Raw genomic sequence first — 57,671 nt, forward strand, 5'->3', positions numbered from 1 at the left:
GGCGCGGCATTTTGAGTGTTTGGCGTCGACCTTTGAAGATTTAGAAGGCGCATTCGACATCATCATCAATGGCACATCGGCGAGTTTGTCTGGCCGTTTACCGCCGTTAAAAGACGAATTAGTCGGCGAGCAAACTTGGTGTTACGACATGATGTACGGCGCGGACCGCACGGTGTTTCTCGCGTGGGCGCATCAGCGTGGCGCCAACGGTGCTGACGGTCTGGGTATGTTGGTTGGGCAAGCCGCCGAAGCCTTTTATTTGTGGCGTAACGTTCGCCCAGAGACCGCCAGCTTGGTTGCGCTGATGCGCAAACAAATGGAAGACTGTTGATCCGCGAACGAAAGGGCACTGTATGAAAGCGCAATGGTTTAATTCAGTTGACCAAATCGGCGAAGCCAAGTGGCAAGCGGCCATTGGAGAAACGCATTACCCTTTTGCGCAATTTGCCTTTCATAACGCCTTAGAACAAAGCAAAAGCATTGGCGACGGAACGGGTTGGTATCCTGAATATCTGCTCGTGATCGATGATGACGACAGCCCGCTGGCGATTGCCCCAACCTATTTGAAAACACATTCTCAGGGCGAATTTGTTTTTGATTGGTCGTGGGCGGATGCGTATCAGCGCCACGGCATGCGGTATTACCCGAAACGCATTTGGGCGATACCTTTTTCTCCGGTGACGGGGTTGCGGATATTTTCTCACCTTGACCCAAAAGGCGACGATGTTCCGTTTTCGCATCTTTATCCCGCGCTTGCGGAATTGATGACACAAGCGAATCAAGAACGACAATTTTCGAGCTGGCATTTGCTGTTTACCAAGCCAGAACACGCGGCTTTATTCGCACCAAACAAAGACCTACTGCATCGTATATCTTGTCAATTTCATTGGTTTAATCGTGACTATCACGACATGGAACACTACTTTTCTCATTTCTCCAGCCGCAAACGCAAAGCCGCACGCAAAGAGCGAGACAAAGTCACTAAGCAAGGTATTCATCTCACTCGAACAGTTGGTAATGAGCTGACGGCAGCTGAGATTGATTTCTTTTATTTATGTTACCAATCCACGTACGCCAAACGCGGACAGCAAGGGTATTTAACGCGTGAATTCTTTGGGCAACTGGCCGAGACCATGGGTGAGCAAATCCTCTTAGTACAAGCGTACCGAGGCGAGGAAACGATCGCGGCGTCGTGGTGTTTCTTCGACGATCACTCTTTATATGGTCGTTATTGGGGCTGTATGGAAGAAGTTGATTGCCTGCATTTTGAAGCGTGTTATTACCAAGGCATCGAATTCTGTCTTGAAAAAGGGTTACAGCACTTTGATCCTGGTACGCAAGGGGAACACAAAATCGCCCGAGGTTTTGAGCCCGTTTTTAGCCATAGCATTCATTACATTGCCCACGAAGGCTTCCGTGATGCGATTGGGAATTTCTGTGAAGAAGAAGCGGAATCTGTGCGCGAGTATCATCAAGATACCCACGCGTTGTTGCCGTTTAAAGAGAGGTAACCCCCCCTCCCTACCTCTCCCTTAGCAGAGAGAGGAGTGTAGAGATTTTGTACCCTCCCCTTATCTTCAAGGGGAGGGTTAGGGAGGGGTTAAACATCACACGTCTTTATGCGGACCGAATAATTCGTAATGAATACGGTCTGCTCCCACGCCAAGCGTTAACAGCTGCTGCTTAACAAACATCATGAAGCCGACTGGGCCGCATAAGTAAAACTCGCCATTGGTGAGCGGTAAGCTGTCTTTGATCGGATCCAATGCCATATTGCCTTCAATCACGCCGTCTTCTGCGTTGTCCGCTTGCTCGTACCAAGTATGAACAGACAGGTTCAAGGTGCCTTTAAGGCCGTTTACGTGCTCTTTGAAAGAATGCTGACCTTGATTCGCACAAGCGTGTAAGTAATGTACTGGCTGCGTGTAGCCTTGTTTAGCAAGTGTATTCAGCATGGCTTGCATGGGCGTTAAGCCAACGCCACCAGAAATCAACACCACCTGTGTTTGTTTGTCCTTGAAGAAGAAGTCGCCAGCCGGTGGCATGGCTTCAATCTCGTCTCCAACGTTTAGATGATCATGCAGGTAATTGGACATAACGCCTGCCATGTCATCGCTGCCTTCACGTTTTACGCTGATTCGATAAGTCTGATTATTTGGTGCTGTTGATAGAGAGTATTGACGTATCTCATCGTATTCATTGCCTTTTGGATGTAATTTAACGCCCAAGTATTGGCCTGGAAGATAGTCGATCACCGCGCCGCCGTCGGTTGGTTCAAAAACGAAACTGGTCACAAGATCGGACTCCGGTGTTTTGGACGCCACGCGGAAACGACGGAAATCTTCCCAGCCGCCGGCTTGCGCCGCGCGCTCTTTGTAAAGGTCGCTTTCTATTTTGATAAAAATGTCAGCCAGTTGCCCGTAAGCCGCTACCCACGCTTCTTCAACGTCTTTAGTGAAAGCGTCTGGTGCCAGCTCGCGCAAGGTTTCGATCAAGTGATGACCAACGATATCGTATTGATCTGGCTGAATATTAAAGCTGGTGTGTTTATGAGCAATGCGCATTACGGCACCGGTGAGGACGTCTAAATTGTCGATGTGCGTCGCGTAAGCCGCAATGGCATTGAACAACGCGGCTGGCTGACCACCTGTTTTTTGGTGCGTCATGTTGAACACGTTTTTCAGCTCAGGATTGTGCGAAAACATACGTTGGTAGAAATGCTCGGTAATGGCGGTTCCGGCTGAAGCAAGCAGCGGAATAGTGGCTTTCACTGTGTCTATATGTTGTTGCGATAACATGATTGTTTCCTTTTAAATCAATGAAGAAAGGTGTGTTATCTGTACTATTGCGAAGGTCGTGCCAAAAAATAAATATCAATAAAATCATAATGTTATGGTTTTAATCTTCTAATAAGAGTCAATAAGACTCATAAATATAAAAGTCTATATGATATATTCGAGTCAAAGTGACACAGTTCGAAATGCATCCTACGAGTCGATGACTATGAATCAGGTTTCCAACAACGCCCTACTCAGCTTTGCCTTAGACCTTGCCAGCGCGGTGACGCAGCCGAATCGCTTTGAGCAATTGGTCTTCGCCGTGCGGGCCACCATTAATTGTGATGCGGTTGTTCTACTGGTGCATAACCACGGCGTGTTAACGCCTATTGCCCAGCGGGGGTTGTCTGAAGACCTGATGGGAAGACGCTTTACCATTGCAGAACACCCAAGGCTAAACGCCATTTGTGGCGGTCATTATCCGGTTCGCTTTGCCGCCGATTCCCCACTCCCTGATCCTTATGACGGCATGGTGTTGGGACACGATGAACATTTGACGGTGCATTCCTGCATGGGTGTGCCGTTTTATTTGGAAGGAAAACTGATAGGCGCGGTCACGTTGGACAGTATTTCCCCCGGCGTGTTTGATGACATTGATGCACGCGCCTTAGAAATCATTGGCACCATGGCCGCGATGACGCTAAACACCGCCATGTTGATGGAACAATTGGAAAACAAGTCGCAACATGCCCAACATGTTTTGAAAGTCATGAGCGAGAAAAGTGCTGAAATGATTGGTCAAAGCAAGGCGATTCAAGACCTAAAACAGTCGATTCAGCTTGTCGCACCGTCGGATTTTGCGATATTGATTGAAGGCGAAACCGGCGTTGGAAAAGAGCTGGTTGCGCGCGCCTTGCACGAACATTCGTCTCGTTCTGACGCACCAATGGTTTACGTCAATTGCGCCGCGATTCCGCTTCATCTCATTGAAAGCGAGTTGTTTGGTCATGTGAAAGGCGCGTTTACTGGCGCAGATCGAGACCGAGATGGCAAGTTTCTGTTGGCCGATGGCGGCACATTATTATTGGATGAAATTGGGGAATTGCCCTTAGAAGTACAAGGCACTTTGCTTCGCGCTATTCAAAACCAAGAAATTCAAGCGGTTGGCAAAGACCAAGTCCGCAAAGTCGACGTGCGAATCATCGCCGCGACCAATCGCCACTTGGCGACCGAAGTCGCGGAGAATCGATTCCGTGCCGATTTATTTCACCGACTCAGCGTCTTCCCAATCCAAGTGCCGGCATTGCGTGATCGACAAGGTGATATTCCATTATTGGCAGGGTTTTTCGCCGAACGATTTCGTCGAAAACTGGGCTTGCAGCAGCTTACCTTGTCGCCATCGGCCATTCAGATGCTAGAAGCCTATCGTTGGCCTGGGAATGTCCGAGAACTTGAACACGTTATTTCTCGCGCTGCCCTTTTCTCAAAAGCGGACCACCCAACGGGCATCACGGTGATTTCACCAACGCACTTAACAGGGTTACAAATTGACAATGAGATTAAAGAAAAGATACAGAATGCAGACGTATTGCAACCCCGCTTAGACAAACAAGAAACAATCGATTTGCGTTTAGAAACAGAAGCTTACCAACGTGACATTATCCGTAAAGCGCTAGAAACCAATGAAGGAAATTGGACGAAAGCCGCTCAGCAGCTGTCTATGGATCGTGCTAACTTAGCGCGTTTGGCAAAACGTTTAGGGATTGTCGTCGCTAAAGAAATTCGCGCTTAGAACCCCCTCCCAGCCTCCCTCTTAGCAGGGCGAGAAGCTAAGATTTTTAGTTCCTTCCCCTTATCTTCAAGGGGAGATACAAGGGTTAGGGGGGCAAGGCTTAATTATGCCTCGCTGCACTTACCTGACGAATGCGTTCCGCGGGGAACTCAAGTTGAGGCAACAAATAGGCTTTCAATTCTTCTGGGTAGTTCAATTCGTCCAGCGCGGCCGCCATGCAGTTTAGCCACATGGCTTTCTCTTTTTCGGTCACAACTAAATGCGCGTGCGCTTGAGGTAAACTGATGGGGCCATATTTTTTGGAAAACAGCTTTTCACCGCCCATCCAGCCCGATAAAAAAGACACCAGCTTGTCGATGGTTAACTCGATATTGTTTGGGTGCATGTCGAATAATGGTCGAAATTCTGGCGTGCTTTCCATGATTCGGTAGAATGTTTCGACCAGTGTTTGCAAGCCGGAAAGACCACCAACCGCTTGCAAGGTTCCATCGCTTTCGCCATACACTGGCAGATTAGAATTTGTCATCTTATTCGATGTCTTTTTTGGTGCTTTGCGGTTGATTCTGTTCTTTTTTAGCGACTTTTTCTTTGTCCATTTTGATGGAGTTACGGTAACCGCCAATCGCGGCCAAAGCGCCAATAATGAAACTCATGTAAAGCGGAATTTCAAATAACATCGTAATACTGATGAAAACACAGCCGACGGCTAAACCTTCAATAAAAGGTCTGAGTTGCTTGGGCATAAGATTTCTCCGAAAGATAAAAAATAAACGCGAGTTTAGCAAAATTATACGACGATGCGAGCCAGATTGTGGAAAAAAGCACTACTTATCCAATATTAGGAAGCCTTTATGTTTTAAAATTTATCGTTTTTCAATATGTGGACAACCCTTGTAAATGTGTAAACAAACGTCACCCTCGGTCTCCTTGTGGCTAATAAATGCACAGTTAGCTGAAGAAATGCCCTCAGATGTGAATAACTGCTATTATTTTCCACAGATCAAGGTGAGACATGCCGCTTGTTTTGGTTGATTTTTATCCACAGAATACGACATACCCACAAGTGAGACCCGAGTGTCAAAGTTATCCCAGAATTCCATTGTTTGCTCGTTTCGTGCAAACGCTTTATTGAATCGTAAAATTTGGCGCATGGCGTGGCCGCCGATGGTTTCAAACATCACAACACCTCTTTTGGGATTGGTCGACACGGCCGTGGTTGGCCACTTAGGAACGGCGACGCATCTTGGTGCTGTGGCGATTGGCGCGAGTGTTTTTAGCTTCCTATTCTGGGCGTTTGGTTTTTTGCGCATGGGATCGACTGGATTGACCGCTCAAGCGCTTGGTCAAGGCGATGAGCGGCGCGTGCGAGAGCTCTTATTACAGTCGATTTTAATGGGCGTTTTTATCGGTTTGATGTTGATTCTATTTCGAGCGCCCCTGATTGATCTGGCGATCCATTTGATGTCGCCCAGTGCCGATGTAGAACCTTGGGCTCGAATCTATTGCGAAGCTCGAATTTTCAGTGCGCCAGCGGTGTTGGCTGGTTACGCTTTAATGGGTTGGTTTTTTGGCGTGCAATATTCCAAAGGCCCATTATGGATGTTGCTGGTGATCAATATCGCCAATATGGCGTTGGATTATTTTGCCGTGTACGGTTTGGGCATGGCCAGTGACGGCGTGGCGTGGGCGACGGTGGTTGCGCATTACATTGGCGTGACGGTGGCGGGTATTTTGGCGTGGCATAAACTGAAAGGTTTTTCTGGCCATGTGCCAATGCGAGCATTGGCACAATGGCGGGAATATGTGGCCTTGGTGCGAGTGAATCGTTATTTGTTTGTGCGCACGATCCTCTTGCTTTTGGTTATGTTGTTTTTTACCGCTCAGGGCGCGCGCCAAGGCGATTCTATTCTTGCCGCCAACGCGGTGTTACTGACGTTCTTGATGATTATTTCTAACGCTTTGGATGGCTTTGCTTTTTCAGTCGAAGCCTTGTGTGGCGAATATTATGGTCGTAAAGACAAAGCCAATTTTAAAAAGGTGATTCAGCTTTCAACCTATTGGGCCTTGGTAGCGGCCGTTATTTTGATGCTGATATTTTGGCTTTTTGGCAATCAAATCATTGGTTTACTCACAAACGTTCAAAGCGTTCGAGACGATGCGGCACTGTACCTACCTTGGCTCATTTTCTTCCCACTGTTGGGTATTTGGTCGTTTATGTTGGACGGCGTGTTTATTGGCACCACCAGTGTAAAGCAGATGCAAAACACCATGATTCTCTGTGTGATCGGCGTTTTCTTTCCTGTTTGGTTCATTACCCAAGATTTAGGCAATCATGGTTTGTGGCTTAGCCAAGCGACGCTGTTTCTTGCCAGAGGCGCGACGCTTTACTGGTGTTATCTGCAAAATATGAAAAAAGGCGTGTGGTTTAAAAATCAGTCATTTTAACCATGCGGATTTTGGTGCTCGTTTCTGCGCAACGAGCGTTGAATCCGTGTTTCCTCTTGGCGCATTTTTAGCAAATTATCTTCTACGAAAACCAAATGTGTATGCGCCGCTGTGCGAGCGGCCTCGGCATTGCCTTCCATAATGGCTTGGTAAAGGTTTGCGTGTTGTTCCATGACACGTTGACGCGCGGCTTTTTTCTCAAATAAATTCTTCAAATTACTCGAAATGCTTTTTGCCAGCATGGCGTGTAGGCTGCGTAATGTATGCAACAACACCACGTTATGCGCCGCTTCCGCGATGATCATATGGAATTCCACGTCGAGCTTAGCTTCCAGCGCGAAGGCGTGATTTTGATTGGCTTCCACGAGTTGGTTAAAACATTGAGTCAGTTTGGTTTTATCGGCGTCGGTGCTGCGCAAGGCGGCGTAATACGCGGCGAGGCTTTCTAACGCATCGCGAAACTCCAATTGATCGTATAAAAATTCGTCATGGGAACTGAGCAAATCCTGCAGCGGATCGGCAAACGAGCTGCCAAGTTGTTCCGACACATACGTGCCGCCGCCATGACGACTGAATAACACGCCACGCGCGATCAGCTTTTGAATGGCTTCTCTTAATGACGGGCGAGAAACATCAAACCGTACGGCAAGCTCCCGTTCTGGCGGGAGTTTTTGCCCTGCTGTAAAACTGCCTTCCAATATCAGGCTTTCCAGTTCTCGCATGATAATATCGGAAATTTTGGGTTGTTTTACGGGGCTTAATCGATTGGTTTTCATTAAGAATTTCCTAAAAACGGTTTTTGTGTATAACTCTAAAATTGGTAAAACCAATTGATATTGTCGATAAAATTCACGAAATGTCGGCAAAACTACCAGTTGACAAAGTATGGTTAGCTTCTTACTGTGCTCGTATATTCAAAGGTAAATTGGTCTTACCAATTTGTCTAGTATGAAGACAAAAAGACGATAAAAATAAACCGATACACGACTTGTCTACTGTGGAATTTTCTATGAACACTTCTCGTACCGCTGATCACGCACTTACTCATCAATATCGAGATTTATACCGTGCGTTAAAGGAAAAAATAGACACGGCGCGATTGATTCAGGATCCGCTTCGAACCTTAGCGTATGGCACCGACGCGAGTTTTTATCGGTTGGTTCCGCAATTGGTGGTGCGTGTCGATAATGAAAACGAAGTGCGATTGGTGCTGCAAGAAGCCAGAAAACGTAATTTGCCAGTGACCTTTCGTGCGGCGGGCACGAGTTTGTCTGGGCAAGCGGTGACGGATTCGATTTTGCTGCAACTGTCCGATAACTGGAAAGGACATCGGATTCACAATCATGGCCACAGTATTTCACTTCAACCCGGTATTATCGGTGCGCGAGCGAATCAACTGCTGACGCCCTTTCAACGTAAAATCGGGCCAGACCCCGCGTCGATCAACGCTTGTATGATCGGCGGCATTGCTGCGAACAACGCCAGCGGTATGTGCTGTGGCACGGCGCAAAACAGCTATCACACGATTCAAAGTGCTCGACTTATTTTTGCCGACGGCAGTGTATTGGATACCGCTGACCAAGCCAGCTGTTTGGCGTTTGGCAATCATCATGCGGACTTATTGGACACGCTCAGTCGGTTGTCTCAAAGCGTGAAAGCCAATACCGAGCTGGCCAATAAAATAAGACACAAATACCGTTTAAAAAACACCACAGGATACAGTTTAAATAGCCTCGTCGACTTTCAAGATCCATTCGATATCTTGCTGCATTTGATGATCGGCTCTGAAGGCACCTTGGGTTTTATCAGCGAAGTAACCTACGAAACCGTGGTGGATCACCCGATTAAAGCCGCGGCGATGATCTTTTTTGACGATATGGAATTGGCGTGCCGAGCGGTAACCTCGCTGAAAAGCGCGCCCGTGTCAGCGGTGGAGTTGATTGACCGAGCAGGCCTAAAAGCGGTGGAAGGCAAGCCGGGCATGCCAGCGCTGTTGTCTTCTTTAGGCTCACAAGCGGCGGGCTTATTGGTGGATGTTCGGGCCGCCAGCGCGGAAGCATTATCCGCCAATCTAATGGCGGTAACGCAGGCGTTAGACGGTTTAAAAACCATCAACGACATTGATTTCACTCAAGACAAAGCAATTTACGATTCGTATTGGAAAATCCGCAAAGGCTTGTTTCCTGCCGTTGGTGCGGTTCGCCCTGTTGGTACCACGGTGATCATTGAAGACGTGGCGTTTCCGGTTGAACAATTGGCGGAAGGCGTACTGGAGCTTCAAGGCGTGTTTCAAAAACACGGATACAGCGAAGCAATTTTGTTCGGTCACGCGTTAGAAGGCAATTTACACTTCGTCTTTACGCAAGGTTTTGATGACCCGAATGAAGTGACGCGTTACGCGGCCTTGATGGACGAAGTCGCGCAATTGGTTGCGGTGAAGTATCAAGGTTCTCTTAAAGCGGAACATGGCACAGGCCGAAACATGGCGCCGTATGTCGAATTGGAATGGGGCAAAGAAGCCTACGACATTATGTGGGAAATAAAACGCGCGTTTGACCCGCAAGGCTTACTCAACCCCGATGTGATTTTATCGCACAATGCGAACTTGCATGTACAAAACCTCAAACCTTTACCCAAAGCCAATGAAAAGGTAGATACCTGCATTGAATGCGGTTTTTGTGAATCCTCATGTCCTTCAAAATCACTGACTTTAACGCCGCGTCAGCGCATTGTGATTTGGCGTGAAATACAACGATTGATCGCCTCAGGAGAAGAGCCAGAACGCCTCACAGAATTGAAAAAAGACTACGATTATCAAGGCATCGATACCTGCGCTGCCTGCGGCTTGTGCTCCACTCAATGTCCGGTTGGTATTAATACCGGCAATTTAACGCGCGAACTACGCCATGATCGTCATCCAGACAGCAAGGTCGGTTACTGGATCGCGGATCATTTTGAAGGTGTCACCAAAACGGCGAAAGTCGGGCTTGCTGTGGCGAACGGCACGCGTCGCATTATTGGCGACTCAGGCATGATGGCCATCACCTCGGTAATGAACAAAGTGTCCCATGGCGCCGTGCCGAAATGGCACAAGCAAATGCCAAAGCCAGCGGGGGCTTTGGCACGGATTCCTGTCTTGCAGTGCGCGGATATGGCGGCCGACCAAGACGATCAAAAAGAAGTGATTTATTTCCCCAGCTGCGCGACTCGCGTTATGGGCGCAGGGCCAAATGCGGAAGACAAACGCTCTGTTATGGAGGTGATGTTTTCTGTATTGAATAAAGCAGGATACAAAGTAACTATACCCAATGACGTCGAAAGCCAATGTTGCGGCATGGCTTTTGAATCGAAAGGCCAATTTGATGTGGCGCACCAGAAAGCCATTAATCTAAATGGTATTTTGTTGGCCGCGAGCGACAATGGTCGAATCCCTATCGTCTGTGATGTGAGCCCTTGTTTGCTACGAATGAAGGAAAGTCTGGATCCTCGTTTAGCACTGCACGAACAAGTTGGCTTTGTATCGACTCATGTGATGCCAAACCTAACGGTGAAAAAGAAACTGGGAAAAATGGCGCTGCATGTGACTTGCAGCACCACGCGAATGGGACTGGCCGACAGCTTCGTGCAGCTGGCACATCAATTGGCTGATGATGTGGTGATTCCGCCAGACATTACCTGCTGTGGCTTCGCTGGCGACAAAGGTTTCTCAACTCCAGAACTTAACGCCAGCGCCTTAAAAACCTTAGCTAAAGCCGTAGAAGGCTGCGAAGCGGGTTACTCCAACAGCCGCACCTGCGAGATTGGCTTATCGGAACACAGCGGCATCGAGTATCAATCCATCGTCTATCTGGTGGATCAATTGTCTGAAGCTTCACCCGCCTAGTTAGCCGCTCAGCCGTGCTTATCAAAAGGACGTTCATCGGTGAACCCGCAACAAAGACCAACGCCTCGTTACGGCGCTAAAGCGAGAACATCCACTCGGCGTTGGTCTTTGTTGCTACTAGCTATTTTTCGATTACACCGACTTGTATGTCTAAATTTTCAATGATTTGTAGAAGCTCTTGCTCGTCAGCAATGATCTTGTTATTAAATTCACGAGATATATCACCGCATCTAACAAATAGACTGGTTGGCTTGATATATAAAATGCTTAATTGTTTATTTATAAATTCACAGCTATTGTTCCTATCCCCAAACTGAGAGTTCTTAAGTGTTTGTTCCTTTTGTTGTAAGACTAGAGCTCCTAAACAATTACTAATTAAATTTTCAGCAGATATAGTGCTTTGTATTGAATCGTTTTGCCGTGAATATATGTTAAGAACATTAAATGGGTTAAAAATAACAGATGGCTGGCTCGTATTTACAGAACGCTTTAACGCAAGCCGTGCTTTGTCTATGGGAAGTTCAGGCATTTGCCTTCCACCATATAATGCATTTCCGAAAACAAGCCCAATTAAGGTAAGGATTGGGTAGGCATTTTCTCGTAATTCTTTTGAATCAATTATGACTTCTAGTTGCACGCAGATTTGCTTCACTCTTCGTAGTGATAGGTGGTGCTTGTTCTGTTCACAGATCAGAGCCACAGCGGCTCTTAACTCTTCTGCTGAACTAATCGCAGGTAATGTTGGAAGTGCCTTAAAATCTTCTATTTCAAATATTTTTTCAGCGGTTAGAAATTCAAAATAATCCAATTCTGGAAGCGTAAAGCGTTGCTCAAAGAAGCGGCTTAGGTATTCATGAGAATCAAAACTATGGCCGTAAACGGCTTTGATGGAATGCTGCAATTGGTTGGTGTCGGTGGATAAGACAAAGATGAAGTTTGGTATGTCGAATAGGTGTTTTACTGTTTCTAGCATTTCGATGGCGTAGGTTGGGCGGCATCGATCCAGTTCATCAATGAAGATGAATACTTGTTTGTTAGGATTGTTCTCAAGGGCGAAGTCGACAAGTTCGCGTGCTTGCTTTCTGAAGTCTTGGGTGAATTGCTTATGTCGTTTGTGTTGATTGGCAACTTCCAACCCTAAATCGCCCATATTCAAGTCGTCTTTTAAGGCTTTATGATTGGTCACGGAACCTGTAGCGGCTGCAATTAGGTCGAGTATTTCGTTTGTTGCTGCTTCTCCGAGAAGGTGTTTGCCTACAACCTTTGACCCAATTGGAAGAATGCTTTTGCCCATATTAAATATGGCGCTGGCGACGTTTCTTTCTGCATTTCGAAATTTAGGGTTATGGTCTTTGATGTTTAACTTTATCTGCTCAAGCAGTTCAGCGATGATGATGGCGAGTGGATCATTTAAATAATCCGATTCCCAAGCATCTATCTTGATGGCTATGTGGCCTTTGTCTTCGACCAGTTTTTTCCATTCGGTAACAAAGTAAGTTTTCCCTGTTCCCCATGCCCCGTTTAGGTTTACGACGTATGCATTGTCGTTTGTGTCGCGGCTTTTTAGGTATTGAGTAAAACGCTCCGCGAGCTCTTTTCGTTTATTCCCTGTCGCGCATTTGGCAAAGGCTTCTGTATCTGTATCGCTCATAGGGCATTCCTTTGTTTAATAAATCTAATAATAGTCTATATCACAAAATAAACGCCTAGCTGTCACCAGATCAACATCTCGCGGATGTTTGCGCTTTAGCGCCGGAGCGAGAGTTGATCTTGTGGCTGAGTTAACTGTGAGAGACTGAGCACACTGCGAGTGGCTGTATTAAAGGCGAGTGAAAAACCTCAAAGCATAAACGTTGAATACATACCAAAGCCGCAGACGATGAGTAACGCCCAGCCGATGAATTGGAAGAAGACGGGTGTTTCGGCTTTTTGGATGCGGTTGTGGAGCTTTTGCCCAAAGACGTGACCTAGTAAAGCGCAAGGCAGTAACCAAAGTTGGTGGATAAGTTGTAGGTCGATGCCGGCGATGAGGAAGGAGATCATTTTGATCATCACTAGGATAAACCAGAGTACAAATAAGGTATCGCGCAGTTGATGGCGTGGCACTTTGGTGGCGAAGACGGAGACGATAAGCGGTGCGCCGATTAATGAGGTGCCGCTGACGTAGCCGCCGAGCATGAGGAAAATTGTGTCGAGGAATTTGTTGTTGGTGTAAAACGGTTTGTTAAGAATGTAAGACACGGCAAAGATCGCGACGATGACAAAAATCACTCCAGTGACGATGTTGCCGGGTAAGGTTAATAAGCCAAATACGCCGATCAATTTCGGCACTATCATGATGCCGAGGGCTTTTTTCAAGTAACCCCATGCAATGTTGCCCTGCTCTTCTTTCGGTGCTTCGCCTCGTTCTGCGGCGAGAATGGCTTGCTGTTTGGTCTTTTTCGCACCTTGCCATGCAATCCAGCTCGAAAACACGAGTAAATGCACGGAAATGATTGGCAGGAATAATAATGGGTCGTTTTTCACTAATAACAGGAACGGTAAGGCGAGCACGGCGCCGCCAAATCCTAGACCACTGCGGACAAAACCGCTCCAAATAAAAATGGCGCCGATGAGGGCGTATTGCCACCAGAGTAAGTGTTCCATGATCGTCCTTTGAAAGTCTTAATGTACGTCTATTGATGTTTTGGTTAGTGTAACCAAAACATCGATTTTAAGCTGAGCTGTCACTAAATTCGATTTTTTTAATACTAATGGATGGCGATGAAAAATACCGCTGTATTTTCGCAGAGAATGTTTGCTAATCTCATATTAAAGAAAACTGATATATAGGAGGGTTACGTGAAACACAGATTCATTTTTGCTCTGCTCATGTCGTTTACGTTAACGCTTATTATGTCGGCGTGGATTACGTATTTGAACATTGGCTTGGCGCCAGATTTTGTGTCCTTTTGGATGCATGCGTGGTTTCTTGCTTGGCCTGTGGCGGGTCTTGTTGCGTTTATTGCTGGGCCGTTTTTGCATAAGCTAGCGCAAAAAATTGTTGATCGAATGTAAGTTCGCTAGACAATGTTGAAATGAAAAAAAACCGCTCATCGTGTGAGCGGTTTTTTATTGGGTTTAATTCGAGTGAGAGCTAAAAACGCTTATTTGTTAGGTTTTTCGTCCCACACGGTTAGGTCGATGTCATCTCGCACTTCTGGGTAGTCGTCTGAGTTGAACACTGGTGTATGTGTCTTAAGCTGAGCAAAGTAATCTTTGGTTAACTTCACTACGGTACCCGACAGCATCATGATCGCAATCAGGTTAATGGTTGCCATTAAGCCCATCGCGGCGTCTGCTGCATTGAACACCATGGCGACACTTTCGTACGCGCCCCACGGGATCATCGCCAACGCCAAGATACGAAGAATGAAAATCCCCGGTTTGTTCGCCCATTTTAGGTAGGTTAGCGCGTTTTCTGCGTAGCTGTAGTTACCAATAATGGAGGTGAATGCGAAGAAGAAGATCGCGATCGCAACGAAGTATTGTCCTGCGCTGCCGATGTGAGTCGTTAACGCGGTTTGTGTTAAGGCAATGCCGGTTTGGCCGTTTCCTAATGCACCAGAAAGCAGAATCATCAAGGCGGTTGCGGTACAAATTAGGATGGTGTCAATAAACACGCCCAATGATTGAACCATGCCCTGTGACGCTGGGTGATGAGGGTTCGGGGTCGCAACCGCGGCGATGTTTGGCGCCGATCCCATGCCCGCTTCGTTCGAGAACAAACCACGTTTAATACCGTTTAGCATCGCGCCTAATACACCGCCAGCGGCTTGTTCGATACCAAATGCGCTTTTAAAGATTAACGCGAACGCCGCAGGCACTTCGTCGATATTCATGAAAATCACGTATAACGCGACCACAAGATACAATACCGCCATAAATGGCACGACGATTTCGGCAAAGCGTGCAATTTTCTTGATGCCGCCGAAAATAACAATCGCCGCTAATACCATGATGACCAAGCCTGTTACGTTGGTATCCACACCAAACGCGCCTTCCATTGCGCCGGCAATCGAATTGGCTTGTACCGCATTGAACACCAAGCCAAACGCTAAAATAAGCGCCAGCGAGAAGACCGCGCCAGCCCAAGGGGCTTTTAGACCTTTGCTGATGTAAAACGCTGGACCACCACGCAACTGACCGTTTTGGTCACGTACTTTATAAAGCTGTGCCAGTGTGCTTTCTGCGTAAGCCGTCGCCATGCCAATGACGGCCACCACCCACATCCAAAAAATGGCACCAGGACCACCCAAAAACAACGCGACGGCAACACCGGTCATGTTGCCGGTGCCGACGCGAGAAGCAAGGCTAGTACAAAGCGCTTGGAAAGGAGAGATACCACCACGGTCGGATTGTGGTGCTTTTAGAACCGTACGGATGAATTCTGGGAAGCGACGGATTTGTATAAAACCCAGACGCAGTGTGAAATATACCCCAACCGCCAATAGGCCGTAGATGAGGATATAACCCCAGAAAATCGTATTCAAAAAATCAATGATGGCTGCCATTTAGGGCACTCCCGTTATGCGATAAAGTTATCGTTTTATGGTGCGAGGGGTAAATGCAAGCGCTGCATTTTGTATGAAAAAGTCGTCTCAAGAATGCGCTGGTGCGCAAAAAAGGTGCAAGAGTAGCGATTTCAATAAAAAGCGCAAGAAGAAATGCACGCAAAAGGTGCATAAATTATGCAATTTAGATGCATGAAAAGTGGGTTTGTTGGCTTTTTCGGTGGATTTTCTTCATTTTGCTAGAAATGAGTGCGATAAGCGCCGAGTTCGATGGAGGCAACAGAAGAATCGAACTCGGCGTTAACAGATTAGTCTTTTATTAAGAAATACAATGGCTTGATGATAGGTCAAGACGCATTTGGGTTAATGGGCAACGCATACGCTTCGGTTTGAATCGGATCTTGCTCTGCGTCGGCCCATTTTTTTTCTAACGGTATAACACCGGCCCACACTGGCCAATCGATGTCTTCTGGGTCATCTATTGGCGGCTCGGCTCGCATCTTTATCGACGCTTCTTCAATTTTGATCCGCACCAAACCTGTGGCTTTTATCTCGATATCACTGACAGGACGTAAGGTTTCCCAGCGACCAGGGCTGACCTTGTCTAAGAAAACTTTAAATTGACGCACTTTCTCTTCTTTCTCGTCGATCAATTCAGGAACGCCAAATAACGTTACTGAGCGATAATTGACTGAGTGATGCATTGCAGAACGCGCCATGACCAACCCATCGAGCTGTGAAATATTAATGCAAACCTTCTCTGGTTCGTCGATTGGCCCTTTGACGTTCCGCGCTTTGGAATGCGCATGCCAGTAGAAATAATCCCCTTCACGCCAATGACAGGTTGGCGTAACGAACACTTGGCCGTTTTTGGTTTGACCAACATGACACATCAAGGCGGAATCTATGATATTGAACGCGGTTTCTTTGTCGTATTGGGCGCGATTGGGCCCACGCTTTACTTTGCTTAACGGTGTTTCGAGGGAATCGCTCATGCTCTAAATCCTTGTCATTGTTGGTTGGGGTCTATATAACGAAAGATTAGAGAAATCTGGCTTCTTTAAAAATAGCCAGAATCAAGATTAAAAAGCAGGCCAGTTATGAAGTATGCCATCGGCAGTGTGCGTTTTTCGTTAGATGAAAGTGGTGCGCCCTATTACCAACAGCTTATGGCGCAAATTCAGCAAGGTATTGTGTCCGGTGAATTATCGGTTGGCGATAAACTGCCCTCTTCTCGTTTATTGGCCGAGTCGCTGGGTGTGTCTCGGAGCACGACGTCGCGAGCGTATGAACAGCTGATTGCGGAAGGTATTTTGACAAGCGAGGAAAAACGCGGCGTGTTTGTTGCGGCCTTGCCTATGCTTAGCCGCCGTTCTACCCGTTTTGTATCTTCTTCATCGGCTTCGCCCATTTCATCGAAAAATAAAACACCCGCGTTTTTGAAGTTCGACTCTGGTGTGGATGTGAGTGCGTTTCCCACTAAAGAATGGGCGACGAGCATGCGCCGAAGTTGGCTGAAGCCAGATTTAACCGTTTTGCAAGGTGGTTATGTCACTGGCTATCCGGCGTTAAAAGAAGCCATTGTGGATTATTTGTATCGTGTGCGAGGGCTGGAATGTACGACAGAGCAAATTATTGTGACGGCAGGCAGTCGAGATTCATTGCTCTTGTTGCAGCATGCGTTGGCGTCAATGCATCACGCGGATCCACATTCGATAAAATGGTGGTTAGAAGAGCCAACGTATCCCCCTATCCGTGAGGCAATTCGTTCTCATGAACAAACCGGTACGCTGCAGATTGACGATGAAGGCGCGTGTTTGCCCGACAGTGATCATGTTGCAAATGTGGCGGTAATGACACCAAATCGACAATACCCACTTGGTGTGAGTATCAGTGCGGCTCGACGTCATCAATGGCTGCAAGCGATGCAGAAGAAAAATGCTCGCTGGTGGCTGGTTGAAGACGATTACGATAACGAGTTTGTGTATCAAGGCCGGAGCAATGTGCCGTTTATGCAAACCGCCAGTGTGCATGATCATGCCAAAGACCGTGTGTTTTTTATCGGCAGTTTTTCTAAGGTGCTGTTTCGTGGTTTAAGGTTGGGGTTCATTGTCGCGCCCATCGCGCATGTGACGATCTTGCAGCAAAGCCAACGTACGTTAGGGTCTTCGGCGTCTTTACCAATACAGCCAGCGGTGGCGGATTTTATGCTGCAAGGGCATTTTGATCGTCATATGAATCGCATGCGTCGGCATTATCGGCTCAAGCGTGATGCGCTGTTGATTCTGTTGGAAATGCATTTATCCGATTGGTTCGATTGGAAAAAACCGCGAGGCGGCATGCATGTATTGATTGAGATAAAGCCAGAATTTATAGTTAAGATTCACGCTGAAAATGGTTTGGATCAGAAGATGGCGCAAGAGGTTTTACAGGACGGTATTTTACTGTCTCCTCTGTCTGTACATTATGCGTATGAACAACGGAAATCGGGGCGTTTTGGCTTCTTACTGGGCTTCAGTGGACCGAATGAAAAGCAGATGAAAGAGATCATTCTAGCGTTAAAAAATTGGTTCATAACGACTTTTGAACCTTTATAAGACTTACAAATTGTAAGGAATTTGTCTTGAAAGAGTGCTAATCTCACTCATTACGTTGAAATGGTCGGAATTTTTCGTACTTAGATTGTAATTTTTTATGAAAAGACCGTGTAGCAATCAAGAACAAAGACTAAACTAGACTTTGTGCGATTGTCTAAATTTTGATATATTCCGCACACTTAAATTCGTGTGAAGCGAGTAAAAACGGCATTTTCCTTTTAGTTTTTATGGATCGGATGAATAAATTGAACAGATTTCAAGACATTCTGCATTTATACATGCATTCGTTATCCAGCGTTTTGGCGGCCTTTTTGCGCTCCGCTCTTGCCGTGTCTTGCTTGGTTTTTAGCTTCTTTGTGTTTATGTTCTTACTCTCTTCCTCTGTTGATAATCACTCTGTTATCAAGATCGACCCTATTCTTAATTCGGGGCTTCTTTTAAGTCTCGTTTTTATCTCCCTATTGTTGGTTAGTTATTTGTCCGTTATGACAAATAACAACCCTGCTCGCCAGAAATTGGCCGTCTTTTTATTTCGTGCTGATGCTCCTAATGAGCATTCCCGTTGTGCTGAGGCACAAAGCGCGAACAGATGTAGAGCTCCCTTTTTCAGATTTAGGTGATCCAAATAAGTCATTGCTGCGTTAATACTCTTAACTAGGTAATGGTCTTTGTACTGTTTTCAGTGTGGTGATCTTTACTGAAATACCCGGCATGTGCCGGATTTTCGTTCTGTTGCTTGATGTTCAAGTGGCAGTTTTGTGAACCTCGGGGTTAGAGGATGATTCTCTTGTTAACTCGTATCCTTAGTAAAGTCGCTTTGGCGCTAATGGTGGGCTTGCTCGCCGGTTGTCAGGGTGGTGTGCTCGATCCTAAAGGGCAAGTTGGTATTGAAGAGAAGCAACTAATTATTGTTGCTACTTTGTTGATGCTTCTTGTCGTGATTCCTGTGATTTTCATGACACTTTATTTCGCTTGGAAATATCGTGAAGGTCGTGATGAGATCTACGAACCAAAATGGTCGCACTCCACTAAAATTGAAACTATCGTCTGGGCTATTCCAGTCATCATCGTCATCATTCTTGGCGTGATTACTTGGAAATCAACACACGCTCTAGATCCTTACAAGCCTTTGAAGTCTGAGAAAGACCACATCAATGTTCAGGTCGTTTCTATGAACTGGAAGTGGTTGTTTATCTATCCAGATCTAGGTATTGCTTCTGTGAACGAGCTGAGATTTCCAGCAAACGTTCCTGTTGCTTTCAAGATTTCTTCAGAAGGCACGATGAACTCGTTCTTCATTCCTCAATTGGGTAGCCAAATTTACTCAATGGCTGGCATGGTGACGAAGCTTCACTTGATTGCAAACGAACCTGGTACGTTCAAAGGTATCTCTGCAAACTACAGTGGTGCTGGTTTCACTGGTATGAAGTTCAATGCTATTGCTACACCAACTGAAGCGGATTTTGACGCTTGGGTTGAAGGTGTAAAAGCTGGGTCAATTCCTGGTGCAATTAATAATGGCATATTGAACCAGACTTCCTATGAATCGCTAGCTGAATATGATCCAGATCCTCATCATACTCATGAGCCGACGCCAGTTCAGTACTACAACTCAATTGAGTCAGGCGTTTTCATGGACAATGTAATGAAGTTCATGAAAGATCACGGCAAAGTTGAGCTTTTAAAAGGCACGACGTTCGATTCTCAAATGATTCACGACAATATGAGTCATGGTGATATGGAACATGGCGAAGAAATGAATCATGACGAAATGAATCATGAGTCGTCTGAACACTCATCGGATGATATGCATACGGAGGCTGAAAAATAATGTCTGCACTCTTAGGCAAACTATCGTGGGACGCTCTTCCGTACGACCCGATTGTTATCGGCACATTGTGTGTCGTTGCGATCGCTGGTTGTGTACTTGCTTTCCTACTTATTAAGCACAAATTGCTTGGTGTACTCTGGAATGACTGGTTAACGTCTGTTGACCATAAAAAACTGGGTATCATGTATATCGTTCTAGCATTGGTAATGCTTATTCGTGGTTTCGCGGATGCCATTATGATGCGTTTGCAGCTCGCGCTTGCAACGAGCGGTGACCCTGGCTATTTACCTCCAAGCCACTATGACCAAATTTTTACGGCTCACGGTGTCATTATGATCATCTTTATGGCAATGCCATTTATGATAGGTCTGATGAACATTGTTGTGCCGCTACAGATTGGTGCTCGTGACGTGGCTTTTCCGTTCCTAAACAACTTAAGTTTTTGGCTAGCTGTTTCTGGTGCGGTATTGGTGAATATTTCCTTAGGCCTTGGCGAATTTGCTAAAACTGGTTGGGTGGCTTATCCACCTTTATCAGGGTTGGAATACAGTCCAGGTGTAGGGGTCGACTATTATATTTGGGCATTGCAGATATCAGGTATTGGTACGACATTAACCGCAGTTAACTTCTTGGCGACTGTGTTTAAAATGCGTACACCTGGTATGAAATTGATGGATATGCCGATCTTTACTTGGACCTGTACTTGGGCCAATATTTTGATCGCTGCATCCTTCCCAATTTTGACTGCTGTACTGGCAATGTTGACGCTTGACCGTTACCTAGATTTCCACTTCTTTACGAATGATGGCGGCGGTAACTCAATGATGTATATCAACTTGTTCTGGGCATGGGGTCACCCTGAGGTGTACATCCTTGTTCTTCCAGCATTTGGTATATTCTCTGAAATTGTGTCTACCTTTACTGGTAAGCGTTTGTTCGGCTACAAATCTATGGTTTGGGCGACAGCTTCGATTTCCATTCTTGGTTTCATCGTATGGCTTCACCATTTCTTTACCATGGGTTCAAGTGCGAACGTAAATGCCTTCTTTGGTGTGATGACAATGATCATCGCTGTACCGACTGGTGTGAAACTATTTAACTGGTTGTTCACTATGTACCGTGGTCGCCTTCGTGTGACTGTTCCGGTTCTTTGGACACTTGGTTTCATGGTGACTTTCACCGTAGGTGGTATGACAGGTGTACTTCTTGCTGTACCTGGTGCTAACTATGTATTGCATAACAGCTTGTTCTTGATTGCCCATTTCCATAACACCATCATTGGTGGTGCGGTATTTGGTTATCTAGCTGGTTTTGCTTTCTGGTTCCCTAAAGCGATGGGCTTCCATCTTAACGTTAAGCTTGGTAAAGCGGCTTTCTGGTGTTGGTTAGTTGGTTTCTTCCTAGCCTTCATGCCTCTTTATGTATTGGGCTTCTTGGGTATGACTCGCCGTCTAAACCATACAGATAATCCTGATTGGAACATCTGGTTGTACATCGCTCTTGTTGGTGCACTGGTTATCTTGGCGGGGATTATCTGTCAGTTCCTACAGCTATACGTAAGCTTCCGTGACCGTGCACAAAACTTGGACACTACTGGTGATCCATGGAATGGTCATACGCTTGAGTGGTCTACGGCTTCTCCGCCGCAGTACTACAACTTTGCAGAGCTACCAGTTGTATCTGATATCGATGCTTTCACGGATATGAAAGAAAAAGGTACGGCTTACGTTCGTAAAGAAAGCTATGCGCCTATCCATATGCCTAAGAATACTAAGGCGGGTATCATCATTGGTGCACTTATTACGGCATTCGGTTTTGCAATGATCTGGCATATTTGGTGGCTGGCAATCGTTGGTCTAGTAGGCTCTATCGTGACATTTATTGCCCGTGCCTACACCTCTGATGTTGATTACTATGTACAGCCTGATGAAATCGCTCAGATCGAAAATGAGCATCTAGATAACGTGGCTAAGGGGTAATCATGAGCACTACACATATGAATACGCACGACGCTCACGAAGCTGGTGCACATCACGACGAACACCATGATACAGGTGGAAACACTGTATTTGGGTTCTGGCTGTACCTAATGACAGACTGCTTGTTGTTTGCATCTGTCTTCGCTACCTACGCTGTGCTCTTTATGAACACAGCAGGTGGTGTCTCCGGTAAAGATATTTTTGATCTTGAGTTAATCCTTGCGGGCACGGCTGCGCTACTTGTTTCAAGTATCACATTCGGTTTTGCAATGATTTGTGCTCATAACAAAAACCGTTCTGGTACGTTAATGTGGTTGCTGGCGACCTTTATTTTTGGTGGCGTGTTTATAGCCCTAGAAATATATGAGTTTCAGCATCTGATCCATAACGGCAATGGCCCTCAAGCTAGCGCTTTCTTGTCAGCGTTTTTTAGTCTTGTTGGCTTGCATGGATTGCACGTTACAGCAGGTTTGATTTGGATGGTTATTTTAGCTGTTGAAATCATGATGACAGGGTTGACTGGTCGATCATTGACTCGTCTGGCTTGTCTAAGCTTGTTCTGGCACTTTTTGGATATAATCTGGATCTGTGTTTTCACCGTTGTTTATCTGATGGGGGCGATCTAATGAGCGATCATTCTTCTGAAGCGCATTCACACGGTAGCGTGAAGTCTTACTTGGTTGGTTTTATCTGGTCTGTTATTTTGACTGGTATTCCATTCTGGATGGTAATGACGGAAGCGTTCGATAAGGGTCCAACTTACATAACAATCGTATTGTTAGCCATTGTTCAGATTTTTGTTCATTTGAAGTATTTCCTTCATTTGGACTTCTCTGAACAAGGTAAGTTGGATACTTATTCATTCATATTCTCTGCCGTAATTATTGTGATGGTTGTCGCGTTATCCGTTTGGATTATCTACGCTTCCAACGCAATGATGATGTAAGCAGAGTTATTTGATGATTATGCGGACTTCTTTCATTACAAGTAATGTGTGTCCGACGGGAGCCTGTAAAGATGTTTAAGCGTTATCTTCAGGTGACAAAGCCTGGCATCATTATGGGTAACCTCATCTCTGTTGCGGGGGGCTTCTTTTTAGCCTCCCGTGGCGAGATTGACTGGATCCTTATGCTAGCGACAGTGATCGGCTTGTCGTTGGTGGTTGCTTCTGGCTGTGCCATTAATAACTATATTGATAGAGATATTGATGCGAAAATGCAGCGTACACGTAACCGTGTGACGGTAAATGGTGAAATGTCAGGTAAAGCGGCATTCTTCCATGGCGTTGTATTAGGTGTAATTGGTTTGGCTTTACTGTCGTACTTTACAAACTGGGTCGCGGTTGCTTTCGCGGTGTTTGGTTATGTAGTGTACGTCGGCTTGTATACATTGCACTTCAAGCGTAAGTCCGTTTACGGCACGTTTGTCGGTAGTTTATCAGGTGCTGTTCCTCCTGTTGTGGGGTATTGTGCGGCGGCGGGCCAGTTTGATGCTGGTGCTGCTATTTTGTTAACTATGTTTTGTATTTGGCAAATGCCACATTCGTACGCGATTGCCATCTTTCGCTACAAAGATTACGAAGCGGCAGGGATTCCTGTTTTGCCAGTGTCACAAGGTATCGCAAAAGCAAAACGCCATATTATTCTTCACATCGCCGCTTTTGCAGTGGTGGCAGCGCTTTTACCGCTGACCGGATATGTGGGAATTGGTTTTATGGTGGTTGCATTAGCTACCAGCCTTTGGTGGTTAGCAATGGCATTGCGCGGTTACCGTCCGGGTATTGATCTGAATGGATGGGCACGACAAGTGTTCTTCTTTTCTATTATCACTGTTACGGCATTAAGTGTGACCATGGCATTGGATTTTAATGATGTCTCACCCAATTTAGTGGTGTTTAGCGCTCATTAATTCATGCTTTACAAAACGGGCTTTTAGCCCGTTTTTTATTTCCTTCCTCTGTAACTTTCTATTTTCCTCATTATTGGTTATTTTGAAGCCTACTCAATGAGACTGATATTTAAAAATATTTCCTGCATTGTGAGGAATACGTTTTGGGTCTGCTTCTACAATCAAAAAGGACGATGTGAATGAAAGCGCTTTTCACCTACATAGCACCCACGTTGGCACTGTTATTATTAGGCAGCAACTCGGTTTATGCTGTTAATTGCCAAACGTTAGTCACAAAAGCGCCTCAGAACGTAGAAATTAAAACCACCATGATGGGCAGAGACAAGGATGTAAGAAGTCCATATTGTTTGGTGTCGGGCGTTATGTCACAGCGAATGGGGGTGGGGAGCAAGTTCTATTCGATCCAGTTTGAACTGCGTCTGCCCAACTTTTGGCAAGGCCGTTTTGCTTATCAGTTTAATGGCGGCAACGATGGCGAAGTCAAGCCGGCATTGGGCGCGGTAACTGGGTTAACGAGCTCTCAATATGCCATTAACCAAGGTTTTGCCGTGGTGTCTAGCAATGGCGGCCATGATGCGTTAGCCAATCCAGAAGCAGGGCTTGCGAGTCCTGTAATGTTTGGCCATGATCCAGAAGCTCGCCGCGATTATGGCTACAGTGCTGTGGAGAAGTTAAACCCGGTCGCTCGTACTTTGGTTGAAAGCTACTACGAATCCCCAATCAAATATTCCTACGGTCTTGGTCAGTCGAATGGTGGCCGCATGGCCATGGTTGCCGCGACTCGTTTCCCTACCATGTTTGACGGTTTGCTGGTTGGTTACCCAGGCTTCAATTTACCGAAAGCCGCGTTGCAACATGCGTGGGACGCTCAAGCCTTGCATCGTGTCAGTGACAATATCAGTCAATCATTAACTCAGCGTGATTTGGATGTTTTTGCAAAAAACATATTGGATCAGTGTGACGCCTTAGACGGCATTAATGACGACATGATCTTTGCGACAGAGGCGTGTCAGCGTGTCTTCAAGCCGAAAGCCTTGGTTTGCAGAAGCAATTTTGATCGCGATTGTTTGCCACTTAACAAGGTGGCCGCTTTGATTCGAATGCACAAAGGCCCGCATAACTCTAAAAATCAATCGCTCTACACCAGCTGGGAATACGACGCTGGCATTCGTTCCAATAATTGGCGCATGTGGAAAATAGAAAGCCCAATTTCTGCTTGGAACAATAAGCCTATTAGCATGGTCATGGGCGCCGCGTCACTCGCACACATTTTCACCACGCCTTATACCAACGTTGCCGGTGACACCTATTCGCTTGAGAAGTACTTATTGGCGTTTGATTTCGATAAAGACGCGCCTAAAATCTATGCGACGAACAAGCAATTTAAAGAGTCCGCCATGTCGATCATGACACCACCAGATGCGGCAAAGCCAATGCTGACAGAATTCAAACAGCAGGGTGGGAAAATGATGATTTTCCACGGCAACAGCGACCCGGCTTTTTCTGTTAAAGACACCATGCGTTGGTACGACTTCTTAGACTTTATGTTGGAAGGAAAAGCATCGGAGTTTGTTCGCTTCTATCGAGTGCCAGGCATGCCGCATGGTCAGGGCGGTCCATCAGCGGATGAGTTTGATATGCTCCAGCCTTTGATTACTTGGGTAGAAAAAGACAAAGCACCGCATGCGGTGATTGCGAAAACACGCAAAGATAACCCAGAGATTACGGCGAGAATGGCGGGATTGGCTCGTCCATTGTGCCCTTATCCCGCTTTCGCTAAATACCATACTGGCGATCTTCTGAAAGCGACGTCGTTCCGTTGTGTGATCATTAAGTAACGGCGTGCCAGCGTTGGCTCAGGGTGAATGGCTAGCGGCCACCACCCACGTCAATAAAACCACCCGTGCTATAACTGGATTTGTCGCTGAGTAGCCACAGGATGGCTTCAGCGACTTCTTCTGGTTTGCCGCCACGTTGTAATGGCAGCGTTGGTCCGATGCGGTCTACGCGTTCTGCTTCGCCGCCATCAGCGTGCATATCGGTATAAATCAATCCTGGTCGAACCACATTCACGCGAATGCCATCCCCCGCCACTTCTAGCGCAAACCCTTTCGAAAAAGAATCGACCGCGCCTTTGCTCGCCGCGTAATCCACATACTCATTCGGAGAACCATAAACAGAGGCAAGCGACGACACGTTGACGATTGCACCTCCTTGACCGCCTCGGCTGATGGCCATGTCTTGAAAGGCTTCTTGGCAACATTGCATGGTGCCAAAAACATTGGTTTGAAAAATGCGTTGCCAGCGCGCTGGCGTGGTGTCGGTAAAGCGCATTTGATGCTCTAGCACGCCTGCATTATTGACCAATGCCTGAATTTTCCCCCATTTCTTTCGAATAAAAGAAAACATCTGGGCGACTTGCTCGACATCGCTTATGTCAGCTTGTACGCAATCGGCCAAGTCACCAGACGCCACAATGTCTGCAACGACTTTATTTGCTGACGTGGCGTCAGTTTTGTAATTAATCACCACGTGATAGCCCTGTTCTGCGGCCCGTTTTGCAGTGGCGGCACCAATGCCGCGTCCGCCACCCGTGATTAATAAAATAGGTTTGCTCATTCTGTCTTCCCTTAATGTACAAATACACAGTGTTACAGAATACGGTGCATAAGATTCGAAAACCAGATGAGAAGAATAGGGCGCTCAATTAAGGAAAACTCAGTGCGCATTATAGGTCGAATAAGGAAGCATCTGACACATTGGAGTCAGTGCATTGTATATAGTAAGTAAGGTATATAATAATCATACGGTATTAATTTTGGTGATTGGAATGCAAATAAATAATCTAGGTTTTCTACTAACGGACATTAAGCGGCTAATGCGTCGGGAATATTTAAAAAGCCATTTGACGATGACACCGATGCAAGCAAGAGCGCTGGTTTTTGTCTCTCGCTGTGAAGGTATTCGTCAGGTGGACTTGGCAGAAATGCTCGAAATTCAGCCCATCACGCTAGCCCGTCTTATCGATCAACTCGCGTCGGATAATTTAGTTGAACGTCGACCTGACCCAAAGGATCGTCGAGCTTATGGTTTGTTTTTAACGCCAGAAGCGGCCCCTAGCTTGAAAGAAATCGACACAGAGATAGAGCGCGTTCGCAAGAAGGCGCTGCACGGCTTAACGGATGAGCAAATTAAGGCGGCTATGGAAGCGTTAACCGCCATGCATACCAACTTATCAAATGATTCGACACTGTAGAATTTATCTGGAGAAACACCTGTTATGAGTGAGCAAGACACTAATCCAACATTGCCAAAGCATGTTGAAAAGCGCAAAACGCGCCGTGTTTTATTGGTGGCATTACCCGTTGTGGTGGTCTTGGCTTCTGTCTTTATTTATATGAAAGGCGGCCGTTATGTGGAAACCGACAACGCGTATGTTCAGTCAGATATTACGTCGATTAACGCGGAAGTATCTGGTGCGATCAAATCTATTTCAGTCAAAGAGAATGAAAAAGTAAACGAAGGCCAGTTGCTGTTTAGCATAGACGCCGCATCGTTCAAAATTGCAGAGGCCAAAGCCAAAGCGCAATTGCAACAAGTTCGCTTGGACATATTGGAGCAGAAAGCGGCTTACGAAGAGAAAAAAGCCGAAATCAAGCAAGCCGAAAACGAGTACGCGTTTAATCAACGAGAAGAGAAACGCCAAGCCAACTTATTGAAGCAAAAATTCATTTCGGACACGCAGTTCGACCAAGCACGACAAGCTGCACAAGTCAGTGAGCTGAGCGTTGCGACATTGAAGAAAGACTTGTTTCGTTTAAAAGAAGCGCTTGGTGGTGATCCGAGCTCACCGCTTGAAGATCATCCAAGTTACCAATCGGCTCAAACAGCATTAGATCAAGCACGTATTAATCTTGGTCATGTGGACGTCAGAGCACCGGCTTCTGGTGTGGTAGCGAAAGTGCCAAATAATGGCGAATATGTTACCGCAGGAACGACGACGATGGTGTTGGTGTCGGATGATCAGCCTTGGATTGAAGCGAATTTTACCGAAAAAGATTTGGCGAATGTGAAACCTGGGCAAGCGGTAGAGATTGAAGTGGACGCGTATCCTGACGTGACGTTAATCGGCAAGGTCGAAAGTATTAGCCCTGCGACAGGCTCTAAATTTTCGGTCATTCCAGCTGAAAACGCGACGGGGAACTGGGTCAAAATCGCCCAGCGTTTGTCTGTCAAAATTCTCGTTGATCGTGATCAAAGCTCACCGATATTACGTGCAGGCTTTAGTTCCAATGTCACCATAGACACAGAGCATCATCGCCGTTTGTTCGGTTTAGCATTCTGAGGCGATAGGTATGGCTCTTACGCAAGGCGTACAAGAAAAGGACGCTAGCACCAATCGCATCATGATCACTGTGTCGGTGATGTTGGCGACCATCATGCAAGCACTGGACACCACGATTGCCAACGTAGCACTGCCTCATATGAAGGGGGCGATGGGCACGACTCAAGATCAAATCTCTTGGGTGTTGACGTCGTACATTGTGGCGGCGGCAATTTGTATGCCGCTGACCGGCATCATCGCCGCGAAAGTGGGTCGCAAGCGTTTATTCATGTGGTCAATTGTCGGCTTTACGGTGTCGTCTATTTTGTGTGGTGCGGCGCAGTCATTGGATCAAATTGTGTTTTTCCGTTTGCTGCAAGGGGTGTTCGGTGCGAGTTTAGTGCCCTTGTCGCAATCCGTATTGTTGGACACTTATCCAAAAGAAAAGCATGGGTCGGCCATGGCCATGTGGGGTGTTGGTGTCATGGTTGGGCCGATTCTTGGGCCTTATCTTGGCGGTTTGCTCACGGAATATTACAGCTGGCGTTGGGTGTTTTATATCAACGTGCCATTTGGCATTATCGCGTGGCTTGGTCTGGCTGGATTCTTAGAAGAAAGTAAGCTCGATAAAAAACGCAGTTTCGACCTGTATGGTTTTGTCTTACTGGGCGTCGCCATTGGCAGTTTGCAGATGATGCTGGATCGTGGCGAATCGCAAAACTGGTTCGACAGCTTAGAAGTCACCATCGAATGCTTGCTGGCGGTGGTCGGCGGCTATATGTTCTTGGTGCATATTTTTACGCACGAACACCCGTTTATTGACCCCAAAATGTTCCGAGATCGAAATTTCAGTGTCGGTATGGTGTTTATCTTCATTGTGGGCGTTATTTTATTATCCTCTATGGCGTTGTTGCCACCTTTTATGAGTTCACTGATGGGGTATCCTGTCGTGGACATCGGTGCCATCCTTGCTCCAAGGGGCTTTGGAACCATGGGCGCGATGATCATCGTAGGGCGTTTGGCCAACCGGATTGATGCGCGTTATTTCATCACATTTGGGTTGGTGCTGATTACCTATTCAATGTGGGAAATGACCTTGTTTACCACGGAAGTGACGTCGTGGGACATCATTAGCAGCGGCATGGTGCAAGGGTGTGGATTGGGCTTTATTTTTGTGCCTTTGTCGACAATCAGCTTTGCGACGTTAGACCCAAAATACCGTAACGAAGGCACGGCGATGTTTAGCTTATTGCGAAACATCGGCAGCAGTATCGGGATTTCAGTGGTCACAACGTACTTGGCGCAACGGACGCAAATTAATCACGCGGCTTTTGCGGATTATATTACCCCGTTCAATTTGAGCTTACAGATTGCCCAAGAGCAGGGAACTTATAATACGACGACCACCGCGGGGTTATCGGCGCTTAATCAAGTGGTGAACGGGCAAGCGGCGACATTGGCGTACTTACAAGATTTCCGTTTGATGATGTGGGTCACCGTGGCCGCGCTTCCGTTGGTTTTCTTGCTTAAAGGACCACAGAAAAAACCATCCTAACTTTGCTGACGTTTCTCACCGTCAACTGCACAAAAATGCCCTGCGAAATCAGGGCATTTTTTCTGTCTTTTTCACGTCATTGTCGAACAATGCAGACATAAGCTAGTACTGTCTAAAGCCACACGTTATCATGCGTGTCATTCTGATTATTTGGTTACTTGGTTTTGTCTGGAGGCGGACATGAGCTCATTAGGACGACATTTTATTCTGGGCTATGGAAGCTTAATCAACGGCGAAAGCCGATCGAAAACAGGCGAAACAGGGCAAGTATGGCCTGTTAAACTGCACGGATTTGAACGTCATTGGTCCGTCATGTCGGTTGAATATGGCATGAGTTCGGTAGCGGTCATTGCGGCACCAGAAAAAGCCTGTAATGGCGTGTTGGTGGAAGTCCCATACGATCAATTCCCTTTGTTTGATGAACGTGAACAAGGCTACCAACGCGTCATGATTACCGCGGAACAGCTAATCGCGTATCAAGATGATCCGTTGCCAGAAGGCACGTATTGGGTGTATCACACCGACGGAGTGGTTGAACCGCATCATCATTGTCCTATCGCGTTGAGCTATCTTGATGTGATCTTGTCTGGTTGCTTAGAGTATGGCGACGTATTCACACAAGACTTTCTGACGCTAACGCAAGGCTGGACATCGCCGCTACTGAATGACCGAAAAGCCCCTCGATACCCGAGGGTGCAACCTGAACTTGAGACAGAGCGCTTGAACAGACTTCTTGCACCTGTAACCACCCTTACTATAAAAGAGCTATCTGTAACTTATGAACCTTAACTCGACGAGCCAATTGCTGGCACGCAACGAAGACGAACTGACGGGCAAAATCTTATTCGCCAACCCAGAAGACACGTACCCTCTGGATTTGAGCAAACAAGCCGATGTGTATGCTTGGAGCCAATCCAAAACCATTCATGATGCGTTGTCACGTGTTGGCTTTACGGATGAAAAACTGTTCTTGTCTGCACAATGGACACTTGAAAATGGCAGCGACTTTGATCACATCGTGATTTATCAACCCAAAGCCAAAGAACTACTCGATTACTTACTGGCTGCGGTTTTGCCTCTTCTAAAAGAAGGTGGCCAAGTCTGGCTGGTGGGCGACAATAAAAGCGGCGTCAAATCGGCTATGAAGCGCCTAGAAGGCGGGTTAGATGAAGTCGGTAAACGTGACGGCGCCAAGCACTGTTTGCTTTATACGGGCTACAAGCGTCGTCCTGCGAAACCGTTTGTGTTTGAAGATTGGATTGTGACGTGGAAACAAGACGTGGCAGGACAAAGCTTTACCTTATGCAGCTTGCCTGGTGTCTTTGGTCATGGAAAATTAGACAAAGGCACAGAACTGTTCTTAGACCAACTGAATCAACATCGCTTCATGAGTGACGTGGCCAGTGCGCGTTTACTCGACTTTGGTTGTGGTGACGGCATTATCTCTCTTTGGCTGCACAACAAAACCGGTGCGAAAATTACCGCGTTGGACGACAGTGTCTTGGCACTAAAAGCCACAGAAATGACGTTTGCCGCCAACCAACTAAGCGATGCAGTTACCTTGATCGCATCGAATGGTTTAGCGGAAGTGAAAGGGCGCTTTAACTACGTTGTCACCAACCCGCCATTTCACACTGGCATGAACACCAACTACAGCATTGCAGAAAGCTTCTTCATGACGGTGAAACAACACCTCACCTTGAATGGAGAACTGTTTGTGGTCGCCAACGATTTCTTACGATACCCGCCGATGCTAGACGCCGCGCTGGGTTCTCATACTCGTTTAAATCGAGACAAAGGCTTCTCCATCTACCACGGACGCCAGCCGAAAAAGCGCTAAGATCAGGTTTAAAGTCGATATAGAAACGCGCGTTCTTAGATGGAATGCGCGTTTTTCTTTCTTGAAGAATATCGGCAATACATGAATGACTCTGTTAAAATGAGTCTTATGAATCTCACAGCCCATTATGTTGATGGCGCTGGCACCCTAACACTAGGAATTTACTGTGAACAATAACGATATCTTGCGCCGCCTTCGCTACACTTTTGATCTGAAAGAATTATCCATCGTAGACATTTTTGCTTCTGCTGACGGTGTTGCGACGCAAGAGCAAGTGGTTAGCTGGCTTAAGAAAGAAGACGATGTTGGCTATGTTGAAATGATCGACGTAGAAATGGCCACGTTTCTAAATGGCTTTATCAACAGTAAGCGTGGTAAGCGTGAAGGCCCACAACCTGTGCCAGAAAAACGCCTCACTAACAACGCCGTATTCATGAAGTTGCGCATTGCGTTGAACCTGCAAGCCGAAGAAATTCTAGACATCATGTCATTGGCGGAATTTAACCTAAGCAAGCATGAGCTAAGCTCCTTCTTCCGCAAACCAGACAACCGTCATTATTGCGAATGCAAAGACCAAATCTTGCGTAACTTCTTGATGGGATTGCAAAAGCAATTTAGAGCATAATTTTTAAGTTATTACGAACCACAATGCTTCCATAAAAAGCCGCTGCCGACTAGGTAGCGGCTTTTTTTTATGACTTTCCACCCAGTGTACAAAGATTGCACTATGTGGCTATTTCATTGAATGGCACTTTGCGATATTGGCTGCCCATAATAAATATAAATGATAAAAACAGGGTGGTATCAATATGCTAATGAAAAATAAAGTCGCGCAAGCCGTTATCGTTGCAAGCCTTTCCTCTCAAGGGTTTGCTCTGGAATTAGGTGATTTTAATGGCACTCAATTTAGCGTAGGAGGCTATCTTAAGTCCGAAGGTGTTTTTAATAACCCGGATGAAGGAAGCAGCACTTTTGAAGGAAGTGCCAGTCAGTCTCGTTTGAACTTCACAACCAGCCGCAAGGAAGGCGACCACAGTCTAAAAGGGTTTATTGAAGGTGACTTTAGAGGTTCTTCTTCCGTGTTTCGTTTGCGTCACGCCACAATCACGGTCGATAACTTAACCATCGGTCAAACTTGGACGGGGCAGTTTTTTGCCAATGCACCCTTTGATACAGAAATGATTAATTTCTACGGAACAGGGATTGGTACTGTCTCAGGAAACGGTGCGGTAGTAAGACCAGATCTTGTTGTGCATTATGCAAAAGACGGCATGCGCTTAACGATGCAAGATCCAGTTTATAGCAATGCAAGCACCCCTGATCTAGTCGCGGGTTATACACATCGAACGGCAGAAGGTCATGCGTTTAACGTCACTGTCACTGGTCGTGATGTCGACACAACGCCTTCCGTGACGACAGACAGTGAGTCTAAATTTGGGATGACATTGTCTTTAGCGACTAAGCTGAAGTTTGGTGATACAAGCGTATCGTTAAGCGGATTTTCCGGTAAAGGTGCAGCAATATACGCAGGCTGGGGCTACAACGGCGCAGCTGGAACCGCTGGATCTTCGGAATTAGACGGTAATGGCGATCTATTAACGGTGAGTGGATTTTCTGCGGGCATTGGTCATAAGGTAAGCGACAAGCTGCGAGTGAACCTGCGTTATGGTCAAGTCACGACTGATGCTTCTAGCCTTGCGGATGACACGCTTAAAATCACAACCGCAAACATGATTTACGCCTATGTTCCTGGGCTTGAGTTTGGTCTAGAGCTGCGAGATCAAAGTGCAGCCAGTAATGGTGCACCGAGCGGCAATATAGCAACGCGTCCTGCTGGGCAGCAAGTTGAAGTCATGGCGATGTACAAGTTTTAATAAAGAGCACTGACAAGAACACACTGGGCTTTACCCTTTTGCCCAGTGTGTTCTTTTTAGAACCGAATTAAGGTGCAAAATCCCGCAGCGTCTGCGAAGGCAGCTCCCCAATTTGTTCACGGTATTGAGCCGAGAATCTTCCCAAGTTAGTAAAGCCATATTTTAATGCCACTTGCGTCACGTTTCTAATGTGTTCGTTGTGCTTTAATTCGGAATAGGCGCTTTCCAATTTGAGGCGGCGCACATAAGCAGAAGGTGTTAGGCCTGCTTCTTTTTCAAATAGGTTATACAGAGACTTGCGGCTTATTTGGCAAACATTGGCTAATTCATCGATCGTGATGTCAGCGGTAATATTATCCAGTACGTAATTCCGAACGCGCTCAATATGGCGATGCACCGACAAAGTCGCAAGAGGAGACTGGTTAAAATTGCTGTTGAACATAGTCAAAATGGCACTATTGAACAGCCTGCAGTAATAGACCAAGGCTCGATCATACAGTGTGCTTTTATCCTGCTGTAACATGTCATTGAGCAAATTAAACAACGGCCCCGTCATTGGGAACACGTTTGCTTTATGCTCGAATTGAATGGGTTTTTTGGATGAAATATAGCCAAATTTTCGTGCGGTTTGATGCAAAAAATCGGTTGGTATTTTGACGATGAGTTTCCGACAGTCTTTGGTGTTATGTGATTCAAATCGAGTGCCGGGCATCACTAAAATGGAGTCGCCTGTTTTTAATGTGCGTTCTTCGTTATTGGATTTACCGATACTCTGACCTGCAAGAATGATGTGCAGGTAGTAGGCATTCGTGCCTTTAGACGCGCGAATCGTGGTGACGGCGCCTGCTTCGTATTCCAAAATAGAAAGCGGTCCGAATTCTTTAAATCTTAGCTTTGCAAGCTGCTTCAGAGGCGTACTCTGAATGAAACGATACTCTCCAAATCCCTTGTCCAGTAACACTTTCGTGAGCGTTTGCGAAGAAGCTTCTGCGACCTGAAGGTCGTAGATAGAAAAATCAAACTTCATACTGACACCAATGCATTCATTATTTTTATAAGTTAGCAATCTGAGCAAAGCATTAAATGGCTTTCCTCAGTGTATAAAGTGTAATGCTTGGGGTGGGGACTTAGTCATCCAATTTAGTGCTGTAGATATCAATTATTGGTATAGTAAACAATATAAATTTATGACGTCTTTGGATTGGCAATAAGGCATACATATAATTTAGCCATAAAAAAACGCCCTTTCGGGCGTTAAAAATTCACTGGGAGTGAATGTCCTTTTCGTGCCGCTGTTGGTTAAGCGGCGCCTTCCACTAAGCTTTCTATGCGATTTTCTTCAACCGCATGGCAGGCAATCAAGTGGCCTTGTTCTTGGTTTTCTTCGCTGTCCAATCGCAACATCGGCGTTTCGCTACTGCAACGGTCGTTGGCGTAGCTGCAACGTCCGTGGAAAGCACAGCCTGATGGCGGATTCAGCGGCGAAGGCAATTCGCCTTCCAGCTTGATACGCGTACGGCGTTTTTCTGGTGAAAGCTGCGGCGTGCTAGACAACAATGCCAAGGTATAAGGGTGTTTCGGATTTTCGAACAATTGTTCGCGAGTCCCTTGTTCTACCACTTTGCCCAAGTACATCACCATCACGTCGTCGGCGATGTGTTCCACGACAGACAAATCGTGCGAGATGAACACGTAGCTCAAACCGAACTCTTCCTGCAGATCCATCATCAAGTTCAAGACTTGCGCCTGAACAGACACGTCAAGCGCCGACACAGGCTCGTCAGCAACGATAACGTTCGGATCGAGCATCAAGCCACGAGCGATGGCGATACGCTGACGTTGGCCACCAGAAAACATGTGCGGATAACGATCGTAATGTTCGGTCTTCAAACCGACTTTTGCCATGATAGAGAGCGCTTTTTCTTTGCGTTCGGCTTTAGAAAGCTTGGTGTTGATTACCAAAGGCTCTTCCAAGATGGCGCCGATCTTCTTACGCGGATTCAAGGAACCATACGGGTTCTGAAAGATGATCTGGATCTTCTGGCGCAGCTTTGCTTGAGCGTCGGCGCTTAAGGCCAACAAGTCTTCACCAAGGTGCGCTAGCTTGCCTTCTGTTGGGGTTTCAATCATGGTCAACATGCGGCCAAGGGTCGATTTACCACAACCCGATTCGCCCACGACAGCAAGGGTTTTGCCTTTTTCAAGATTGAAGCTGATGCCATCGACGGCTTTAACAACGGCTTCCGGTTTGAAGAAACCTTGTTTCACGCGATAATGCTGTTTTAGATCTTCGGCTTTTAAAATTAAGCGGCTATCGGATTGGTTCATGCGGCTGGTCTCCCTTCGCGGTCCAATGGCGTGTGGCACTTCACTTGGCGATCAAGGTCGCCTTGGTTCGCGGGTTCCACTTTACGACAATAATCGGTCGCATAAGGGCAACGCGGGCTTAACAAACAACCCAAAGGACGATCGTATTGACCCGGAACCACGCCTGGTAGTGCTTCAAGTCGTGCTTTACCCGCTGCCGATTCTGGCAAGGAAGCCAGCAAGGCTTGTGTGTAGGGGTGCTTCGGCGTACTGAACACTTCCGATGCTGGGCCAGATTCAACAATTTGACCGGCGTACATGACGATCACGCGATGAGCGACTTCAGCCACTAACGCTAAATCGTGCGTGATCAACACCAAACCCATTTGCTTTTCGCGTTGTAAATCAATCAACAAGTCGATGATCTGCGCTTGTATTGTCACATCTAAGGCCGTTGTCGGCTCATCCGCGATCAATAGACGTGGATTACACGCAATCGACATGGCAATCATCACACGCTGGCTCATGCCGCCAGAAAGCTGGTGAGGATAGTTATCCAAACGAGACTCTGGCGCAGGAATACCCACTTGCGTGAGTAATTCAATGGCGCGTATTTTGAGTTCTTTTTTGCTGCCGCCTTGGTGTGTTTTCAAGGCTTCGATGATCTGATAACCGACCGTAAAACAAGGGTTTAAGCTTGTCATTGGGTCTTGAAAGATCATCGCGATTTCGGAACCAGTAAGCTTACGGCGTTGTTTTTCTGGCATCGCGAGCAGATCTTGACCGTCGAAGGACAATTGATCGGCGCTGACTTTTCCTGGGAAATCGATCAAGCCCATGATGGACAATGAACTCACACTCTTACCTGAGCCAGACTCCCCAACGATGCCGAGAACTTCCCCTTCTTCGACCTTGTAACTAATATTATCTACGGCGCGAAAATTGCCGAAGGTAACGCTTAAATTTTCCAACTGTAACAGTGACATAACAACCTCTCTTACTGTTTCAACTTGGGATCAAGGGCATCACGCAAGCCATCACCCATGAGGTTAAACGCCAGTACTGTGATCAAAATCATCAAACCGGGGAAAGTAACCACCCACCAAGCACGCTGAACGAATTGCAGTGCGTCGGCCAACATAGAACCCCATTCTGGAGTTGGTGGTTGTGCGCCAAGACCAAGAAAGCCCAGCGCCGCCATATCTAAAATTGCGCTCGAAAAGCCCAACGTGGCTTGTACGATCAAAGGTGCTAAACAGTTTGGCAAAATGCAAACGAACATCAGACGTAATGGGCTGGCGCCGATCACGCGGGAAGACGTCACGTAATCACGAGACATTTCCGCCATGGTCGCTGCACGGGTCAAACGCACATAATGTGGCAGCGAGACGATGGAAATCGCCAATGCAGCATTGACGATGCTTGGCCCTAAAATCGCCACAATCGCAATGGCCAACAACAAGCTTGGCATGGCCAACATGATGTCGACGATGCGCATGATGGCGGTGTCGATCATGCCTTTGAAATACCCAGCCACAAGGCCCAGCAAAATCCCGATGACCAAAGATGCGGTCACGGCGACAATACCCACGGCAATCGAAAGGCGAGAGCCGTAGATCAAGCGAGATAAAATATCGCGACCCACATCATCTGTACCCAATACAAACGACCAGTTTCCGCCTTGTAACCAAGCTGGTGGCAGCAACAATGCATCACGGTATTGATCAGAAGGGGAATGTGGGGCAACAAAGTTGGCGAATACCGCCATGAAGCAAATCAGCACAATAAATGCCAAACCTGCTACCGCGCCTTTGTTGCTGCGAAAGTAGTGCCAAAATTCTTGTAACGGCGTCATGGGCACGGGTGCGGTGACGGCGCCGTTGTTTGTCGACGTTTCTGTAGAAGTTGTCATAACGTCTCCTTATCGGCTGTGTCGAATACGTGGGTTAACAATGCCGTAAGTGATATCTACCAATAGGTTCACGACAATGATGATACAAGCGACAATCAAAATTCCGCCTTGTACAACGGGGTAATCACGGCGTCCGATGGACTCGATCAACCATTTACCAATGCCCGGCCAAGCAAACACGGTTTCGGTCAGAATCGCACCAGACAGCAAGATACCGACTTGCAAACCAATCACGGTAATGACTGGAATCAGGGCGTTACGTAACGCATGAATAACGATGACTCGCCAAGGCGCAATGCCTTTTGCACGAGCGGTGCGGATGTAATCTTCGCTCAATACTTCCAACATAGAAGAGCGTGTCATACGGGCAATCACCGCCATCGGAATCGTGCCGAGTACGATACTTGGCAGAATGAGATGCGACACGGCGGACTGAAAGGCGCCGGCTTCGTCAGACAACAAGGAATCGATCAGCATAAAACCGGTCACGTCATCAATCCAATACACCACGTCGATCCGCCCTGAAACCGGTGTCCAGCCAAGGTTCACGGAGAACACCAGCATCAATAACAGCGCCCACCAGAATATGGGCATCGAATAGCCGGTGAGAGAAAAGGTCATCACCGAGTGGTCAATAATGGTTCCCCGTTTTACGGCCGCAAAAATACCCGCGGGCAAACCAATAAAAATGGCAAAAATAGCGGCACAGGTTGCCAGTTCTATCGTGGCTGGAAATAGGGTTAGAAATTCTTTCATTACCGGTTCTCGGGTAATGAGGGAGTTGCCCAAGTCACCCTGTAAAACACCGGTGACATAGCGGAAATACTGAATGTACATAGGTTGGTCAAAGCCCAACTGAGCACTCAGTTCGGCGTGGCGTTCTTCGCTCACACCGCGTTCTCCGGCCATCACTTCGATGGGATCGCCGGGGATTAAGCGAATAAGGGTAAAAGTCAGCAAGGTGATCCCGAGAAAGGTCGGAATGACGAGGCTTAAGCGACGGAAAATAAACTGGAACATAAAGGACTGGCTCTCTTGCGATGTTGTGTGATCGAGCAGTGTGCTCGGTCAGCAAAATACCTACTCACGTCCCGGCGAGTAGGTATTTTGTTTAGTCCGAAGGACGTTTCTAGTCCAAAGGGCTTATTCCTAAACGTCGATTATTTGCTGACGTTGTAGAAGTAGTGACCACCGAGTGGATCAATTTTGTAACCTTTTACTTCTTTACGAATTGGTTCGTACACAACAGAGTGCGCAATCGTTACCCAAGGCGCTTCGCGCTTGAATACTTCTTGAGCTTTCTCATAGTCTTTTGTACGTTCCGCTTTGTTCGGAGTTTGTTTTGCTGCAAGCAACAAGTTGTTGAACTCTTCGTTACACCACTGTGCACGGTTAGATCCGCCAACGCCGTCACAACCTAGTAATACGTAAAGGAAGTTATCTGGGTCACCATTATCACCGGTCCAACCTAGCAATACGGTATCGTGCTCACCTTTCTTAGAACGGTTTAGGTACTCACCCCATTCGTAAGAAACGATTTCCGCTTTAACACCCACTTTAGACCAGTCTTCTTGCATGATTTCAGCCATACGACGGGCATTTGGGTTGTACGGACGTTGAACAGGCATTGCCCAGATGTTGGTAGAGAAACCATTCGGGTAACCCGCTTCAGCAAGCAATTTTTTCGCTTTTACTGGATCGTATGGGTAATCAACCACTTTTTTGTTGTAAGACCACATTGTTGGTGGAATCGGGTTCTTCGCGACTTTACCAGCGCCTTGGAAAACCGCATCAATGATCGCGCTCTTATCCGTAGCGTAGTTTAGTGCTTGGCGAACACGAGCATCCGTGAAAGGTTTTTTCTGAGTGTTAAACGCAAGATAACCGACGTTCAAACCTTCTTGGCTCATTAGGTTGATGCTTGGATCCGATTCCATTTGCTTAAGATCAGCAGGGTTCGGGTACGGCATCACATCACATTCACCCGCTTTCAATTTCGCGTAGCGAACAGAAGCGTCTGGTGTGATAGAGAAAACAAGACGATCAATTTTTGCTTTGCCTTTCCAGTAGTCTTTAAACGCGGTGTAGCGGATCAAAGAATCTTTTTGGTACTGAACTTTTTGGAAAGGACCTGTGCCGACAGGGTTGATGTCCAACTGTTCTGGCTTGCCCGCTTTCATGTAAGCATCGGCTTGTTCTTTCGAAAAGATCGATGCGAAGTCCATTGCCAAGTTGGCTACGAATGGCGCTTCTTGTTGATTCAAAACAAACTTGACGGTGTAGTCGTCGATTTTCACCATCTCTTTGATCAACGAATCCATACCCATGCCGGTGAAGTACTCGTAAGAGCCGCCAGACACGGTGTGGTAAGGGTTGTTTTTGTTGCCCTGACGGTCAAATGTAAAAATCACATCGTCAGCGTTAAAATCACGTGTTGGCTTGAAGTCTTTTGAAGAATGGAACTTCACGCCTTTACGCAAATGGAAAGTGTATTCAAGGCCATCACTAGAAACGTCATAGCTTGTTGCCAAGCCAGGCTCAGTTTCTGTTGTGCCCAGTTTAAACTCAACCAAACGGTTGAACATGTTTTTCGATGTCGCATCGAACGTCGTACCAGAAGTATAAAAGGCAGGGTTAAAGCCTTCAGGACTCCCTTCTGAACAATAAACCAGTGTGGATGCAGCGTGAGCAGATGTGCCGATTGCTCCAGCAGCCATGAGTGCAAGCGTTAGTTTTGCTAGCCCTTTTTTCATTGTAACTCTCCATTAACGTAATTATATTTCGTGTTAAACACGTGGGAAGTCGAATCAAGGTGTTCGTTACTTTTGTGATTTTTTCTTAGGTAGGTAAAGAGCCTTCTTTATCAGTGCAGAGAAACAAACCCCATCCAAACTCCTAGTTCGAATGGGGCTGTTCTGCCTCATCCCTGAGCCCCCTTTAGCTATTTATGGCGGAAGAACCACCAAAAACAGCGTCTTTGAAGAGTACTTAAGCCTTTCTAAATGACCAATCGAAATAACGATATGCCCTATGCATGGAATGAATATCAAATACGCATAAAGGTGTAGAAGCCTTGATAACAAAGGCGTTAAGCACAACGCGTTAGTAAACAATGAGGAAGAAAAGAGAGCGATTTTTTTTAATGGGTTAAAAATAACACGCTATTTTGGCAAAAAAATTGCCGATATAGCCCTTCAAAAGGGAGTGATAACGAGAAGAAAGAAGCGATAAAACAAGGACGTAATATAAAGAACGCGCTTTGGATGCGAACCGATACCAAAGCACGTTATGTTGAGGGGCGTTAGGATTTTTTATCGAAGGCTTTCACTAACACCGATGTGTCTTGGCGGCCTCGACCTTCGGCCATCAGATCTTGATAATCTTGATCCACGGCCTGAGTCAGCGGTAAATTGAGCCCCATTTTTTCGGCTTGAGCCAAACACAGCCCCAAATCTTTATGCATCCATTCGATCGCGAAGCCAAAATCAAACTCATTCTTCGCCATGGTTTCACCGCGATTCTCTAACTGCCAAGAACCCGCCGCGCCATGTTTTAATGTATCGACTAGCGTTGCGATGTCCAAACCGGCTTTTTGAGCAAAACGCATGCCTTCCGACAGACCAGACAACACGCCGCCAATAAGGATTTGATTGACCATTTTCGCGATCTGACCGTTGCCGACCGGCCCCATTAATGTACTGGCTTTGGCATAACAATCGAGCACCGACTGCGCTTTTTCTACATCGCTCTTTTCGCCACCAATCATTACCGTCAGTACACCGTTTACCGCGCCAGCTTGGCCACCCGAAACCGGTGCATCCATAAAGGCAAAACCACGCTCTTGGGCCGCATGATGCAGCTCTTTAGCGACTTCTGCAGACGCCGTTGTATGGTCGATAAATAAGGTGCCTGCTTTGGCGTTTTGAAAGGCCCCGTCAGCGCCTAAATACACAGCGCGTAAATCGTCGTCATTGCCCACGCAGGTTAACACTATGTCGCTGTTTTGAGCCGCCAATGCTGGCGTCTTGGCGAACGTGCCTACGTGCTCTTCGCACCACTTTTGGGCTTTTTCCGTAGAACGGTTATAGACCACAACCGTGTGTCCTGCTTTGCTAACATGACCTGCCATTGGGTAACCCATAGTGCCGAGTCCGATGAAGCTGACTTTCATAGCTATTTTCCTTCTGCTTTGATTCGTTATCGCTAAATCATACGGATTTGCGTGCCAATTACGAGGTACAAAAAAGCCGAAAACGAAGCATACAGAGCGGCTATTTTGCGTTTTTTTGCACGGTTTAGAGGCATTTTAAAAGGAATTCGAAAATGGGGATTCGCCCAAATTTCCTGTGGATAACTTTGTGTAAGAAAATTTGGACGAGAGATTATTTCGTAAAAAAGCGGTTGATTGTAAATAATCGTGCATATTTTGTACAAATTTTAACCTTTCCTTCGCGGCTGCAAGTTATTGACTATTTTGTCAAGAGTCTAAAGCAAGATTATTTTCAAAAAGTACATCATAAAAATCTAATATTTGCTGATAATACTATTTTGCGCTTTTGACGTCATTTTGCGAAATTTACAAAAAAATCATTATAAAACAATAGTTTAATTTTTAATCACATCTTTGATGAGTGAATAAACAGCGTGAGCCAGTTGTTCGTTTGCTTTGGTGTCTAAATGCACGCCATCGGCCTCACTGGGCTGTAAAATCCCCGCCGCATTGAGGAAAAGGCACTGGTTATGAACGGCGATATCTTGATAGTGCTGATGAAAATGTTGTGATTTTTCAACGGCTCCGTCAAAGCTTTCCGCCATAGCACCCGTTGGGGATAAAATATTTGGTGGCGCGATCACCACCAGCGTTGGGCTCGGAAAATCATGATAATCTGCTATTCTTGACTTCTCGATCAGCTTCTCGACGCCTTTTGCGGCTTCAAAGGCACCAACGTGGAAGTAACGCTTCAGGTCATTGGTGCCCAACATTAAGACTAAAACATCGACAGGGCCGAAGGTTTCTAAGCTCGCCTGAAGATACGCCAAGCCATTTCTGCCTTCTAAAAAAGGGTCATTCCAGAGAGTGGTTCGGCCCGGTAACCCGAAATTTATTACTTGATGCTGATTGCCCAATAAACCATTTAGAATCGTTGGCCAGCGAAGATGCTTAGGGTAGCGTCCACCATTTGGAATTCTGCCCCAAGTAAGGGAATCGCCATAACATAGAATCGTTGCCATGATGTACTCCTTGCATTCTTGATGAGTCACTTAGATAGTGTAGTTAATGACGCGCAGATATGATCGACAATTGTCGCCATAAAAAAGGAATGTCATAACCTGAATCAAGGTTTGAGCAAACAATAATAACGAGAGTCGACGAGGCCACAATGACAGCAACATCTCCTACGTTTTCTTCAAAAGATGAGATCCACATGGCGCACGCTCGCTTGAAGGATTTGACACAAAAGCAGCCCTTTCCAACCGTCGAAGAACGCCAACAGGCGTTGCAGCGTTTACATGATTCGTTACTGAAGAATGAAATCGCCTTATTAGACGCTTTGCAGGCAGACTTTGGACACCGCGCGCCAGAAGAATCCAGATTGCTCGAGCTGATACCTCTTTTGGGTGAAATCAAACACGCCAAACGACATGTTTCGAAATGGATGCGCGCTTCTCGTCGTCGTGTACACATTAGTACCTTGCCAGCGAGTGCGAAGGTCATGTATCAACCCAAAGGCGTCGTCGGTGTTATTTCTCCGTGGAACTATCCTGTCTTGCTTTGCTTAGGACCTTTGGTTGGCGCGTTGGCGGCGGGAAATCGCGTGATGCTGAAAGTGTCGGAATTTTGCCCAGAGACGAATAGCGTCTTGCGTACCATCGTCGATCAAGCGCTCGGTGAGGATTGGATCGAATTCGTCGAAGGCGAAGCCGAAATTGCCAATGCATTCAGCCAATTGCCGTTTGATCATTTGCTGTTTACTGGTTCAACGTCCGTTGGCCACATTATTATGCGGAATGCGGCCACGAATTTAACCCCTGTCACGTTAGAACTGGGCGGCAAATCACCCTTGCTCGTGGCGCCGTCGGCGGATCTAAACGACACGGCGAAAAAACTGGTGTTTGGCAAAACCTTAAATGCGGGACAAACCTGTGTCGCGCCGGATTATGTCTTGTGTCATCACGATCAAAAACAGGCGTTGATTGATCATATGAAGCAAGAACTTGCCGCGTATTACCCAGACGGTATCCAGAGCCCTGATTACACCAGCATGATTAACGATCGTCAGTTAGACCGCCTGAAGCGTTATTTAGACGAAGCACGCACCGCCGGCGTCGAATGTGACAATCTCATGCCGCAAGGGCCAATAGAAAACGACGGAAAACTGGCTTTTCATGTCCTTCATCAGCCAAACGACGAATTGGGGGTGATGCAGGACGAGATCTTCGGGCCTTTGTTGCCCATTCTGACGTATTCCGAATTGGATGACGCCTTGTCCTATATTCAGCAACGACCACGTCCCTTGGCGATGTACTTATTTACGCAACAAAACGAAGACCAAGCACGCTGTGAACAACAAATTACCAGTGGCAGCTTGGTCATCAACCACACGCTCATTCAAGTCGCGCAAGCAGATTTGCCTTTCGGTGGCATTGGCACATCGGGAATGGGCGCGTATCACGCTGAAGAAGGCTTCCGAACCTTTTCCCATAGTAAGTCCGTCTTGCGTAAACGAGGGCCAAATATCCTGTCACTGTTTCGGCCACCGTATCGAAGAGGCATACACAAACTCATTGCCAAATATTGGCCATTTTTATGAAGTAAATAACATGGTCAATACAATACCTCGACGCCTTGGTAGGTAAGCGTGCTTAATAGCGCGGGAGCGGGTTGTTGGTCTGTAATGACGCAATCATAGTCGCTCATTTTTCCCCATAAACAACGAGACTCAGTGTCGAATTTTGTGCTGTCGATCACCAAAATACGATAATGACAATGTTCTACCAAGGCTTCTCTAGCCATGACTTCTTCGTCGGTGAAATCAAATAAATGCCCTTGTTTATTGGTCGCCGCGACGGAAAAAATACCAATGTCGGCGCGATAACGTTGGAAAAAACGCATGGCATCACCGCCAATCACATCTTGATCGCGCATTCGCACTCGACCGCCCGAAATTGTCAGTTCGCAATCTGGGTGTTCACATAAGTTGCGCGCGGCATGCAAGTTGGTCGTCATTACTTGTAGACCTTGAAACGACGTAAGCCGACTCGCCACTTCCGCGACACTTGAACCACTGCCGAGAAAGATCGATTGATAATCCGCAATCTTACTCACACACAGGTCGGCAATGTGCTTTTTGCCTGCAGCATGACGAATCCGACGTTGGTCAAAGCTGATATTTTCACGATGAGGAAACGGAATCACTTCGCCGTGGCTGCGCAGTATGAGTCCTTTTTCGGCCAACAATCGAATGTCCGAGCGAATGGTTTGCACGGAAACCGAAAACTGGTCTGCGACGGCTTGTAATGTCTGTCTTCCTTGTAAATTCACCCATTGGACAATGTCATGATGTCGCTTGTTCATAGGATTTAGTCCTTTTTAGTGTGCTTTTTCACGCGGCTTTTCGAAACGAAAGAAGGTCGCTATTAAACGAAAACTTTTTGTCACTATAGTGTCAAATTGTGTCGGTATTGTTGCAGCTCACTTATCAAAAAGAGAGTTTCCCAATGACCGTTAAGAAGACTTTATTGATATGCGCAGCGGCACTTGCTTTTCCTCTTTCTGCGCAAGCTCAAGAGACGTTGACCCTGTATACCAGTCAGCCAAACAAAGACGCGCAAATGACAGTGGACGCTTTTGAAGCGGAAAATCCAGACATCAAAGTAGAATGGGTTCGTGACGGCACCACGAAGTTGATGACCAAATTACGCGCTGAATTGTCTTCCGGCGTGGTGAAACCTGATGTGCTGTTAATCGCCGACAGCGTGACTATGGAATCCATGGTGTCGGACGGTTATTTAGAATCCTACCTAAGCCCTAACCGCACACAATACGAAGACAGCTTGTACAGCGAAAAGGGTTATTACTACGGCACGAAATTGATCACGACGGGCATTGTTCGTCATCAAAAAGCACCACAACATCCAACTGATTGGTCGGATCTGGCGAAGCCTGAATATAAAAACCAAGTGGCAATGCCAAGCCCTTTGTATTCTGGTGCTGCATTGATTCACCTTGCGACGTTAACGGATGATAAAACGCTAGGCTGGAATTACTACGAGCAATTGCACGCGAACCAAGTGAAAGCCCAAGGCGGCAACGGTGGTGTATTGAAAGCCGTTGCGTCAGGCACAAAACCGTATGGCGTGATTGTGGATTTCTTAGCCATTCGTGAAGCCGCGAAAGGCTCGCCGATCGAGTTTATTTTCCCTAAAACGGGCGTAAGCATGGTGACGGAACCGGTTGCCATTATGAAAGGCGCTAAAAACAAAGCGGCCGCGAAACGTTTTGTGGATTTTCTGTTGTCCAAAGACGGTCAGCAGATGGTATTAGAGCAAGGGTATTTACCTGCTCGTGGTGATATCGGCGTCCCAGCGGGTTTTCCTAAGCGTGACGCGATTCGTTTGATGCCATTTGATGCGGCGAAGACGCTAGAAAACAATGAAGTGAATAAAGCTCGCTTTAGCAAGATCTTTGAAGGTTAAGCAAGATGACGCCTTCTTTGTTAAAAGCACGTGTTATGGATGGATTGAGGATGGACAGCCAGCTTCGCTGGTTGTCCATTGGGCTCTTCATTTTGATTGCGACCTTGAGCCTTGTGCCGAGTTTGCGGTTGCTGGTGGAAGCGCTAAGTCATGTTACCTTTTCGGCGTCATCGCCTTTGGCGGAAGTATTACGCAGTGAGCGTACTTGGATTGCCTTAAAAAACAGCTTTTATACGTCTGGTTTAGGCACCTTGATTGCCGTGATTCTAGGCTGCGGATTTGGCTTTATTGTTACTTTGACGAACATTCGTGGTCGTGCCATTTGGGTGTTCTGCTTTATGTTGCCGATGATGATTCCACCTCAAGTCACAGCATTGAGCTGGCTACAATTGTTTGGTCCGGCGAGTCCTATTTTAAACACCTTGGGCATGGCGCCTGCGTTGGGTAGCCCACAGCCGATGTATTCTGCAGAAGGCATTGCCTTGTTGTTGGGTATCCAAAGTGCGCCCTTGGTGTATCTCGCGCTTCGAACGCAATTGATTGCATTACCACAAGATTTATTGGAAGCCGCACAGCTGTCGAAAGCATCTCAGTGTCGAGTTTGGTTCGACATCATTGTGCCGTTATGTCGCAGTGCGATTATCGCGGGGGCGGCATTGGCGTTTGTGTCGTCGCTGGGTAATTTCGGTATTCCTGCGATGCTGGGTATCCCCGCCGGTTACATTGTTTTGCCTACCTTGATTTATCAGCAAATGGCGGGATTCGGTAACGATATGCTGAGCCAAGTGGCTGGGCTGTCGATGATCATCGCTTTGTTGGTGTTGGCGGGTATGTTGTTACAGCAATGGCTGCAGCAGCGTAGTCGTTATGCCTTATTGGGGCACACGGCGCAGTCGATTTCATTTCGATTACAGCACTGGCGTTTGCCATTAGAAGTGCTGTTGGCCTTAGTGCTTTGCTTTATTTTGGTGGCGCCTTTATTTGCGTTGGTGGTGAGTTCGCTCGTGCCGGCTTTGGGGATGTCGCTGACGTCCGACACCATTACCTTGTCTGCGTTTTACGAGATGATCAGTCGCCAAGGCGTGACGTCACGAGCGTTTGAGAACAGTGTTTTTTTGGCCTTTTCCTGTGCTTTGGTTCTCATGTTGGTGTCCTTGCCTTTGGGCTATTTGTTGATGCGTTTGCCAATGCGCACCAGAGCCGTGATTGCCAGCTTGATCGAAGTGCCTTACGCCATCCCAGGGATTGTGTTGGCGATTGCCTTTATTCTGCTGTTTGCCAAACCCTTGCCCTTTATCCAAGTGAGCCTGTACGGCACCTTGGGCATTATCTTTTTGGCGTACCTTTCGTGTTTTTTGAGCGTGTGCTTGAAGCCAGTATTAAGCGCCATGTCCCAGTTAGATCCTGCGTTAGAAGAAGCCGCGCAACTGGCGGGGGCAAGGCCGCTGAAACGCTTAGTCGATATTATTCTGCCGCTCACCGCTCCCGCTTTTTTTGCGGGTGGGTTATTGGTGTTTCTCATCTCGATTAATGAGCTGACGGTGTCGGCTTTGTTGTGGAGTGCAGGCAATGAAACCCTCGGCGTATTGATTTTTAACCTCGATGAAAGTGGCGATAGTGTACTGGCTTCTGCCATTGCCGTGCTGGTGGTGTTGCTGGTTGCAGGGTTGATGAGCCTATTGAGCTTGTTTGCTTCCCGTCTGCCGAAAGGAGTGATTCCATGGCACGATTAATATTAGACAATCTACATAAATCTTTTCATGGCGATCCCGTTGTTAAAGGCTTGAGTTTGACCATTGAGCCGGGCGAATTTGTCGCATTGCTTGGCCCGAGTGGCTGTGGTAAATCGACTATTTTAAGAATGTTAGCGGGATTTGAAGCGGTTTCTGACGGACAAATCCTTCACGGAAGCGAGTGTCTTTCTAGTTCGAGACAGCATGTTCCGACGGAAGACAGAAACTTCGGCATGGTTTTTCAATCTTACGCGCTATGGCCGCACATGAGCGTCAAAGACAATGTCGGTTATCCGCTTAAGGTGCAGAAGATCCCTGCCGGCGAGCGCAATCGACGCATCCAAGAAGCGTTAGAGATCGTGCAGCTTGAAGACTATGCCGATCGATTACCAGCACAGCTCAGCGGTGGACAACGTCAGCGCGTGGCATTGGCGCGAAGTTTGGTGACCGAACCGGACGTGGTGTTGTTTGACGAGCCGTTGGCGAACTTAGATCGTCATTTACGTGCCACTATGGAAGAAACCTTCCGCGCGTTTCATAAACGTACGGGAGCTACCATCGTTTATGTGACTCATGATCAATCCGAAGCCATGTCGCTGGCGGATCACATCGCGGTATTAAACAAAGGCCAGCTTGTGCAATGGGGAACGCCACAGGAATTGTACGCCACGCCGAAGAACACTTGGCTGGCGAACTTTATTGGTCGAGGTTCCGTATTGAACGTGGAAGCGATTGCGCCACAGCAATACATTAATAGCGCCGATTTACATCGTTTGATTGATGGCTATTTGCCACAAACAGTCTCCAGCAATGTGTTGGTTCGACCACAAGATATTGCGTTTGTCGATGTGAGTGCCGATGTTGCGAGTTCAAAACCGCTTGCGGTGACCGTGCGCCACTGTATTTTCCGTGGAGAGCGTTACGACATCGAGTTAATACTCAACAATGGCCAGACGTTATTGGCTTACAGCGATGTGCCGATGACACTCGATAGCGTGCATCATGTGCGTCTTGGGCAAGCTTGGTCGCTTGAGAGTGAATCATGAAGGTTTGCGTAGATATTCTCAGTGGTGCTGGTCGAAAAACCGCTGCGGCGGTTTTGGTCACTTATCAAGCATCGCCTCATGCTCGAACACTGCGATTTTTACTTGATGCTGGAGGCGCGTTAGAAGCAGACGAAGCCAAAGGTTGGACGCAACCCGATGACTTAGATGCCATATTTATTTCCCACGATCATCAAGATCACATGGGCGGATTAGATGATGTAGACAGCAAGGTGCCAGTGTATGCGACCTTGTTGGTGCAGAAACAGCTACCGAGTCACCTGAATCTACAGACCTTGCCGGTGTGCGGCACGACCTTGGTTGAAGGCATTGACGTCACCACTGGCTCCGCTGGGCATTCGTTTGGCGGTGTTTGGTTGCATCTCAATATTGGGAAGGGTGTATTTTACAGCGGTGATTTCAGTCTGGAATCTACCCTGTATCCTTTCACCATGCCGCCGAAAGCCAGCATCGCCTTACTCGATGCGTCCTATGGTTTATATGATAATTCGTTAGAGCAATGCAAAAGTGCCTTGGTGAACTTTCTGGGCGATGAACGAGCGTTGTTGATGCCAGTACCACAAAGTGGTCGCGCCTTAGAAATTGCTTGTTGGCTGACGTCATTTGATTTCGACGATTGGACATTAGGCGAAGATTGTTTGTCGCCAGAGTCGGCTTTGGCGGCACCAATAGAGGGTATTTGTACGGAGGTTCGACCTATTTTAGAACGTATTAAGAGCCAGCCGTTTAATCCAACCGCTAAAGTGGTGTTATGCGGTGACCCCGATGGCATGAGCGGCGAAGCGGCGGCGTTACTGCAACACCCCGAACGTTATTTGCCGGTTTATACCGGACACCTTCCTGAACACGCACGACAAGCCGTCAGCGAAGACAAGGCGCATTTTGTCCGTTGGAATGTGCATCCGCGCAAGCGAGATCTAAAACGTCTTGTCGATCATCTAGAGTGCGACGTGTGTTCGCCGCTTTTTCACCATATGAAAGATCTAAATGAATGGAAAACCGCCCTTGGTCCTAGTGTGACTTCGCAGGAAAATATTACACAGACTTATCTTTCACAGGCCAAAATTGAGCAACATTATGACGTTAACCCATAAACCCTTTGTGTTCGCACGCCACGCTCAGAGCACCTTTAATGCGGACTATCTTATTGGTGGTTTTACCGACAGTCCATTGAGTGAAAAAGGCATTCAACAAGCCCAACAAGCGGCGCCGATTCTGAGTGTTATTGAGTGGAGCGCGGTGATTACCAGCACACTACAACGCACACAACAAACCGCGCTTCATGCAGTGCCAGAGCAAACTATAGTGCCTTACGAACAGCTTAAAGAGCGCAACTGGGGTGATTTAGAAGGTTGTCCTATTGAGCAGCAACTAGCCTATGAAATCACGCCGCCCAATGGCGAATCTTGGCATGACTTTGAAGCCCGTGTTCTCAGCACGCTAAACATCATTTTAAGTGAACATGATTGGCCGTTAATCATTGCGCATTCGGGCGTGTACCGCGTGTTGAATAATGTGATTAATGGCACACCGTATTGTCCAAGAATTGGCAATGTGACTCCGATTTCTTTCATTCCCAGCCAAGATGAAAACGGCTGGATTATTGCCCCATTTAAAGGAAAATTTGTATGACCCCAAACGCCGTTATCGTTGATTTAGATGGCACTCTTGCTGAATTTGATCACACCCAAGTCGCCCATTGGGTATTGGGCGCTGAAAAGCATTGGGATCCGTTTTTTGAACACATGAAACATGCGCCAGTGATTGAAGATATATTGCGGCTGGTGAATATTCTCAAGCAACAAGGTCAACACATTTTGATTTGCAGTGGTCGTCCTGAGTCCCACAAACAGCACTCGCTTGAATGGATTCAAAAACACCAAATTCCGTGTGATGGCATGTATTTACGCCCCGAAGGCGCCGACGCCGTGCCTGATGAAGAAGTGAAAAAAGCTTTGTTGGAGAAAATTCATAGTGATGGCTTCTCCCCTTGGTTGGTATTGGACGACCGTGACGCCGTTGTGCAAGGCTGGCGCAATTTGGGGCTGACGTGCTTGCAGTGCGCGCCGGGGGATTTTTAGCCTCCGCGTGCGGTAGCATCGTTGAAGTGCTAATCTTTGCTTAATTCAAATTGGAAGGCTTTCTGGTCACCATGAAAATACTGATTCCTCTCGTGCTTGTCATGACGTTGGTCGGCTGCACTACAAAAGACATCTACAGCAATTTGCAGTACAACCATGCTCGATCCTGTGATCGATTAAAGTCGACTCAATCCGATGATTGTAGGAGCCAATACAACGACTCGTTCGAGGACTATACGCAGAAGCGAGAAGGCACATTGGATAAATAGAGCAATGTATTCTAGTGTTTAGCTCTTTATTCATGCTCGCGCTAGCATGATGGATTTGTCTTTGGAGTCCTGCCCATGTTTCAACTTGTTCTGCTTAGTAATCAACAGCATATCGATGTCGCTCATTTATCTTTGTCCGCAGAATTAATGGGGTTACCGAAAGACATTCCAATTAGCGTTCAACAAACTTGTCTGATGGGCGGCAAACAAACAGGTTCGCGTTTAATCACCTTAACCGTTGGTGATTCTGTTGTGCGTGTTGTTCCGACGCGCGGCATGGCGGTTCTTGATGTGGTTCGGAAAGACTCAAATGGGAAAGGCGTGCGATTTGGTTGGGATTCTCCAGTGAAAGAAGTGGTTCATCCGAGCTTTATTCATCAAGAAGCGTCTGGTGGCATTGGTTGGTTAGATGGTTTTAACGAGATGATCGTACGTTGTGGTTATCAATGGGCTGGGCATCCAGGCCAAGACGGCGATGAGTTTTTGACCTTGCATGGACGTATCCAAAACACGCCCGCTGACGAGGTGATTTTAGACGTCGAGCAAGAGCCGCCTTATCGTGTGACGTTACGTGGTCGAGTCGATGAAAAGCGTTTCAAGTTCACCAACTTCGAATTGCAAACCGCCTTGTCTCTGACGCCAGATGAACCTTACCTTATCATTGAAGACACGCTGACCAACAAAGGCAGTTATCCGCGGGAATACCAAGCGATTTACCACAATAATTTTGCGCAACCGATTCTTGAAAAGGGCGCACAGTTGCATGTTCCTGTGGCGGAATTATCGCCTTTTAATGATTATGCAGCGGGTGGATTGAGCGATTGGAATCACATGCCAGCGCCCACCAAAGATTTCGACGAAAGGGTGTTTAACATTCGTCCGCTGAGCGACGAAAACGGCTTTTCTCATGCCTTGTTACACAATGCCAATGCAAGCTGTGGCATAGAAGTGAGCTATCAAACCGACACCTTACCCGTGCTGACGATTTGGAAAAATACAGACACTGAAGAGCAAGGTTATGTTGTCGGTATCGAACCGGGCACCAGCTTTGCCTACAACCGATCTTATCAGCGCGATTTAGGCTTGGTGCCGACGATTGACGCGGGTGAATCAAAACACTTTGTGGTGCGATTTGGCTTGTTAACAGATGCAGATCAGGTGGCGGACAGCAAAGCAGGTATAGATAAGTTGCAAAACACGCAAGCGGCGAAGGTGTTGTCTACACCGGTTGTACGCCTTGATTAGGCGGAGGCGTACGGGAAAAACGTTCCCAATCACCTGCTTCCATGTAAGGTGCGTGGTCTAAGGGTTTATTGTAGACGTAAATCCAGCCTCGGCCATAGGGCGAGAAAACACGTTTTCTAATGTGTCGAGAGTCGTCGGTTGCATTTGGGTCGTAGCCTTCGAGGCGATCCAATTCATCTAAAATATCATTGGACACATCGTACCATTCCACTCGAATTCGACCGCTGTCGTCATGGGTCGAAATAACGCCCGGAGACTCACCCAAATTGTGCATGCGAAACCCCGTCAGCCAGCCATGTCCGATGCGTTTGGATTCCGAAATTAATGTGTGATTATTTAACCCTTCGCGAAGCGTTCCATATACAGCAACAATGTTTGTTGGCATGTTGAATTCCATCTTATAGCTATCAAAGTGCACAAGATGGACTGGCTGAAGAGGCATTTCAAGCGCGGTGATGGGAAATTACATTGCCATGACACAACCTTGATGCATCCTTGAATTTACAGGCGTTAGGATACAATTTGTAACTTATGCTTGGCCTTAAGAGTGGTCTTAGTGATGTGTTTTTTCATGGTCCAGTAACCAGCGTTTTCGCTCTAATCCGCCTGCGTATCCCGTTAAACTACCGTCTTTTCCGATGACACGGTGACAAGGAATCACAATCGCAATGCGATTCATACCGTTGGCGCGGGCGACGGCTCGAACGGCTTTTGGGTTATTTAATCGAGTGGCCTGTTCTTGGTAACTGGCGGTTTCGCCATAAGGAATGGTGCCGAGGGCTTGCCAAACCGCGTTTTGGAAGTCGGTTCCGGGTGTGAGAAGCTGCACAGTAAAGTCTTTACGTGAACCAGAAAAGTATTCTTCGAGTTCTTGTTTTAGCTGCTTAGTGTGCGCGTTTTCGCCTGCCACAATCGGTGCTTTTAGGCGGCGCTGTAAGTCTTCAAATTCGGTTTCGAGCATGCGTCGGTCGACAAATTCCAGCAGGCAAATTCCCTCGTCAGTGGCGCACACAAACATCGGACCAATGGGGGTGGTCAGTCGGTCGATTAGAATCACAGCATTCTCCATATTTCGCGTCGGCGAATGGCCGAGCAGTTTTTTAAAAGTGTACCCGAAACCACTCAAAGAGTCGTAGCCTGAATCCAACGCGGTGTGGGTCGCGCTCTTGCCGGTTTTCAGTTCTTGAAACGCATGGTTAATTCGATACATGCGCTGAAAAGTTTGAAACGTCATCCCGTAATGCTGATTGAACCAACGGCGCACAAAAATCGGTCGTATACTGGCTTCTCGTAATTGTTGATCCGTGATTTTCGCCTTGGTGCAATCGCGTACTAAATCCATTGCGGCTTTGACTTCGTTGGGCGCTTCATGGGCATTTTCGGTGGGACGGCATACTTTACAAGGACGAAAACCTGCGTCCATCGCGTCTTTGAACGTCGTATAAAACAGTACATTTTCACGCTTTGGTTTGCGGGCGCGGCACGTCGCAATACAAAAAATCGACGTGGTTTTGACGCCGACAAAAAACACGCCGACAAAGCTAGGTTCTCGATTTATCAAGGCGTGATAATAGTCATCGGCTTGTTTTTCATTTGTTATTAGCATGCGGCTGTCCGTTGTAGGTCGTCGATATTTTTTCCATTTAATTAGGTTAGCGTGATCGATGTGTGCGCAACAACCGAAAATTGGACGAGTACTTTTTGCGGAATGAACAGGGTAGTTTATTGTCATTTATGAAATAAACCCTTACCAACTTCGCTATTTATCTCTTATTTTAGCAATAGTAGAGTGCGTTTTATTCTTTCATTTCGCCATAAGGTCACTTTATGTCTGCTTCTATTATGTTACAAAATCCCGTCGCCGCTGATCGTTTATTTCTTCTGTTTCATGGCGTTGGTGCCACCCCGCAAAGCATGGTGCCGTTGGGTGACGTGCTTGGAAAATCTTATCCTCGCGCGGCGGTGGTGTCTGTTCAAGCACCGGATTTGTCTGATTTTGGCCAAGGTTTTCAATGGTTTTCAGTTCAAGGCGTGACGGAAGCGAATCGGGTTGAGCGCATTGAAGCCGCGATGCCGATTTTTGTTGAAACGGTAACCAGCTGGCAGAAAAAATTTGGCGTGACTGCGGCTCAAACTGCCTTAATTGGCTTTTCTCAAGGCGCTATTATGTCATTGTCTTCAACCCAAATGGTGGCGGACTCTTTAGCGGATAAAATCGTATCGTTGTCAGGGCGATTTGCCGTGTTACCAAAGTGCGCACTGAACGACACAGCGGTGCATTTTCTTCATGGTGATCAAGATAACGTGATTGATTATCGACTGTCACAACTGGCACACGAAGCCTTGTTGGCTCGCGGCACGACCACCACCTATGATCTCATCCCGAATCTCACCCACAGTATCAATGAATCCACCGTCACACATTTGTTGTCGCGTTTGTAAGCGGCGTATTAGATAAATAATCCTTTGTCAGTCAGAGCGATTCTCCTTATTATTCGTTCCCTTATTTGATTCTCTCCAGACTTGATTGCGAGTCTTTTAAAGGACGATGTTATGGAATACAGTTTATTCACTGTGTCTCTTTTGATCGGTACTGGCTTTCTTGCTGGCATTATTAATACGTTAGCGGGCGGTGGTTCCAACCTGACCTTGCCTGCTTTGATGGTCATGGGCATGCCGGCTGACATCGCCAACGCGACCAATCGCGTGGGTGTATTTTTGCAAAATGTTGCGGCAACATTTGGCTTTCGTAAAGCCAAGAAACTCGATACCGCCGACATCATGCCGGTGATGATTCCGTCTTTGTTGGGCGGCGTGGTCGGTGCGTTTGCCGCCAGTTACGCGCCAGAAACCTGGCTTAAACCCCTGCTGCTCAGCGCGATGATCGGCATGACGCTCATTATGATCATTCGCCCGACGCTGATTGCGCCTCCAGAAGGCACGGTGCCGTTTAAAGTCTCTGAAAAGCCCAGCGCATGGGTCGCTTTGTTTATCGCCGGTGTTTACGGTGGTTTTGTGCAAGCGGGCGTGGGCTTTATCTTGATTGCCGCTTTAGCAGGCACCTTGCGTTATGACCTTGTTCGTACCAATGCGTTAAAAATGGTCTGTACGCTTGGCTTCACAGCGTTGGCGTTGGGCGTGTTTATTTGGAATGACCAAATCTTATGGATTCCCGGTCTGATCCTCGCGTCTGGTACTATGTTAGGTTCCTTCCTTGCGGTCAAAATGGCCATTAAAGCCAATCCAAATCACCTCAAATGGTTTCTTTTCGTCATGACCGTGTGTGGCAGCGCCGCCGCGTTATTGAGCGATTAATTCCCGGATCAAAAAGAAACGCAAAACCCTCAAAATCAAAACGATGTTTTATTTCTATGGGTTTTGCTGCTAGTCTGCTTTTCATATAGAGCGTTTTTTTAGCCAATTGAGTTAGAAAATCTGGAACAAGTATGGATTGGTTTTCTCTGTATTCCCGAAAATAAAAACAAATGGATGACTTGAAAGTACGCAGGGTGGGCTCTTTTCTGCCGGTTTATTTTCAATGTTTTTGGAGAATAAAATGAAAAGAAGACTCTTAGTGGCGGCCTGTTTCGCCTCTGGTTTGATGGTCGGTTGCACCAGTACCGACATACGCTACGATCACCAAGACATTGCCACACAAGTGCTGCCACCAAACGACGGTTGGGCGGCAGCCGAAGGACCCGTGACGGGTGGTTCGAATGCGCTCGACGTTCATATTTATACCGTGAGCAGCCGTAAGGAATTTGTTGAAGCATTAAACGCCACGAATGGTTCACCGACGATTATCAAAGTGGATGGCACGATTAACCTATCATCCGATGACCAAGGCCGTGAATTAACCGAAGACGATTATCGCGTCGCACCTTATCACTTTGATGATTATAAAAAAGCGTATGCCCCTGCGGTTTGGAACATAAAACCTTTGATCAAAAAGCGCCCAAATAGAAAACTCACTGGGCCGTTAGAAGTCGCTAGAAAAGCCTCTGCGCAAAAGCAAAAAGACCACATTGTTGTACGCGTTCCGTCAAATGTTAGCATCATCGGGCTGGGCAAAGACGCGAAAATCATCAAGGGCTCATTGCTTATTGGCGATGGCGTTGAAAACGTCATCATTCGGAATATCCGCTTCGAAGACGCATTTGATTATTTCCCCGGTTGGGATCCAGGCGACAGCTTTAAACTGGACGCCAGTTACCCAGGATGCCAAGCCGATTACGTAGACAGCCTGCACGGTCCGCAGAAATGCCGAGGCGGTCGTTGGAATTCAGAATACGATCTCATCTCCATCGCGGGTGGCAAGCGCGTATGGATTGATCACTGTACGTTTTCCGATGGCGATCGACCCGACTCCCTGTTTCCGCCGGTTTATCCCTTTCCTCAAAATGAAATCACGCAAAAAGTTCAGCACCATGATGGCTTAGTCGACATCACCAATCAGGCCGATTTAGTGACCATTTCAAACAGTTACTTTCATGATCACGATAAAGCGTTTTTGATCGGCAATAGCGACAAAAAAACCGCCGATACAGGCTATCTGCGAGTGACCTTGCACGGTAATTATTTTAACAATGTCGGTCAGCGCATGCCGCGCGTACGATATGGAAAAGTGCATGTCTACAACAATTATTTTGTGGGCAATGCGCAGGGGGATGGCGTGGGCGACACCGCGTATGAGCGACACGTTAACGCTTTGATGAATAAGCCGAAGCACAATATCGTTCGCCAAGCATTGGGCGCGGGTACTGCGTCCGCGATCTATTCGGAAGCCAACGTGTTTGACATCGAAAACGGCAATCCTTCTCATGCCATCGGTAACATGAAAGGCAAAGTCGCCTTCGATAAAGGCTCAATGTTTAATGGCAAACTGATCGACATTATTGAAGAAGCGAACCGTGCCAGTGGAAAACCCTTATCGAAAGACGTCGGCTGGACGCCCACCTTATACGGACCAACGCCAGTGCTGCCAGTCAGCGACGTGATTGACTAC

Annotated in this window: 52 protein-coding genes (2 of these 52 only partly in view); 32 read left to right on the plus strand and 20 right to left on the minus strand. The window is 47.0% G+C overall.

Annotated elements, in window-relative coordinates:
* Both aroE and D104_RS29970 read left to right on the plus strand, forming a co-directional pair.
* On the plus strand, positions 1–331 hold the end of the coding sequence (aroE, locus tag D104_RS29965) for a shikimate dehydrogenase (RefSeq protein ID WP_024024340.1). 479 nt of this gene lie to the left of the window's left edge; 331 of the gene's 810 nt are visible here — the last part of the coding sequence; its start codon lies beyond the left edge, outside the window; the stop codon is at positions 329–331.
* Positions 332–353: 22 nt separating this feature from the next.
* Positions 354–1,511, plus strand: a complete 1,158-nt coding sequence (locus D104_RS29970) for a GNAT family N-acetyltransferase (protein ID WP_024024341.1) — start codon at positions 354–356, stop codon at positions 1,509–1,511.
* A 96-nt stretch (positions 1,512–1,607) separates the two neighbouring features.
* On the opposite strand, the gene hmpA is transcribed toward D104_RS29970, so the two are convergent.
* The gene (gene hmpA / locus D104_RS29975; protein WP_024024342.1) at positions 1,608–2,798 is read right to left on the minus strand and encodes an NO-inducible flavohemoprotein; all 1,191 of its coding nucleotides are present in this window, start codon (positions 2,796–2,798) and stop codon (positions 1,608–1,610) included.
* 205 nt (positions 2,799–3,003) lie between these two features.
* Between hmpA and norR the strand changes: the two genes are divergently transcribed.
* Entirely contained in the window at positions 3,004–4,569 is a 1,566-nt protein-coding gene (gene norR / locus D104_RS29980; protein WP_024024343.1) for a nitric oxide reductase transcriptional regulator NorR, read from the plus strand.
* 100 nt (positions 4,570–4,669) lie between these two features.
* On the opposite strand, the gene D104_RS29985 is transcribed toward norR, so the two are convergent.
* Together D104_RS29985 and D104_RS29990 are read right to left on the minus strand one after the other, a co-directional pair.
* A complete protein-coding gene (locus D104_RS29985) occupies positions 4,670–5,095 on the minus strand; it encodes a group II truncated hemoglobin (protein ID WP_024024344.1) in 426 nt (141 codons plus the stop codon).
* A gap of 1 nt (position 5,096) precedes the next feature.
* On the minus strand, positions 5,097–5,312 hold the full coding sequence (locus D104_RS29990; RefSeq protein ID WP_024024345.1) for a hypothetical protein: 216 nt from the start codon (positions 5,310–5,312) through the stop codon (positions 5,097–5,099).
* Between the two features lie 406 nt (positions 5,313–5,718).
* On the opposite strand from D104_RS29990, the gene D104_RS29995 reads away from it, so the two are divergent.
* Positions 5,719–7,014: an MATE family efflux transporter gene (locus tag D104_RS29995; RefSeq protein WP_036201037.1), complete on the plus strand. Its 1,296-nt coding sequence runs from the start codon at positions 5,719–5,721 to the stop codon at positions 7,012–7,014.
* Here the strand turns inward: D104_RS29995 and D104_RS30000 are convergent.
* Positions 7,011–7,790 (minus strand): FCD domain-containing protein, encoded by a 780-nt coding sequence (locus tag D104_RS30000; RefSeq protein ID WP_024024347.1) that lies wholly within the window; start codon positions 7,788–7,790, stop codon positions 7,011–7,013. The genes D104_RS29995 and D104_RS30000 overlap by 4 nt on opposite strands.
* A 233-nt stretch (positions 7,791–8,023) precedes the next feature.
* On the opposite strand from D104_RS30000, the gene D104_RS30005 reads away from it, so the two are divergent.
* A complete protein-coding gene (locus D104_RS30005) occupies positions 8,024–10,897 on the plus strand; it encodes an FAD-binding and (Fe-S)-binding domain-containing protein (RefSeq protein ID WP_024024348.1) in 2,874 nt (957 codons plus the stop codon).
* A gap of 121 nt (positions 10,898–11,018) precedes the next feature.
* Here D104_RS30005 and D104_RS30010 read toward each other — a convergent pair whose 3' ends face one another.
* A complete protein-coding gene (locus D104_RS30010) occupies positions 11,019–12,548 on the minus strand; it encodes a KAP family P-loop NTPase fold protein (protein WP_024024349.1) in 1,530 nt (509 codons plus the stop codon).
* 188 nt (positions 12,549–12,736) lie between these two features.
* Complete coding sequence (locus D104_RS30015) at positions 12,737–13,543, minus strand: sulfite exporter TauE/SafE family protein (protein ID WP_024024350.1); 807 nt, start codon at positions 13,541–13,543, stop codon at positions 12,737–12,739.
* A gap of 195 nt (positions 13,544–13,738) precedes the next feature.
* Here D104_RS30015 and D104_RS30020 point away from each other — a divergent pair, with 195 nt between their 5' ends.
* Positions 13,739–13,954, plus strand: a complete 216-nt coding sequence (locus tag D104_RS30020) for a DUF2798 domain-containing protein (protein WP_024024351.1) — start codon at positions 13,739–13,741, stop codon at positions 13,952–13,954.
* An 89-nt stretch (positions 13,955–14,043) separates the two neighbouring features.
* Here D104_RS30020 and D104_RS30025 read toward each other — a convergent pair whose 3' ends face one another.
* Entirely contained in the window at positions 14,044–15,450 is a 1,407-nt protein-coding gene (locus D104_RS30025) for an alanine/glycine:cation symporter family protein (RefSeq protein WP_024024352.1), read from the minus strand.
* 347 nt (positions 15,451–15,797) lie between these two features.
* On the minus strand, positions 15,798–16,445 hold the full coding sequence (locus D104_RS30030; RefSeq protein ID WP_024024353.1) for a pyridoxamine 5'-phosphate oxidase family protein: 648 nt from the start codon (positions 16,443–16,445) through the stop codon (positions 15,798–15,800).
* Positions 16,446–16,550: 105 nt separating this feature from the next.
* On the opposite strand from D104_RS30030, the gene pdxR reads away from it, so the two are divergent.
* The 7 genes from pdxR (at position 16,551) to D104_RS30065 (ending at position 25,603) form a co-directional block, all read left to right on the plus strand.
* Positions 16,551–18,047 (plus strand): MocR-like pyridoxine biosynthesis transcription factor PdxR, encoded by a 1,497-nt coding sequence (gene pdxR / locus D104_RS30035; protein ID WP_024024354.1) that lies wholly within the window; start codon positions 16,551–16,553, stop codon positions 18,045–18,047.
* A 778-nt stretch (positions 18,048–18,825) separates the two neighbouring features.
* Entirely contained in the window at positions 18,826–19,878 is a 1,053-nt protein-coding gene (cyoA, locus tag D104_RS30040) for a ubiquinol oxidase subunit II (RefSeq protein WP_024024355.1), read from the plus strand.
* Positions 19,878–21,857, plus strand: coding sequence for a cytochrome o ubiquinol oxidase subunit I (gene cyoB, locus D104_RS30045; protein WP_024024356.1), 1,980 nt, complete (start codon positions 19,878–19,880; stop codon positions 21,855–21,857). Before cyoA ends, cyoB begins: the two co-directional genes overlap by 1 nt.
* A 2-nt stretch (positions 21,858–21,859) precedes the next feature.
* Positions 21,860–22,483, plus strand: coding sequence for a cytochrome o ubiquinol oxidase subunit III (gene cyoC, locus D104_RS30050; protein ID WP_024024357.1), 624 nt, complete (start codon positions 21,860–21,862; stop codon positions 22,481–22,483).
* A complete protein-coding gene (gene cyoD, locus D104_RS30055; RefSeq protein WP_024024358.1) occupies positions 22,483–22,803 on the plus strand; it encodes a cytochrome o ubiquinol oxidase subunit IV in 321 nt (106 codons plus the stop codon). Before cyoC ends, cyoD begins: the two co-directional genes overlap by 1 nt.
* Positions 22,804–22,874: 71 nt before the next feature.
* Positions 22,875–23,765, plus strand: a complete 891-nt coding sequence (cyoE, locus tag D104_RS30060) for a heme o synthase (protein ID WP_024024359.1) — start codon at positions 22,875–22,877, stop codon at positions 23,763–23,765.
* A gap of 179 nt (positions 23,766–23,944) precedes the next feature.
* The gene (locus D104_RS30065) at positions 23,945–25,603 is read left to right on the plus strand and encodes a tannase/feruloyl esterase family alpha/beta hydrolase (RefSeq protein ID WP_024024360.1); all 1,659 of its coding nucleotides are present in this window, start codon (positions 23,945–23,947) and stop codon (positions 25,601–25,603) included.
* Positions 25,604–25,634: 31 nt separating this feature from the next.
* On the opposite strand, the gene D104_RS30070 is transcribed toward D104_RS30065, so the two are convergent.
* Positions 25,635–26,384 carry an SDR family oxidoreductase gene (locus tag D104_RS30070; protein ID WP_024024361.1) on the minus strand — a complete coding sequence of 250 codons (750 nt, stop codon included), beginning with the start codon at positions 26,382–26,384 and terminating at the stop codon, positions 25,635–25,637.
* A 211-nt stretch (positions 26,385–26,595) separates the two neighbouring features.
* On the opposite strand from D104_RS30070, the gene D104_RS30075 reads away from it, so the two are divergent.
* The 7 genes from D104_RS30075 (at position 26,596) to D104_RS30105 (ending at position 33,358) form a co-directional block, all read left to right on the plus strand.
* The gene (locus tag D104_RS30075) at positions 26,596–27,021 is read left to right on the plus strand and encodes a MarR family winged helix-turn-helix transcriptional regulator (protein ID WP_024024362.1); all 426 of its coding nucleotides are present in this window, start codon (positions 26,596–26,598) and stop codon (positions 27,019–27,021) included.
* A gap of 24 nt (positions 27,022–27,045) precedes the next feature.
* The gene (locus tag D104_RS30080) at positions 27,046–28,110 is read left to right on the plus strand and encodes an HlyD family secretion protein (protein WP_024024363.1); all 1,065 of its coding nucleotides are present in this window, start codon (positions 27,046–27,048) and stop codon (positions 28,108–28,110) included.
* A gap of 10 nt (positions 28,111–28,120) precedes the next feature.
* Positions 28,121–29,644, plus strand: coding sequence for a DHA2 family efflux MFS transporter permease subunit (locus D104_RS30085; RefSeq protein WP_024024364.1), 1,524 nt, complete (start codon positions 28,121–28,123; stop codon positions 29,642–29,644).
* Positions 29,645–29,824: 180 nt separating this feature from the next.
* Positions 29,825–30,433, plus strand: coding sequence for a gamma-glutamylcyclotransferase family protein (locus D104_RS30090; protein ID WP_024024365.1), 609 nt, complete (start codon positions 29,825–29,827; stop codon positions 30,431–30,433).
* Positions 30,423–31,484, plus strand: a complete 1,062-nt coding sequence (locus D104_RS30095; protein WP_024024366.1) for a class I SAM-dependent methyltransferase — start codon at positions 30,423–30,425, stop codon at positions 31,482–31,484. The genes D104_RS30090 and D104_RS30095 overlap by 11 nt, the downstream gene beginning before the upstream one ends.
* Positions 31,485–31,650: 166 nt before the next feature.
* On the plus strand, positions 31,651–32,109 hold the full coding sequence (locus D104_RS30100) for a YehS family protein (protein ID WP_024024367.1): 459 nt from the start codon (positions 31,651–31,653) through the stop codon (positions 32,107–32,109).
* A gap of 184 nt (positions 32,110–32,293) precedes the next feature.
* Positions 32,294–33,358, plus strand: a complete 1,065-nt coding sequence (locus D104_RS30105; RefSeq protein ID WP_024024368.1) for a hypothetical protein — start codon at positions 32,294–32,296, stop codon at positions 33,356–33,358.
* 67 nt (positions 33,359–33,425) lie between these two features.
* Here the strand turns inward: D104_RS30105 and D104_RS30110 are convergent, their stop codons facing one another.
* From D104_RS30110 to D104_RS30150, 8 genes are all read right to left on the minus strand, one after another.
* Positions 33,426–34,385, minus strand: coding sequence for a helix-turn-helix domain-containing protein (locus D104_RS30110; RefSeq protein WP_024024369.1), 960 nt, complete (start codon positions 34,383–34,385; stop codon positions 33,426–33,428).
* Positions 34,386–34,657: 272 nt separating this feature from the next.
* A complete protein-coding gene (locus tag D104_RS30115) occupies positions 34,658–35,686 on the minus strand; it encodes a peptide ABC transporter ATP-binding protein (RefSeq protein ID WP_024024370.1) in 1,029 nt (342 codons plus the stop codon).
* The gene (dppD, locus tag D104_RS30120) at positions 35,683–36,651 is read right to left on the minus strand and encodes a dipeptide ABC transporter ATP-binding protein (protein WP_024024371.1); all 969 of its coding nucleotides are present in this window, start codon (positions 36,649–36,651) and stop codon (positions 35,683–35,685) included. The genes D104_RS30115 and dppD overlap by 4 nt, the downstream gene beginning before the upstream one ends.
* 11 nt (positions 36,652–36,662) lie before the next feature.
* Complete coding sequence (gene dppC / locus D104_RS30125) at positions 36,663–37,577, minus strand: dipeptide ABC transporter permease DppC (protein WP_024024372.1); 915 nt, start codon at positions 37,575–37,577, stop codon at positions 36,663–36,665.
* Positions 37,578–37,586: 9 nt separating this feature from the next.
* Positions 37,587–38,597 (minus strand): ABC transporter permease subunit, encoded by a 1,011-nt coding sequence (locus tag D104_RS30130; protein ID WP_024024373.1) that lies wholly within the window; start codon positions 38,595–38,597, stop codon positions 37,587–37,589.
* A 140-nt stretch (positions 38,598–38,737) separates the two neighbouring features.
* Positions 38,738–40,330, minus strand: coding sequence for an ABC transporter substrate-binding protein (locus tag D104_RS30135; RefSeq protein WP_024024374.1), 1,593 nt, complete (start codon positions 40,328–40,330; stop codon positions 38,738–38,740).
* A gap of 548 nt (positions 40,331–40,878) precedes the next feature.
* Entirely contained in the window at positions 40,879–41,748 is an 870-nt protein-coding gene (locus D104_RS30140; RefSeq protein WP_024024375.1) for an NAD(P)-dependent oxidoreductase, read from the minus strand.
* 434 nt (positions 41,749–42,182) lie between these two features.
* On the minus strand, positions 42,183–42,809 hold the full coding sequence (locus D104_RS30150) for an SGNH/GDSL hydrolase family protein (RefSeq protein WP_024024377.1): 627 nt from the start codon (positions 42,807–42,809) through the stop codon (positions 42,183–42,185).
* Positions 42,810–42,958: 149 nt separating this feature from the next.
* Between D104_RS30150 and D104_RS30155 the strand changes: the two genes are divergently transcribed.
* A complete protein-coding gene (locus D104_RS30155) occupies positions 42,959–44,389 on the plus strand; it encodes a coniferyl aldehyde dehydrogenase (protein ID WP_024024378.1) in 1,431 nt (476 codons plus the stop codon).
* A gap of 14 nt (positions 44,390–44,403) precedes the next feature.
* On the opposite strand, the gene D104_RS30160 is transcribed toward D104_RS30155, so the two are convergent.
* Positions 44,404–45,153: a DeoR/GlpR family DNA-binding transcription regulator gene (locus D104_RS30160; protein WP_024024379.1), complete on the minus strand. Its 750-nt coding sequence runs from the start codon at positions 45,151–45,153 to the stop codon at positions 44,404–44,406.
* Positions 45,154–45,296: 143 nt separating this feature from the next.
* Between D104_RS30160 and D104_RS30165 the strand changes: the two genes are divergently transcribed.
* The 8 genes from D104_RS30165 to D104_RS30195 all read left to right on the plus strand — a co-directional run bounded on the left by D104_RS30165 (position 45,297) and on the right by D104_RS30195 (position 52,666).
* Positions 45,297–46,274: an ABC transporter substrate-binding protein gene (locus tag D104_RS30165; RefSeq protein WP_024024380.1), complete on the plus strand. Its 978-nt coding sequence runs from the start codon at positions 45,297–45,299 to the stop codon at positions 46,272–46,274.
* A 50-nt stretch (positions 46,275–46,324) separates the two neighbouring features.
* A complete protein-coding gene (locus D104_RS30170) occupies positions 46,325–48,007 on the plus strand; it encodes an ABC transporter permease (protein WP_084546030.1) in 1,683 nt (560 codons plus the stop codon).
* Entirely contained in the window at positions 47,995–49,053 is a 1,059-nt protein-coding gene (locus tag D104_RS30175) for an ABC transporter ATP-binding protein (RefSeq protein ID WP_024024382.1), read from the plus strand. Before D104_RS30170 ends, D104_RS30175 begins: the two co-directional genes overlap by 13 nt.
* Positions 49,050–50,165, plus strand: coding sequence for an MBL fold metallo-hydrolase (locus tag D104_RS30180; protein ID WP_024024383.1), 1,116 nt, complete (start codon positions 49,050–49,052; stop codon positions 50,163–50,165). Before D104_RS30175 ends, D104_RS30180 begins: the two co-directional genes overlap by 4 nt.
* Entirely contained in the window at positions 50,149–50,703 is a 555-nt protein-coding gene (locus tag D104_RS30185; RefSeq protein WP_024024384.1) for a histidine phosphatase family protein, read from the plus strand. The genes D104_RS30180 and D104_RS30185 overlap by 17 nt, the downstream gene beginning before the upstream one ends.
* Positions 50,700–51,152 carry a phosphatase domain-containing protein gene (locus tag D104_RS30190; protein WP_024024385.1) on the plus strand — a complete coding sequence of 151 codons (453 nt, stop codon included), beginning with the start codon at positions 50,700–50,702 and terminating at the stop codon, positions 51,150–51,152. The genes D104_RS30185 and D104_RS30190 overlap by 4 nt, the downstream gene beginning before the upstream one ends.
* A 71-nt stretch (positions 51,153–51,223) precedes the next feature.
* Positions 51,224–51,421 (plus strand): hypothetical protein, encoded by a 198-nt coding sequence (locus tag D104_RS37335; RefSeq protein WP_152531154.1) that lies wholly within the window; start codon positions 51,224–51,226, stop codon positions 51,419–51,421.
* A 75-nt stretch (positions 51,422–51,496) separates the two neighbouring features.
* Complete coding sequence (locus D104_RS30195; protein ID WP_024024387.1) at positions 51,497–52,666, plus strand: aldose 1-epimerase family protein; 1,170 nt, start codon at positions 51,497–51,499, stop codon at positions 52,664–52,666.
* On the opposite strand, the gene D104_RS30200 is transcribed toward D104_RS30195, so the two are convergent.
* Together D104_RS30200 and D104_RS30205 are read right to left on the minus strand one after the other, a co-directional pair.
* Positions 52,641–53,051, minus strand: coding sequence for a gamma-glutamylcyclotransferase family protein (locus D104_RS30200; RefSeq protein WP_235075926.1), 411 nt, complete (start codon positions 53,049–53,051; stop codon positions 52,641–52,643). The genes D104_RS30195 and D104_RS30200 overlap by 26 nt on opposite strands.
* Positions 53,052–53,219: 168 nt before the next feature.
* A complete protein-coding gene (locus D104_RS30205) occupies positions 53,220–54,398 on the minus strand; it encodes a bifunctional transcriptional activator/DNA repair enzyme AdaA (protein WP_235075927.1) in 1,179 nt (392 codons plus the stop codon).
* A 95-nt stretch (positions 54,399–54,493) separates the two neighbouring features.
* On the opposite strand from D104_RS30205, the gene ypfH reads away from it, so the two are divergent.
* From ypfH to D104_RS30220, 3 genes are all read left to right on the plus strand, one after another.
* A complete protein-coding gene (gene ypfH, locus D104_RS30210; RefSeq protein WP_024024390.1) occupies positions 54,494–55,108 on the plus strand; it encodes an esterase in 615 nt (204 codons plus the stop codon).
* Positions 55,109–55,219: 111 nt separating this feature from the next.
* Positions 55,220–55,981: a sulfite exporter TauE/SafE family protein gene (locus tag D104_RS30215; RefSeq protein ID WP_024024391.1), complete on the plus strand. Its 762-nt coding sequence runs from the start codon at positions 55,220–55,222 to the stop codon at positions 55,979–55,981.
* Between the two features lie 241 nt (positions 55,982–56,222).
* Positions 56,223–57,671, plus strand: partial view of a pectate lyase family protein gene (locus D104_RS30220; protein WP_024024392.1) — the 5' portion only. Its footprint extends 33 nt past the window's final position; the window shows 1,449 of its 1,482 coding nt (coding positions 1–1,449); its start codon is at positions 56,223–56,225; its stop codon lies off the right edge, out of view.

The sequence above is a fragment of the Marinomonas profundimaris genome, assembly GCF_000508165.1.
Taxonomy (GTDB): domain Bacteria; phylum Pseudomonadota; class Gammaproteobacteria; order Pseudomonadales; family Marinomonadaceae; genus Marinomonas; species Marinomonas profundimaris.

Coding starts and splice junctions, on each gene's coding strand:
- D104_RS30085 (WP_024024364.1), top strand. CDS start 28,121: ATGGCTCTTACGCAAGGCGTACAAGAAAAGGACGCTAGCACCAATCGC.
- dppD (WP_024024371.1), bottom strand. CDS start 36,651: ATGTCACTGTTACAGTTGGAAAATTTAAGCGTTACCTTCGGCAATTTT.
- D104_RS30090 (WP_024024365.1), top strand. CDS start 29,825: ATGAGCTCATTAGGACGACATTTTATTCTGGGCTATGGAAGCTTAATC.
- D104_RS30005 (WP_024024348.1), top strand. CDS start 8,024: ATGAACACTTCTCGTACCGCTGATCACGCACTTACTCATCAATATCGA.
- D104_RS30025 (WP_024024352.1), bottom strand. CDS start 15,450: ATGGCAGCCATCATTGATTTTTTGAATACGATTTTCTGGGGTTATATC.
- D104_RS29970 (WP_024024341.1), top strand. CDS start 354: ATGAAAGCGCAATGGTTTAATTCAGTTGACCAAATCGGCGAAGCCAAG.
- D104_RS30015 (WP_024024350.1), bottom strand. CDS start 13,543: ATGGAACACTTACTCTGGTGGCAATACGCCCTCATCGGCGCCATTTTT.
- D104_RS30110 (WP_024024369.1), bottom strand. CDS start 34,385: ATGAAGTTTGATTTTTCTATCTACGACCTTCAGGTCGCAGAAGCTTCT.
- cyoB (WP_024024356.1), top strand. CDS start 19,878: ATGTCTGCACTCTTAGGCAAACTATCGTGGGACGCTCTTCCGTACGAC.
- cyoD (WP_024024358.1), top strand. CDS start 22,483: ATGAGCGATCATTCTTCTGAAGCGCATTCACACGGTAGCGTGAAGTCT.
- dppC (WP_024024372.1), bottom strand. CDS start 37,577: ATGACAACTTCTACAGAAACGTCGACAAACAACGGCGCCGTCACCGCA.
- cyoE (WP_024024359.1), top strand. CDS start 22,875: ATGTTTAAGCGTTATCTTCAGGTGACAAAGCCTGGCATCATTATGGGT.
- D104_RS29990 (WP_024024345.1), bottom strand. CDS start 5,312: ATGCCCAAGCAACTCAGACCTTTTATTGAAGGTTTAGCCGTCGGCTGT.
- D104_RS30165 (WP_024024380.1), top strand. CDS start 45,297: ATGACCGTTAAGAAGACTTTATTGATATGCGCAGCGGCACTTGCTTTT.
- D104_RS30170 (WP_084546030.1), top strand. CDS start 46,325: ATGGACAGCCAGCTTCGCTGGTTGTCCATTGGGCTCTTCATTTTGATT.
- D104_RS30180 (WP_024024383.1), top strand. CDS start 49,050: ATGAAGGTTTGCGTAGATATTCTCAGTGGTGCTGGTCGAAAAACCGCT.
- D104_RS30130 (WP_024024373.1), bottom strand. CDS start 38,597: ATGTTCCAGTTTATTTTCCGTCGCTTAAGCCTCGTCATTCCGACCTTT.
- D104_RS30010 (WP_024024349.1), bottom strand. CDS start 12,548: ATGAGCGATACAGATACAGAAGCCTTTGCCAAATGCGCGACAGGGAAT.
- D104_RS30185 (WP_024024384.1), top strand. CDS start 50,149: ATGACGTTAACCCATAAACCCTTTGTGTTCGCACGCCACGCTCAGAGC.
- D104_RS30075 (WP_024024362.1), top strand. CDS start 26,596: ATGCAAATAAATAATCTAGGTTTTCTACTAACGGACATTAAGCGGCTA.
- cyoC (WP_024024357.1), top strand. CDS start 21,860: ATGAGCACTACACATATGAATACGCACGACGCTCACGAAGCTGGTGCA.
- D104_RS30195 (WP_024024387.1), top strand. CDS start 51,497: ATGTTTCAACTTGTTCTGCTTAGTAATCAACAGCATATCGATGTCGCT.
- D104_RS30175 (WP_024024382.1), top strand. CDS start 47,995: ATGGCACGATTAATATTAGACAATCTACATAAATCTTTTCATGGCGAT.
- D104_RS30190 (WP_024024385.1), top strand. CDS start 50,700: ATGACCCCAAACGCCGTTATCGTTGATTTAGATGGCACTCTTGCTGAA.
- D104_RS30150 (WP_024024377.1), bottom strand. CDS start 42,809: ATGGCAACGATTCTATGTTATGGCGATTCCCTTACTTGGGGCAGAATT.
- D104_RS30160 (WP_024024379.1), bottom strand. CDS start 45,153: ATGAACAAGCGACATCATGACATTGTCCAATGGGTGAATTTACAAGGA.
- D104_RS30105 (WP_024024368.1), top strand. CDS start 32,294: ATGCTAATGAAAAATAAAGTCGCGCAAGCCGTTATCGTTGCAAGCCTT.
- D104_RS30065 (WP_024024360.1), top strand. CDS start 23,945: ATGAAAGCGCTTTTCACCTACATAGCACCCACGTTGGCACTGTTATTA.
- D104_RS30095 (WP_024024366.1), top strand. CDS start 30,423: ATGAACCTTAACTCGACGAGCCAATTGCTGGCACGCAACGAAGACGAA.
- D104_RS30070 (WP_024024361.1), bottom strand. CDS start 26,384: ATGAGCAAACCTATTTTATTAATCACGGGTGGCGGACGCGGCATTGGT.
- pdxR (WP_024024354.1), top strand. CDS start 16,551: ATGAAGTATGCCATCGGCAGTGTGCGTTTTTCGTTAGATGAAAGTGGT.
- D104_RS29995 (WP_036201037.1), top strand. CDS start 5,719: ATGGCGTGGCCGCCGATGGTTTCAAACATCACAACACCTCTTTTGGGA.
- D104_RS30205 (WP_235075927.1), bottom strand. CDS start 54,398: ATGACAATAAACTACCCTGTTCATTCCGCAAAAAGTACTCGTCCAATT.
- norR (WP_024024343.1), top strand. CDS start 3,004: ATGAATCAGGTTTCCAACAACGCCCTACTCAGCTTTGCCTTAGACCTT.
- D104_RS37335 (WP_152531154.1), top strand. CDS start 51,224: ATGAAAATACTGATTCCTCTCGTGCTTGTCATGACGTTGGTCGGCTGC.
- cyoA (WP_024024355.1), top strand. CDS start 18,826: ATGATTCTCTTGTTAACTCGTATCCTTAGTAAAGTCGCTTTGGCGCTA.
- hmpA (WP_024024342.1), bottom strand. CDS start 2,798: ATGTTATCGCAACAACATATAGACACAGTGAAAGCCACTATTCCGCTG.
- D104_RS29985 (WP_024024344.1), bottom strand. CDS start 5,095: ATGACAAATTCTAATCTGCCAGTGTATGGCGAAAGCGATGGAACCTTG.
- D104_RS30115 (WP_024024370.1), bottom strand. CDS start 35,686: ATGAACCAATCCGATAGCCGCTTAATTTTAAAAGCCGAAGATCTAAAA.
- D104_RS30200 (WP_235075926.1), bottom strand. CDS start 53,051: ATGCCAACAAACATTGTTGCTGTATATGGAACGCTTCGCGAAGGGTTA.
- ypfH (WP_024024390.1), top strand. CDS start 54,494: ATGTCTGCTTCTATTATGTTACAAAATCCCGTCGCCGCTGATCGTTTA.
- D104_RS30080 (WP_024024363.1), top strand. CDS start 27,046: ATGAGTGAGCAAGACACTAATCCAACATTGCCAAAGCATGTTGAAAAG.
- D104_RS30140 (WP_024024375.1), bottom strand. CDS start 41,748: ATGAAAGTCAGCTTCATCGGACTCGGCACTATGGGTTACCCAATGGCA.
- D104_RS30000 (WP_024024347.1), bottom strand. CDS start 7,790: ATGAAAACCAATCGATTAAGCCCCGTAAAACAACCCAAAATTTCCGAT.
- D104_RS30030 (WP_024024353.1), bottom strand. CDS start 16,445: ATGAGCGATTCCCTCGAAACACCGTTAAGCAAAGTAAAGCGTGGGCCC.
- D104_RS30135 (WP_024024374.1), bottom strand. CDS start 40,330: ATGAAAAAAGGGCTAGCAAAACTAACGCTTGCACTCATGGCTGCTGGA.
- D104_RS30155 (WP_024024378.1), top strand. CDS start 42,959: ATGACAGCAACATCTCCTACGTTTTCTTCAAAAGATGAGATCCACATG.
- D104_RS30215 (WP_024024391.1), top strand. CDS start 55,220: ATGGAATACAGTTTATTCACTGTGTCTCTTTTGATCGGTACTGGCTTT.